The organism is Microbacterium nanhaiense (genome assembly GCF_014646015.1).
GTDB classification, from domain to species: Bacteria; Actinomycetota; Actinomycetes; order Actinomycetales; family Microbacteriaceae; genus Microbacterium; species Microbacterium nanhaiense.
Genome location: NZ_BMMQ01000007.1, coordinates 56307 through 112884 on the forward strand (window position 1 = coordinate 56307; position 56578 = coordinate 112884).

51 protein-coding genes and 1 riboswitch (2 of these 52 only partly in view) are annotated in these 56578 nt (G+C 68.8%); of the genes, 23 read left to right on the forward strand and 28 right to left on the reverse strand.

The features are described 5' to 3' along the window. The 3 genes from IEX05_RS11375 to IEX05_RS11385 form a co-directional block, all read right to left on the reverse strand. Positions 1-1548, reverse strand: the 5' portion of a protein-coding gene (locus tag IEX05_RS11375; RefSeq protein ID WP_188701969.1) for an extracellular solute-binding protein. Its footprint begins 120 nt before the window's first position; 1548 of the gene's 1668 nt are visible here — the first part of the coding sequence; the start codon lies at positions 1546-1548; the stop codon falls past the left edge of the window. Between the two features lie 66 nt (positions 1549-1614). After that, on the reverse strand, positions 1615-2547 hold the full coding sequence (locus IEX05_RS11380; protein ID WP_373286302.1) for a carbohydrate ABC transporter permease: 933 nt from the start codon (positions 2545-2547) through the stop codon (positions 1615-1617). After that, entirely contained in the window at positions 2541-3515 is a 975-nt protein-coding gene (locus tag IEX05_RS11385) for an ABC transporter permease (RefSeq protein WP_188701970.1), read from the reverse strand. Before IEX05_RS11385 ends, IEX05_RS11380 begins: the two co-directional genes overlap by 7 nt. A 200-nt stretch (positions 3516-3715) precedes the next feature. On the opposite strand from IEX05_RS11385, the gene IEX05_RS11390 reads away from it, so the two are divergent. After that, positions 3716-5203 carry a DUF5597 domain-containing protein gene (locus IEX05_RS11390; RefSeq protein WP_229661277.1) on the forward strand — a complete coding sequence of 496 codons (1488 nt, stop codon included), beginning with the start codon at positions 3716-3718 and terminating at the stop codon, positions 5201-5203. On the opposite strand, the gene IEX05_RS11395 is transcribed toward IEX05_RS11390, so the two are convergent. Continuing rightward, a complete protein-coding gene (locus IEX05_RS11395) occupies positions 5194-6207 on the reverse strand; it encodes a LacI family DNA-binding transcriptional regulator (RefSeq protein WP_188701973.1) in 1014 nt (337 codons plus the stop codon). The genes IEX05_RS11390 and IEX05_RS11395 overlap by 10 nt on opposite strands. An 84-nt stretch (positions 6208-6291) precedes the next feature. Between IEX05_RS11395 and IEX05_RS11400 the strand changes: the two genes are divergently transcribed. Together IEX05_RS11400 and IEX05_RS11405 are read left to right on the forward strand one after the other, a co-directional pair. Continuing rightward, positions 6292-7200 carry a DUF6807 domain-containing protein gene (locus tag IEX05_RS11400; RefSeq protein WP_188701975.1) on the forward strand — a complete coding sequence of 303 codons (909 nt, stop codon included), beginning with the start codon at positions 6292-6294 and terminating at the stop codon, positions 7198-7200. Next, the gene (locus IEX05_RS11405) at positions 7197-8273 is read left to right on the forward strand and encodes a Gfo/Idh/MocA family protein (protein ID WP_188701976.1); all 1077 of its coding nucleotides are present in this window, start codon (positions 7197-7199) and stop codon (positions 8271-8273) included. Before IEX05_RS11400 ends, IEX05_RS11405 begins: the two co-directional genes overlap by 4 nt. Before the next feature lie 253 nt (positions 8274-8526). Here the strand turns inward: IEX05_RS11405 and IEX05_RS11410 are convergent, their stop codons facing one another. Beyond that, positions 8527-9780 carry an OmpA family protein gene (locus IEX05_RS11410; protein WP_188701978.1) on the reverse strand — a complete coding sequence of 418 codons (1254 nt, stop codon included), beginning with the start codon at positions 9778-9780 and terminating at the stop codon, positions 8527-8529. Positions 9781-9885: 105 nt separating this feature from the next. Next, positions 9886-10024, forward strand: a riboswitch (FMN riboswitch). Between the two features lie 61 nt (positions 10025-10085). Between IEX05_RS11410 and ribD the strand changes: the two genes are divergently transcribed. The 8 genes from ribD to IEX05_RS11450 all read left to right on the forward strand — a co-directional run bounded on the left by ribD (position 10086) and on the right by IEX05_RS11450 (position 18594). Then, entirely contained in the window at positions 10086-11111 is a 1026-nt protein-coding gene (gene ribD, locus IEX05_RS11415; RefSeq protein ID WP_188701980.1) for a bifunctional diaminohydroxyphosphoribosylaminopyrimidine deaminase/5-amino-6-(5-phosphoribosylamino)uracil reductase RibD, read from the forward strand. Then, on the forward strand, positions 11111-11737 hold the full coding sequence (locus IEX05_RS11420; protein ID WP_188701982.1) for a riboflavin synthase: 627 nt from the start codon (positions 11111-11113) through the stop codon (positions 11735-11737). The genes ribD and IEX05_RS11420 overlap by 1 nt, the downstream gene beginning before the upstream one ends. A 5-nt stretch (positions 11738-11742) precedes the next feature. Continuing rightward, on the forward strand, positions 11743-13008 hold the full coding sequence (gene ribA, locus IEX05_RS11425) for a GTP cyclohydrolase II (RefSeq protein WP_308423420.1): 1266 nt from the start codon (positions 11743-11745) through the stop codon (positions 13006-13008). 2 nt (positions 13009-13010) lie between these two features. Next, complete coding sequence (gene ribH / locus IEX05_RS11430) at positions 13011-13487, forward strand: 6,7-dimethyl-8-ribityllumazine synthase (protein WP_188701986.1); 477 nt, start codon at positions 13011-13013, stop codon at positions 13485-13487. A gap of 39 nt (positions 13488-13526) precedes the next feature. After that, entirely contained in the window at positions 13527-13877 is a 351-nt protein-coding gene (locus IEX05_RS11435) for a Fe-S protein (RefSeq protein WP_188701987.1), read from the forward strand. Between the two features lie 181 nt (positions 13878-14058). After that, positions 14059-15414, forward strand: coding sequence for an MFS transporter (locus IEX05_RS11440; RefSeq protein WP_188701988.1), 1356 nt, complete (start codon positions 14059-14061; stop codon positions 15412-15414). Between the two features lie 79 nt (positions 15415-15493). Next, on the forward strand, positions 15494-17365 hold the full coding sequence (locus tag IEX05_RS11445; RefSeq protein WP_188701989.1) for an ABC transporter ATP-binding protein: 1872 nt from the start codon (positions 15494-15496) through the stop codon (positions 17363-17365). A gap of 140 nt (positions 17366-17505) precedes the next feature. Further along, on the forward strand, positions 17506-18594 hold the full coding sequence (locus IEX05_RS11450) for an LOG family protein (RefSeq protein ID WP_188701990.1): 1089 nt from the start codon (positions 17506-17508) through the stop codon (positions 18592-18594). Between the two features lie 9 nt (positions 18595-18603). Here IEX05_RS11450 and IEX05_RS11455 read toward each other — a convergent pair whose 3' ends face one another. Continuing rightward, positions 18604-19440 (reverse strand): aldo/keto reductase, encoded by an 837-nt coding sequence (locus IEX05_RS11455; RefSeq protein WP_188701991.1) that lies wholly within the window; start codon positions 19438-19440, stop codon positions 18604-18606. Between the two features lie 93 nt (positions 19441-19533). On the opposite strand from IEX05_RS11455, the gene IEX05_RS11460 reads away from it, so the two are divergent. Genes IEX05_RS11460 through IEX05_RS11475 form a run of 4 tightly spaced genes read left to right on the forward strand, consistent with a single transcriptional unit; the run spans position 19534 to position 23387 of the window. Then, positions 19534-20706 carry a PP2C family protein-serine/threonine phosphatase gene (locus tag IEX05_RS11460; protein WP_188701992.1) on the forward strand — a complete coding sequence of 391 codons (1173 nt, stop codon included), beginning with the start codon at positions 19534-19536 and terminating at the stop codon, positions 20704-20706. Then, on the forward strand, positions 20703-22646 hold the full coding sequence (locus IEX05_RS11465; protein ID WP_229661278.1) for a glycosyltransferase family 2 protein: 1944 nt from the start codon (positions 20703-20705) through the stop codon (positions 22644-22646). The genes IEX05_RS11460 and IEX05_RS11465 overlap by 4 nt, the downstream gene beginning before the upstream one ends. Beyond that, positions 22643-22975 (forward strand): STAS domain-containing protein, encoded by a 333-nt coding sequence (locus IEX05_RS11470; protein WP_188701993.1) that lies wholly within the window; start codon positions 22643-22645, stop codon positions 22973-22975. Before IEX05_RS11465 ends, IEX05_RS11470 begins: the two co-directional genes overlap by 4 nt. Beyond that, entirely contained in the window at positions 22965-23387 is a 423-nt protein-coding gene (locus IEX05_RS11475) for an ATP-binding protein (RefSeq protein ID WP_188701994.1), read from the forward strand. The genes IEX05_RS11470 and IEX05_RS11475 overlap by 11 nt, the downstream gene beginning before the upstream one ends. An 8-nt stretch (positions 23388-23395) precedes the next feature. Here the strand turns inward: IEX05_RS11475 and IEX05_RS11480 are convergent, their stop codons facing one another. Together IEX05_RS11480 and IEX05_RS11485 are read right to left on the reverse strand one after the other, a co-directional pair. Beyond that, positions 23396-24700, reverse strand: a complete 1305-nt coding sequence (locus IEX05_RS11480) for a hemolysin family protein (RefSeq protein ID WP_188701996.1) — start codon at positions 24698-24700, stop codon at positions 23396-23398. Between the two features lie 48 nt (positions 24701-24748). Then, positions 24749-25735 (reverse strand): TerC family protein, encoded by a 987-nt coding sequence (locus IEX05_RS11485; RefSeq protein ID WP_188701997.1) that lies wholly within the window; start codon positions 25733-25735, stop codon positions 24749-24751. 527 nt (positions 25736-26262) lie between these two features. Here IEX05_RS11485 and IEX05_RS11490 point away from each other — a divergent pair. Then, positions 26263-26856, forward strand: coding sequence for a hypothetical protein (locus IEX05_RS11490; RefSeq protein ID WP_188701999.1), 594 nt, complete (start codon positions 26263-26265; stop codon positions 26854-26856). 302 nt (positions 26857-27158) lie between these two features. Here IEX05_RS11490 and IEX05_RS11495 read toward each other — a convergent pair whose 3' ends face one another. Beyond that, on the reverse strand, positions 27159-27902 hold the full coding sequence (locus IEX05_RS11495) for an alpha/beta fold hydrolase (RefSeq protein WP_188702001.1): 744 nt from the start codon (positions 27900-27902) through the stop codon (positions 27159-27161). A 138-nt stretch (positions 27903-28040) separates the two neighbouring features. Between IEX05_RS11495 and IEX05_RS11500 the strand changes: the two genes are divergently transcribed. Continuing rightward, positions 28041-28490: a GNAT family N-acetyltransferase gene (locus tag IEX05_RS11500; protein ID WP_229661279.1), complete on the forward strand. Its 450-nt coding sequence runs from the start codon at positions 28041-28043 to the stop codon at positions 28488-28490. 95 nt (positions 28491-28585) lie between these two features. On the opposite strand, the gene IEX05_RS11505 is transcribed toward IEX05_RS11500, so the two are convergent. The 3 genes from IEX05_RS11505 to IEX05_RS11515 form a co-directional block, all read right to left on the reverse strand. Next, on the reverse strand, positions 28586-29266 hold the full coding sequence (locus tag IEX05_RS11505; protein ID WP_188702003.1) for a DedA family protein: 681 nt from the start codon (positions 29264-29266) through the stop codon (positions 28586-28588). 323 nt (positions 29267-29589) lie between these two features. Then, positions 29590-31698 carry a heavy metal translocating P-type ATPase gene (locus IEX05_RS11510; protein WP_188702005.1) on the reverse strand — a complete coding sequence of 703 codons (2109 nt, stop codon included), beginning with the start codon at positions 31696-31698 and terminating at the stop codon, positions 29590-29592. 253 nt (positions 31699-31951) lie between these two features. Then, complete coding sequence (locus IEX05_RS11515) at positions 31952-32461, reverse strand: GNAT family N-acetyltransferase (protein WP_188702006.1); 510 nt, start codon at positions 32459-32461, stop codon at positions 31952-31954. Positions 32462-32556: 95 nt separating this feature from the next. Here IEX05_RS11515 and IEX05_RS11520 point away from each other — a divergent pair, with 95 nt between their 5' ends. Beyond that, a complete protein-coding gene (locus tag IEX05_RS11520) occupies positions 32557-33180 on the forward strand; it encodes a TetR/AcrR family transcriptional regulator (RefSeq protein ID WP_229661280.1) in 624 nt (207 codons plus the stop codon). Continuing rightward, on the forward strand, positions 33177-33971 hold the full coding sequence (locus IEX05_RS11525) for an NAD(P)H-dependent oxidoreductase (RefSeq protein WP_188702008.1): 795 nt from the start codon (positions 33177-33179) through the stop codon (positions 33969-33971). Before IEX05_RS11520 ends, IEX05_RS11525 begins: the two co-directional genes overlap by 4 nt. A gap of 51 nt (positions 33972-34022) precedes the next feature. Here IEX05_RS11525 and IEX05_RS11530 read toward each other — a convergent pair whose 3' ends face one another. From IEX05_RS11530 to IEX05_RS11545, 4 genes are read right to left on the reverse strand one after another with little or no spacing between them, the layout of a single operon-like run. Beyond that, positions 34023-35951: a glycoside hydrolase family 127 protein gene (locus IEX05_RS11530; RefSeq protein ID WP_444543265.1), complete on the reverse strand. Its 1929-nt coding sequence runs from the start codon at positions 35949-35951 to the stop codon at positions 34023-34025. 2 nt (positions 35952-35953) lie between these two features. Continuing rightward, entirely contained in the window at positions 35954-36847 is an 894-nt protein-coding gene (locus tag IEX05_RS11535; RefSeq protein WP_188702012.1) for a carbohydrate ABC transporter permease, read from the reverse strand. 1 nt (position 36848) lies between these two features. Then, positions 36849-37757 carry a carbohydrate ABC transporter permease gene (locus IEX05_RS11540; protein WP_188702013.1) on the reverse strand — a complete coding sequence of 303 codons (909 nt, stop codon included), beginning with the start codon at positions 37755-37757 and terminating at the stop codon, positions 36849-36851. Positions 37758-37808: 51 nt separating this feature from the next. Further along, positions 37809-39107, reverse strand: coding sequence for an ABC transporter substrate-binding protein (locus tag IEX05_RS11545; RefSeq protein ID WP_229661281.1), 1299 nt, complete (start codon positions 39105-39107; stop codon positions 37809-37811). Between the two features lie 173 nt (positions 39108-39280). On the opposite strand from IEX05_RS11545, the gene IEX05_RS11550 reads away from it, so the two are divergent. Together IEX05_RS11550 and IEX05_RS11555 are read left to right on the forward strand one after the other, a co-directional pair. After that, positions 39281-40303, forward strand: coding sequence for a LacI family DNA-binding transcriptional regulator (locus IEX05_RS11550; protein ID WP_188702016.1), 1023 nt, complete (start codon positions 39281-39283; stop codon positions 40301-40303). 386 nt (positions 40304-40689) lie between these two features. Then, a complete protein-coding gene (locus tag IEX05_RS11555) occupies positions 40690-41118 on the forward strand; it encodes a MarR family winged helix-turn-helix transcriptional regulator (protein ID WP_188702018.1) in 429 nt (142 codons plus the stop codon). Between the two features lie 73 nt (positions 41119-41191). Here the strand turns inward: IEX05_RS11555 and IEX05_RS11560 are convergent, their stop codons facing one another. Together IEX05_RS11560 and IEX05_RS11565 are read right to left on the reverse strand one after the other, a co-directional pair. After that, on the reverse strand, positions 41192-43861 hold the full coding sequence (locus tag IEX05_RS11560; RefSeq protein ID WP_188702020.1) for a phosphoenolpyruvate carboxylase: 2670 nt from the start codon (positions 43859-43861) through the stop codon (positions 41192-41194). A 45-nt stretch (positions 43862-43906) separates the two neighbouring features. Further along, positions 43907-44938 carry a LacI family DNA-binding transcriptional regulator gene (locus IEX05_RS11565; protein ID WP_188702022.1) on the reverse strand — a complete coding sequence of 344 codons (1032 nt, stop codon included), beginning with the start codon at positions 44936-44938 and terminating at the stop codon, positions 43907-43909. Between the two features lie 147 nt (positions 44939-45085). On the opposite strand from IEX05_RS11565, the gene IEX05_RS11570 reads away from it, so the two are divergent. Next, positions 45086-46630 carry a pectinesterase family protein gene (locus IEX05_RS11570; RefSeq protein ID WP_188702023.1) on the forward strand — a complete coding sequence of 515 codons (1545 nt, stop codon included), beginning with the start codon at positions 45086-45088 and terminating at the stop codon, positions 46628-46630. A 50-nt stretch (positions 46631-46680) separates the two neighbouring features. Here IEX05_RS11570 and IEX05_RS11575 read toward each other — a convergent pair whose 3' ends face one another. Genes IEX05_RS11575 through IEX05_RS11590 form a run of 4 tightly spaced genes read right to left on the reverse strand, consistent with a single transcriptional unit; the run spans position 46681 to position 50696 of the window. Continuing rightward, the gene (locus IEX05_RS11575; RefSeq protein WP_188702026.1) at positions 46681-47463 is read right to left on the reverse strand and encodes a sialate O-acetylesterase; all 783 of its coding nucleotides are present in this window, start codon (positions 47461-47463) and stop codon (positions 46681-46683) included. Further along, a complete protein-coding gene (locus tag IEX05_RS11580; protein ID WP_188702028.1) occupies positions 47460-48371 on the reverse strand; it encodes a carbohydrate ABC transporter permease in 912 nt (303 codons plus the stop codon). Before IEX05_RS11580 ends, IEX05_RS11575 begins: the two co-directional genes overlap by 4 nt. After that, positions 48364-49326, reverse strand: a complete 963-nt coding sequence (locus IEX05_RS11585; RefSeq protein ID WP_188702029.1) for a carbohydrate ABC transporter permease — start codon at positions 49324-49326, stop codon at positions 48364-48366. Before IEX05_RS11585 ends, IEX05_RS11580 begins: the two co-directional genes overlap by 8 nt. Before the next feature lie 53 nt (positions 49327-49379). After that, positions 49380-50696 (reverse strand): ABC transporter substrate-binding protein, encoded by a 1317-nt coding sequence (locus tag IEX05_RS11590; protein WP_188702037.1) that lies wholly within the window; start codon positions 50694-50696, stop codon positions 49380-49382. 172 nt (positions 50697-50868) lie between these two features. Between IEX05_RS11590 and IEX05_RS11595 the strand changes: the two genes are divergently transcribed. Continuing rightward, positions 50869-51606 (forward strand): alpha/beta fold hydrolase, encoded by a 738-nt coding sequence (locus tag IEX05_RS11595; RefSeq protein ID WP_188702039.1) that lies wholly within the window; start codon positions 50869-50871, stop codon positions 51604-51606. 29 nt (positions 51607-51635) lie between these two features. Here the strand turns inward: IEX05_RS11595 and IEX05_RS11600 are convergent, their stop codons facing one another. The 6 genes in view from IEX05_RS11600 to IEX05_RS11625 are tightly spaced (at most 37 nt apart) and all read right to left on the reverse strand, a layout consistent with a single transcriptional unit that may run on beyond the window. After that, complete coding sequence (locus tag IEX05_RS11600; RefSeq protein WP_188702040.1) at positions 51636-52670, reverse strand: zinc-binding dehydrogenase; 1035 nt, start codon at positions 52668-52670, stop codon at positions 51636-51638. Beyond that, complete coding sequence (locus tag IEX05_RS11605) at positions 52670-53437, reverse strand: glucose 1-dehydrogenase (RefSeq protein WP_188702041.1); 768 nt, start codon at positions 53435-53437, stop codon at positions 52670-52672. The genes IEX05_RS11600 and IEX05_RS11605 overlap by 1 nt, the downstream gene beginning before the upstream one ends. A gap of 37 nt (positions 53438-53474) precedes the next feature. Further along, positions 53475-54524 (reverse strand): D-2-hydroxyacid dehydrogenase, encoded by a 1050-nt coding sequence (locus tag IEX05_RS11610; protein WP_188702042.1) that lies wholly within the window; start codon positions 54522-54524, stop codon positions 53475-53477. After that, entirely contained in the window at positions 54521-55741 is a 1221-nt protein-coding gene (locus IEX05_RS11615; protein ID WP_188702043.1) for an aspartate transaminase, read from the reverse strand. Before IEX05_RS11615 ends, IEX05_RS11610 begins: the two co-directional genes overlap by 4 nt. Continuing rightward, positions 55741-56427, reverse strand: coding sequence for a 4-carboxy-4-hydroxy-2-oxoadipate aldolase/oxaloacetate decarboxylase (locus tag IEX05_RS11620; RefSeq protein WP_188702044.1), 687 nt, complete (start codon positions 56425-56427; stop codon positions 55741-55743). Before IEX05_RS11620 ends, IEX05_RS11615 begins: the two co-directional genes overlap by 1 nt. Positions 56428-56438: 11 nt before the next feature. Then, positions 56439-56578: the final stretch of an SDR family oxidoreductase gene (locus IEX05_RS11625; protein ID WP_188702045.1), read on the reverse strand. The gene runs 622 nt beyond the window's last position; 140 of the gene's 762 nt are visible here — the last part of the coding sequence; its start codon lies off the right edge, out of view — the gene reads right to left on this strand; it ends in the stop codon at positions 56439-56441.

Consider the following 56578-nt stretch of genomic DNA (forward strand, 5'->3'; position numbering starts at 1 on the left):
CGAGGTGGCGGTCATGACGAGGTCCTCGAGGTTGGTCTGCGTGATCGCGACCTCTTCGCGCTGGAGCGCGTCGAGCGGCACGGCGGGGCCGCCATCGGCGATCTCCTTCTCCTCATTCATCCGGGTGCGGAAGGCCGCGGTCTCCTCGCTGACCATCATGCCGAGCTCCTCCGCGGTCGAACCGTGCGCGAGGCTCCACACGCCGTTGTAGTAGCCGAAGTCGGTGTTCAGCAGCTTGGGGTTCTCACCGGCATCGGGGTTGACGCCGTTCCAGTCGATACCGGGCAGCAGCGTGCGGTCGGCGCCCGCGCCCTCGAAGGTCTCACCCTCGACGCCCCAGCGAGCGAACTCGAGTCCCTCGTCGCTGAAGTAGAGCCAGTCGATGTACTGCAGCATCGCCTTGAAGTACGGCTTGTCGGCGGCCTTGGCGGAGATGGCGATGCCCGATTCGAAGCGGCCTCCCGTCGTGGCGTCCATGATGTTGCCGGCGGGCCCCTCGGGGACGACGATGTTGCGCACGACGGCGCCGTCGATGCCGGCCTCGGCGAGGCCCTGACGGTACACGGTCGTCTCCTGCGAGTTGGTCGAGATCGCCGCCACCTTGCCGGTGGTGAACTTCGCCTTCGCCGTGTCCTCGTCCTGCGTCAGGCCCTCGGGGTCGAGCAGGCCGTCTTCGATCAGGCCGTGGAAGTAGGTCACCAGCTCGCGGTAGCCGTCCTGCGCACCGCTGAACTCGAACTCGGATCCGGTCCAGGTGACGCCGTCGCCGTAACCCCAGCCCGCCTCCGTGCCGAAGTTGCCCGATGCGGCCTGCATCGTGGCCGGGAGGGCCACGCCCGCCGCGCTCCACGTGCGCTCCGTGTAGGGGTAGCTCAGTTCGGGGAACGTGTCCTGGATCACCTTCAGCTGCTCGGTGAACTCGTCCCAGGTCTTCGGATCCTCGAGCCCCGCCTCCTCCCAGAGGTCGGCCCGGATCGCGATCGTGTAGTCCGGCTTCGCGATCTCGAGCAGACCCGGCAGCACGTAGAAGTCGCCGTCGGCGTCGCGCGTGCGGTCGAGATCCGCCTGCAGGCCCCACTTCTCGATCTTGTCCTGGAAGTTCGGCAGGTAGTCGAGGTAGTCGGAGACCTTGAGCAGGGCACCACCGGAGGTGAGGTTCGCGACATCGGCGGTGTAGGTGGACGGGATCATGTCGGCGGCCTCGCCCGAGCTGATGAGCAGCGAGCGCTTCTGCCCGAAGTCGGCGAGCGGCACCGACTGGATGTCGAAGCTGACGTTGTGGTCGTCCGCGAGGTGCTGGAGGATCGACCAGTCGTTCTTCAGGGGGTAGTTGGGGTGATCGCGGTACATGAGGCCGAACTCGACGGGTTCGGTGGCGACGAAGGTGTCGCCGACGCCGAAGCTTTCCATCGCGCCGACGGAGTGCTCGGCATCGATCTCGGCGGTGTCGTCTCCGTCGCCGGATCCGCCGTCGCTCGAGCAGGACGCGAGGCCCAGCGCCAGGACGACGACCGAACCGATCGCGAATGATGTGGTGAGGGTTTTCATGGTGCCTCCGCTGTGAGAACGTCGCTGTTCACGACAATGTGGGTGAGGTGGTGCGTCCGCGTGGGCTCAGCCCTTGACGGATCCGAGCATGACGCCCGAGACGAAGTACTTCTGGATGAACGGGTAGAGGCACACGATCGGCAGCACCGTGAGGACCGTTGTCACGGCCTTCACGTTCGCGCCGATCTGCACGGCGGCGTCCGAGAGGCCCTCTCCCGTGCCGGTCGCGCCCGCGATGATGTTGCGCAGGAACACGGTCACGGGATAGAGCTCGGGCTTGTCCATGTAGAGGAACGCCGGGAACCACGAGTTCCAGAACGCCACGGCATAGAACAGCACCATCGTGGCGAGCACCGCGCGGCTGAGCGGCAGCACCACCCGCAGGAAGATGCCGTAGGTGGTGAGGCCGTCGATTGCCGCGGCCTCCTCGAGCTCGGTCGGGAAGTTCTCGAAGAACGACTTCATGATCAGCAGGTTGAACACGTTGATCGCCTGCGGCAGCACGATCGCCCAGATGGTGTTCTTGAAGCCGAGCTCGACGATCAGCATGTAGTTCGGGATCAGCCCGCCCGAGAAGAACATCGTGAACAGCGCGAGCCCGATGAGCAGGCCCCGGCCCTTCAGGTGGTTCTTCGAGAGCACGTACGCGAAGGTCGTCGTCAGCACCATCGCGATCACGGTGGCGACCACCGTGTAGATGACGGTGTTGCCGTAGTTGACCCAGAAGAGCTTCTGATCGATGACGCTCAGGAGCGTCGTGGTGTTGAAGCCGACCGGCCAGACGAACACCTCGCCGCTGCGGATCGCGCTCTCCGAGCTGAAGGATCGCGCGAGGAGGTTGAGGAAGGGGTACAGCGTCAGCGCGCCGACGAGGCTGAGCACGATGATGTTGAACACCGTGAAGACGCGGTATGACGGAGTCGGCTTGATGCCCCGCGTGGAGGCGCGAACGCTCGCCAGGTCGGGGGCGGCGGTCAGGGTTTCGGTCGTGGTCACCACAGGGAGCTCCCGGTCACTCGGCGCGAGACGATGTTGGCGACGACGACGAGCACGAGGCCGATGATCGCCTCGAACAGGCCGATCGCCGTCGCGTAGCTGGGCTGGCCTGCCGTGAGGCCGATGCGATAGACGTAGGTCGAGATCACGTCGGCCGTCGGATAGGTCAGCGAGTTGTAGAGGAGGAAGATCTTCTCGAAGCCCACCGCCATGAACTGCCCGATGTTCAGGATCAGCAGGACCATCATCGTGGGGCGGATGCCCGGCAGCGTGACGTGCCAGGTCTGCTTCCAGCGGTTCGCGCCGTCGATGCGCGCGGCCTCGTACAGCTGGTCGTCGATCGTCGTGAGCGCGGCGAGGTACAGGATCGTGCCCCATCCGACGGTCTGCCACGCCTCCGAGACGACGTAGATCGTGCGGAACCACGACGCCTCCTGCATGAAGGTGATCGGGCTGCCGCCCATCGCCTTGATCATGGCGTTGATGCTGCCGTCGAGCGAGGTGAGCTCGAAGACGAAGCTCGCGACGATCACGATCGACATGAAGTGCGGCAGGTAGCTCACCGTCTGGACGAGCTTCTTGAACCAGCGCACCCGGACCTCGTTGAGGAGGAGCGCCAGGATGATGGGCAGCGGGAAGACGATGACGAGCGACAGCGCCCCGATGATCAGGGTGTTGCTGAAGACCTCCCAGAACTTCGCGTCGCCCAGGAAGCGTTCGAAGTACGCGAGGCCGACCCATTCCTCGCCGAAGATCGATCCGCCCGGCACGTAACGCCGGAACGCGATGACGTTGCCGAGCATCGGCACGTACTTGAACAGCAGCAGGAACGCGACGGGAACGATCGCGAGGGAGTACAGGCGCCAGTCGCGCCGGAACGCGCGCCGCCACCCTCCCGTTCGCCCCGCGGGGCGCCGGCGGCGGCCGACGGTTGTGACCGTCTCCGTCGCCGTGACTGTCCTCAGTGACATTCATCCTCCTGCACCCGCACGTCCGTGTGCGAGACGGTCGCCGCGGACGTCATGGGCCCGCGATCCTGCTGTCTTCGCCTTGACACTAGGCTGGCGCGAGCGAAAACGTCAAGTACATTTCGACCATATTTTTCGAAATGTCTACGAAATTGTTCTCATTCGTGACAAACTAACGATGCTTCCACGACGAAAGGATCCTCGTGACCGCTCCCGACACCGCCGTCGGCCCGCTCCCCCGCATCGAGCGAACCGGCTCCGCATTCCGCCTGCTCGTTGACGAGCGCCCGTTCTTCATGCGCGGCGGCGAACTCGGCAACTCCGCGGCCCATCGCCCGTACCTCGAGAGCCGCTGGGACCGGCTCGTCTCGCTGGGCCTCAACGCGATCATCGCCCCCGCCACATGGGAGCTGATCGAGCCCGTCGAGGGCGAGTTCGACTGGACGAGCGTCGACGAACTCATCGAGGACGCGGCCGCGCACGGCATGCGCATCGTGCTGCTGTGGTTCGGCAGCTGGAAGAACAGCATGTCGTCGTACGCCCCGGAATGGGTCAAGACCGACACCGCCCGCTTCCCGCGATGCCGCGACCGGAACGGGCGAGCGCTCGAGATCCTCACCCCGTTCAGCGACAGCAACCGCGATGCCGATGCGCGCGCGTTCGCCGCGCTGATGGCCCACCTGCGCGAGGTCGACACCGCCCGCACCGTCATCATGGTGCAGGTCGAGAACGAGATCGGCATCATGCCCGAGGCGCGCGACTACGGCCCCCTGGCCGAGGCGGCCTACGACGGATCCGAGGACGAGGAGGTCTTCATGGCGAGGGCCTTCGCACGCTACGTCGAGGTCGTCGCCCGCGCGGGCCGCGCGGAGCTTGCGCTCCCCCTCTTCGTCAACGCGGCCCTGATCCGGCCCGGCGCGACCCCAGGGCAGTACCCGGGCGCCGGCCCGCTACCCCACCTCGCCGAAGTCTGGCGAGAGTACGCCCCCACGATCGACTTCCTCGCGCCCGACATCTACTTCCCGAACTTCGCGGAGTGGGCCGCTCGATATGCGACGCCCGAGAACCCGCTCTTCATCCCGGAGGCGCTTCGCAGCGTCGACGCCTCGGTCAACGCGCTCTACGCCTTCGGCGAGCACTCCGCTCTCGGATTCGCGGCGTTCGGCATCGAGAACATCGGGTCACCCGCGGATGCGATGCTCGCGGCGAGCTACGAGCTCCTGCGCCAGCTCGAGCCGCTCCTCGCGGACGCGGCGGGGACGGGGCGGTCCCGCGGACTCCTGCCGCCCCACGGCGCGCACCGTCCGCCCCATCGCGTGGCGCTCGGCGGCTACACGCTCAGCGTCGACTACGAACGCCTCGTGCCGCCGGGGCTCGCCGACGGCGTCATCAACGAGGCCGACGACCGACCGGACAGCGCAACGCTGCTCCCGGCGGGCGCGATCGTCATCCAGACCGGCGACGACGAATTCATCATCGCGGGCACGGGCGTGACCGTGACGTTCGAGCCACGCCCCGTCGACGGGGCGTCGGCCGGCATCCTGCGCTGCGACGAGGGCGGTTTCGACGATGACGGGCGCTGGCGCACGCTGCGCCGCCTCAACGGCGACGAGACCCACCAGGGCCGCCACGTGCGGCTCGTACCGGGCCAGTTCTCGATGCAGCGCGTCGCGCTGTACCGCTATCGGTGACCGGGGGCGGCCGTGCTGCCGCGCTCGATGAGCGTCGTCGAGAGTTCGAGACGCGGCGGCGGACCGCTGGGGTTCTGCGTGACCTCGTCGAGCATGCGAACGGCATGGTCGGCCATCTGGGCGAGCGGCTGACGAACGGACGTCAGGTGCGGCGAAAGGTACTCGCACAGCACGGTGTCGTCGAAACCCGACACGGAGAGGTCTTCGGGAATCGACAGGCCGCGCTCGCGCGCGACGTGGTACACCCCGGCAGCCGCCAGGTCGCTCGCCGCGACGATGGCCGTGGGCGGGTCGTCGAGGTCGAGCAGCCGCCGAGCGCCCTGCTCGCCCCCCGAGAAGATGAAGTTGCCCTCGACGATGAGCTCGGGGATGACCGGGAGGCCGCCCTGGCGCAGCGCGGAGACGTAGCCCTCGAGGCGATCCTGCGCGATCTGCACGTGGGCCTCGCCGCCGATGAAACCGATGCGGGTGTGGCCCAGGGCGACCATGTGACGGGTCGCATCGCGCATGCCGGCCCAGTTCGTCGTACCGACCTGTGCATCGTCCGGGTTGTTCCGACTGCCGGCGTCGAGGTGGATGACGGGGATGCCTGCCGCGACGAGGCGATCTGTGCCGCCCGAGACCCGCGCCGACGCGACGATGACGCCCACGGCCTTGTGCGCGAGGACCGAGTCGATCCAGCGATCGATCGAGAAGCCGTCGTGATGCGTGATGGAGACGACGAGCGAGCGTCCGGAGCGGAACACCGCCTCCTCGACGCCGCGCACGATCTCCATCATGCCCATGCTCGCGATGCCGCCGATCGCGAGCTCGACGATGCCGTGGGGATCGGATCCGCCGGTCGCGCCGCGGGCGAGGTAACCGAGCTCGTTCATGGCGCTCAACACCCGCTCGCGCGTGGCGCCCGCGACATCGGAACGACCCGAGATCGCCTTCGAGACCGTGGGGACGGATACTCCCGCGGCGCGTGCGACATCCGCGAGGGTTGGTTTGGAAGCAGGCATGTCCTACGCCTTTCGAAAGATCCGGGGAACCATCTCAGCGCCTCTTGACGCTCGGACGAAACGGGCCCTAGGCTCGACCTTGCCATGATCGAAACATTTTCGCAATCTATCGTCGAAGACGACGACTCCGCTGTCCGCCTCATCGCCGACGATGTTGAGCTCGCACACTACGTGTATCGACCCGACACCGTGCAGATGGAGTCGCCCAAACCCTACATCCATCCGCTGCGCACCCGAGCGGGGCGGCTCGTCAGCCTGTTCCGCCCCCACGATCACGTGTGGCACAAGGGCATCTCGCTCGCGCTGCCGAATGCCGGCCCCCACAACTTCTGGGGCGGCCCCACCTACACTCGCCGCGCCGGCTGGTACGAGCAGCTGCCGAACAACGGCACGCAGGCGCATGTCGAACGCCTTGCGGCGCCGGAGGGGTCGTTCGCCCACGCGCTCGAGTGGCTGGCCGAAGCCGACGGGTCGACGGTGTTCACGGAGGTGCGACGCCTCACGACGACCCTCCTCGATGCCGACGCCTGGGCCCTGCGGTGGGAGACCTCGCTCCGCAACGTCTCCGGAGAGACGATCGCGATGGGATCCCCCACGACCGAGGGCCGCGAGAACGCCGGCTACGGCGGCGTCTTCTGGCGCGGACCGCGATCGTTCAGCGACGGCAGCATCGTCACCACCGACGGCACGGGCGACGCGGAGGATCTGCGCGGCACGCGCCATTCCTGGATGGGTTTCGTCGGCAAGCACGACGGCGAGGATGCCTCCTCGACCGTCATCATGGCGGACCTCGACGACACCCCGAAGTGGTTCGTCCGCTCGGGGATCTTCGCCTGCCTCGGCCCCGCGCCCTTCTTCGACGAGGAGGTGGCGTTCGAGCCCGACACGGAGCTGAGCCTGCGCTACGACGTCGTCATCGCCGACGGCGCGAGCGACTCAGAGCGTGCCGCGGGGCTCGTCCGCGCCGCGCGCGAGGCGGGGGACGCGCGATGAGCACCCGGGTAGGCATTGTTGGCACGGGCGGAATCGCCGCCGTGCACGCAGACAACCTGGCACGCATGGCGGACGCCGAGATCGTCGCCGTCACCGACATCGACGAGACCCGCTCGCGGGCATTCGCCGACACCTGGGGCGGCCGCGTCGATCCGTCGCTCGAGGCGATGCTCGAGGCCGGCGGCGTCGACATCGTTCACCTGTGCTCGCCTCCCGGCCTGCACATCGCGCAGGGTGAGGCCGTCCTGAGCGCCGGATTGTCGGTGCTCAGCGAGAAGCCACCGGCGCTCTCGCTCGCCGAGTTCGACCGGATCCGCCGGGCGGAGGAGGCCTCCGCCGGGTGGTTCGCGACCGTCTCGCAGCACCGCTTCGGCGGCCGCGCCATGTGGCTGCGCGAGCGCACCCGCGACGAATCCCTGGGGCAGATGATGACCGCTGTCTGCCACACGCTCTGGTACCGGCCGGACGCCTACTTCGACGTCCCGTGGCGGGGGACGTGGGAGAGCGAGGGCGGCGGGCCGACGATGGGGCACGGCATCCACCAGATCGACACGATGCTCTCGATCCTCGGGCCGTGGCGCGAGGTCACTGCCGTCGCGGCCAGGCGCGCGCGCCCCGTCGACACGGAGGACGTCTCGGCGGCGATCGTCACCCTCGAGTCGGGCGCCGTCGTCAGCATCGTCAACAGCCTGCTCTCGCCGCGCGAGACGAGCTACCTGCGCTTCGACTACGAGCACGCGACCGTCGAGCTCGAGCACCTGTACGGCTACGGCGACGACTCGTGGCGCTTCACGACCGCCCCGTCCGCACCGGAGACCCTCGATTCCGACTGGGCGGCGAGCGCCACCGGTCGCGGATCCGGCCACGCCGCGCAGTTCGCGCAGACCTACGCCGCGCTGGCCGAGGGCGAGCGCCCCCTGCCGGTGACCTCGGCCGACGCGCGCGACACGCTCGAACTCATCGCCGCGATCTATGCGTCGTCGTTCGAGCGCCGCCCCGTGGTCAAGGGCGAGATCGACGAGTCGAGCCCGTTCTACACGAGCATGCGCGGATCCGGCGCCCCCTGGGCGTAGGGGTTCGCACCGACCATTCCCGCACGAAGTGGGACACACCCACCGCCCGTGTCCCACTTGGTGAGGGAATAGCACCGCCATAGCAACCACAACTGGGACACGCCCCGCCCCGTGTCCCACTTAACGCGGGAATAGCACCGCCAAAGCAACCACAACTGGGACACGCCCCGACCCGTGTCCCACTTAACGCGGGAATAGCGTCGCCATAACGACCACAAGTGGGACACGGGGTCGAAGCCGAGGGCTCCGGCCGCTACTTCTGGGGTGGCGCCTCGAACGGCGGGACGAAGACCTCGATGCGGCGGTTGAGCTCGGATCCGGCGGGGTTGGCGGCGCCGTCGAGCTCGGCCGCCGCGACGGGCCGGTCGTTCCCGGCGTCCTCGGAGGCGAGCTTCGAGCTCGCGCCGGCCTCCGCGAGCGCCGCCACCACGGCGTCCGCGCGGTCGGCGCCGAGCGCCGCGTCTCCGTGGGCGCTCACCACCGCCACGGGCACCTCCTCGCCGAGCACTGCGGCGAGCGATTCCAGCAGCTCGTCGGAGTCGCCGCGCACCTCGGCGCCGTCGGGGTCGAAGAGTGCGTCCGCGCCGACGGTGATCAGCGTCCCACACGTCTCCGTTGGCTGGAGCGCCGCGAGCGTCGGAAACGCGCCGAGCGGCGGCACGGGCGGCAGCGGATCCATCTCGACGGGCTCCGCGTTGACGTAACCGGTGCCGTCGCCGATGTTCTGGATCGTGATGTTCTCGTCGCTGTAGCTGCCGGATCCGTCGCCGTTGTTCTGGATCCGCACGCCACCGCCGAAGAAGTTGCCCGCGCCGGTGCCGTCGTTCTGGATCGTCGCGCCGTCGCTGACGTAAGTTCCCGAGCCGTTGCCGTAGAGCTGGATCGACACGTCGTCGTCCGAATAACTGCCCGTGCCGTCGCCGTAGTTGCGGATGGCGATGGCGCCCTCGGAGAAGGATCCGAAGCCGTCGGCCTCGCCCTTCGCTGTCTCGCCGTTGACGGTGAGCGTTCCCGCGCCCGTGGGAAGGCTCTCCTCCGATCCGTCCGGCGCCGTCACGGTGCCGTTCTCGTCCCCGTACAGGAGCGCCGTCTGGAGGCCGGCGACCGGGCGGCCGTCCTCGCCGCAGTGGGCGGGCGCGACCGTGACGCCCGCGACGTCCGCGAGCTCGTCGCGGAGCTCGCGGGTCTCGTCGGCGCCGAGTTCGTCGTCGAAGAGCGCGAGGTCCGGCAGCACGAACATCGGAACGGCCGGGAACTCCCCCACCGGATATCCGGGCACGGTGGGGATCGACGCCTCCGGCGGCGCAGGATCCGCGGACGCGGCGTCCCCCGGCTCTTCCGCGCCGGGCGACGCGGATGCGGAGCTCGGATCCGCCGGCGCGGGCACCGACGTGACCGTGTCCGCGGGCGCCGGATCCACGAGAGGCTCGTCGGAACATCCCACTGCCGCGAACGCGACAAGGGACGCGCTGAGCACGGCGATGCCGGTGCGCGCGGAGTTCCTCATCCCTCGAGGGTATCCAGCGCCCGGGGCGGATGCGAGCCGATTCAGATGACGCCCCGTAACGATGTCGGGAATAGCGGCGCGGAGACGACGTTAGAATCGGCGTAGCACGTGCTCCGGGGTCGGTGAGAATCCGAACCGGCGGTAGAGTCCGCGACCCCCTCGACGAGGGGTTGATCCGGTGAGATTCCGGGACCGACGGTGATGCAGGCAATGGCCTGCGAGTCCGGATGGAAGGCAGCACGGTCAGACCCGCCATGGGTCCGTTCCGTGAACCCCGAATGCGAGAGTGCGGAAGGGAACCGGAGATGGCGGACGTCGTCGAGATCGCCGCGATGCGTCGCGCGCTCGAACTCGCCACGCGCGGCCCGCGCTCCCGCAACCCCCAGGTGGGGTGCGTTCTGCTGTCGCCGTCCGGCGAGGTCCTCGCCGAGGGGTGGCACCGCGGTGCCGGAACCGCGCACGCGGAGGTCGACGCGCTGTCGAAGCTCCCGGAAGGGGGCGCGCGCGGCGCGACCGCCGTCGTCTCGCTCGAGCCCTGCAACCACGTCGGCCGCACCGGCCCCTGCGCCGTGGCGCTGATCGAGGCGGGCGTCTCGCGCGTCGTCTTCGCGCTCGCGGATCCCGGAGAGCACTCGAGCGGCGGGGCGGAGCGTCTGCGGTCGGCGGGCGTCGACGTCGAGGGCGGCGTGCTGGAGGCCGAGGCGCGCGAGTTCCTCGCCCCGTGGCTCGCGGCGCGGGCGCTCGGACGCCCGCACGTCACCGTGAAGTGGGCGCAGAGCCTCGACGGCCGCGCGGCCGCCGCCGACGGCACGAGCCAGTGGATCACCGGGCCGGAGGCGCGCGCCGATGTGCACCGCAGGCGCGCCGAGGCCGACGCGATCGTCGTCGGCACGGGCACCGTCCTCGCCGACGACCCCGCCCTCACCGCGCGCGACGGCGACGACCTCTTCCCGCGGCAGCCGGTCCCGGTCGTGCTCGGATCCGCCCCCGTGCCGGCGGGCGCGCGCGTGCGGGCCCACCCGCGGGCGCTGCTCGCCTACCCGACGCGCGAGCTCGGCGCCGTGCTCGACGACCTCTTCGACCGCGGCCTGCAGCGCGTGTTCGTCGAGGGCGGCCCGACCCTCGCGAGCGCCTTCGTGTCGGCGGGGTTCGCCGACCGCATCCTCACCTATATCGCCCCGACGCTCATCGGCGGCCCGCGCACCGCGCTGACCGACGTGGGCGTCCCCACAATCGCCGACCAGCACCGGCTGTCCGTCGACGCCCTGCAGCGTCTCGGATCCGATCTGCTCGTCGTCGCCCGCCCCCTGCCAGAAAGCGAGTCTCACTGATGTTCACCGGAATCATCGAGGAACTCGGCCGCGTCACGGCCGTCGAACCATCGGGAGACGGCCTGCGCCTCACGCTCCACGCGCCGAAGGCGGTCGAGGGCGTGCACCACGGCGATTCGATCGCGATCAGCGGCGTGTGCCTCACCGTCGTCGACTCGACGGACGACGGCTTCACGGCCGACGTCATGAAGCAGACCCTCGACATGACGACCCTCGCCGACGTCGCCCCGGGCCGCATCGTGAACGTCGAGCGCGCCCTCGCATCGGGCGGTCGCCTCGGCGGGCACATCGTGCAGGGCCACGTCGACGGGACCGGCGAGGTCGTCGAGGTGCGCCCGGGCGAAGAGTGGCAGGTCGTGCGGGTCGCGATCGGTCGCGAGCTCGCCCCGCTCATCGTCGACAAGGGATCCGTCACGCTCGACGGCACCTCGCTGACCGTCAGCGCCGTCAGCGACGCGTCCGAGCCGCAGCAGTGGCTCGAGGTGTCGCTCATTCCGGAGACGCTGCGCGCCACCACCTTCGGCGAGCGCGCCGTGGGCGACCGGGTGAACGTCGAGACCGACATTCTCGCCCGCCACGTGCAGCGCCTCTTGGCATTCACCCAGACAGAAGGAACCGCGCGATGAGCGATCTGCAGCTTTCGACGATCGACGAGGCGCTCGAGGCGCTGCGCGCGGGACGCCCCGTGCTCGTCGCCGACGACGAGAACCGCGAGAACGAGGGCGATGTCATCCTCTCGGCTCAGCTCGCGACGCCCGAGGTCATCGCCTGGACCGTCCGCTACACCTCCGGCTACCTGTGCGCGCCCATGCCGCAGGAGTGGGCCGACCGCCTCGACCTCTCGCCGATGGTGGCGCGCAACGAGGATGCCCGCGGCACGGCGTACACCGTCTCGGTCGACGCCGCCGAGGGTGTGACGACCGGCATCAGCGCGAGCGACCGCGCCCGCACGGTGAACGTGCTGGCGGATCCGGAGTCGACGCCGAGCAGCGTCATCCGTCCCGGGCACATCCTCCCGCTGCGCGCCGTCCCCGGGGGCGTGCGCCAGCGCGCCGGCCACACGGAGGCGGCCGTCGATCTGATGAAGCTCGCGGGCCTCAGCCCCGTCGGCGTCATTGGCGAGGTGCTCGCGGAGGATGGCGAGATGATGCGCCTCCCGGGGCTCATCGAGCTCGGCAAGCGCGAGTCGATTCCCGTCATCACGATCGAGGCGCTCGCGGCCTACCTCGACGATGCGGATCCGGCGGAGCAGACCGTCACCGCGCCGCGCGGCGTGAGCCTGCGCGCCGATACCCTCGTGCCCACCTCGCACGGCGACATGCGGTTCATGGCGTACCGGGATCGCGCGACGGGTACCGACCACATCGCGATCGTCTCGGGCGAGCTGGGGCAGGAGGCGCCGCTCGTGCGCGTGCACTCCGAATGCCTCACGGGCGAGGCCTTCGGCTCCCTGAAGTGCGAGTGCGGCCCCCAGCTCGACGCGGCCCTCGACATCATTCACCGCGACGGGGGCGTCGTGATCTACATGCGCGGCCACGAGGGTCGCGGGATCGGCCTGATCAACAAGCTGCGCGCCTACGCGCTGCAGGAGCGTGGCTTCGACACCCTCGACGCGAACCTCGAGCTCGGCCTGCCGGCCGATGCCCGCGACTACGCCGCGGCCGCCTCGATCCTCGCCGACCTCGGCATCAGCGAGGTGCGGCTGCTGACGAACAACACCGACAAGGTCACGCAGCTGCGCGCCTACGGGCTCGATGTCGTCGAGCAGGTGCCGCTGATCGTCGGCGTCGGCCCCAACAACCACCAGTACCTGGAGACCAAGCGCGACCGCATGGGTCACGTCATCGGCGAAGATGCGCTGCAAGACGCCATCGCGCACATGAACGAGGGAGCATAACCATGGCCGGAACGGGACAGCCCACCCAGGGCGGCATCGACGCGAGCGGTATCCGTGTCGTGATCGTCGCGGGCACCTGGCACGACGTCATCACGAACGGCATGATCGCCGGCGCCGAGCGTTGCCTCGACGAGGCGGGCGCCGACTACCGCATGGTGCGCGTCGCCGGATCCTTCGAGCTGCCGGTCGTGTCGAAGGCCGCCCTCGACGCGGGCGCCGACGCCGTCGTCGCCCTGGGCGTGATCATGCGCGGCGGCACGCCCCACTTCGAGTACATCTCGGCCGCGACGACCGATGGGCTCACGCGCGTCGCCCTCGACACCGGCAAGCCCGTCGGATTCGGCGTGCTCACGATCGATGACGAGCAGCAGGGCCTCGACCGTGCGGGCCTTCCGGGATCCAAGGAAGACAAGGGCTTCGAGGCCGCCGACGCCGCGCTGCGCGCCGTGCTGACGCTGCGGGAGCTGAAGGGCCGCTGAGCAGTGGCACGCCGGGCCTTTTCTACGTAGAGTAGAAAAATGCACACCCTGCACAGCATCGTTGTCATCGTCCACCTGCTCGGATTCGCCACGCTCTTCGGCGGCTGGATCGTCGAGGCGTTCGGCCAGCGCCGCATCACCAAGGTCATGCACTGGGGGCTCGTCGTCGCGCTCGTCGCGGGCCTCGCCCTCTCCGCACCGTGGGATCTCGGCTACGACCTGAACTACATGAAGGTCGGCACCAAGCTGCTCGTGGTCGTGGCGATCGGGGCCCTGCTGGGCATCGGTGCCGCGCGCCAGAAGCGCACGGGCTCGGTACCGGCCGGCCTGTTCTGGCCCATCGGAGTGCTCACGGTGCTCAACGTGTGCCTCGCGCTGCTGTGGCACTGATCACCCCGCAACGGCGAAACTGAGCATTCTGCTCGGTTACGCTCGCACAACGCACCCGCCGATCGCGTCTTCACCGGCCGATCCAGCGGGTGCGTTGTGCATTGTGCTTAGCGTTCAGGTATCGTTTAGAGGCTTTCACCGACATCCGTCGGTGTTTTTTTGATTCAGTTCCAGGTCTCTTATGTCTACAGCTACAACCTCCCAGCCGCTGAACTCGCGCTCACGCGTGATCACGGCGAGCCTCGTCGGTACCACCGTCGAGTTCTACGACTTCTACGTCTACGCGACGGCGGCGGTTCTCGTCTTCCCGCACCTGTTCTTCCCGAGCGTCAGCGAGACCGCGGGCCTGCTGTCGTCGTTCGCCGTCTTCGGTGCGGCGATGGTCGCCCGCCCCATCGGCGCGGCCGTGTTCGGCCACTTCGGCGACAAGATCGGCCGCAAGGCGACGCTCGTGGCGTCGCTGCTGACGATGGGTATCGCGACCTTCCTCATCGGCGTCCTGCCGACATACGACGCGATCGGGATCGTCGCCCCGCTGCTCCTGCTCATCCTCCGCCTCGCGCAGGGCTTCGCCCTCGGCGGCGAGTGGTCGGGTGCGGCGCTCGTCGCGACCGAGAACGCCCCTGCGGGCAAGCGCGCGCTGTACGGTACCTTCCCTCAGCTGGGTGCGCCGATCGGCTTCATCATCGCGAACACGTTGTTCCTCGCTCTGAACGTCGCCCTCCCCTCGGGCCACGACGGTGCGAGCGACGCGTTCATGTCGTGGGGCTGGCGCATCCCGTTCCTGTTCTCGGCCGTGATGGTCATCGTCGGTCTCTGGGTGCGACTGAAGCTCGTCGAGTCCGACGCGTTCACGAAGGCGGAGAAGAAGGGCGAGATCAAGAAGGCCCCGCTCGGCTACGTCTTCAAGAAGTACTGGTGGCAGCTGATCCTCGGCACCTTCTTCATGCTGGCGACGTACGTGCTGTTCTACCTGATGACGAACTTCACGCTGACCTACGGCACGGCGGCCACCGATGCGGCGACGCCGGGCCTCGGCTTCAGCTACACGCACTTCGTCCTCATGCAGGTGTTCGGCGTGGTGTTCTTCGGTGTCTTCACGCTCGTGTCCGGCCCCCTGGCCGACGCGATCGGTCGCCGCAAGCTGCTCATCTGGATCACCTTGGCGATCATCGCCCTGGGCCTCGTCTACACCGTCTTCCTGCTCCCCCGTGAGTCGGAGGCGTTCATGGGCGCCCTCGTGCAGACCTTCCTCATCTTCGGCTTCTCGCTCATGGGCATGACCTTCGGTCCGATGGGTGCGCTCCTGCCGGAGCTGTTCCCGACCTCGGTGCGGTACACCGGATCCGCCATCGCGTACAACGTGTCGTCGATCCTCGGTGCGGCGCTCGCGCCGATCATCGCGCTCGAGCTCTGGAAGGCCGCGGGCGGCAACCCCTGGCTCGTCGGCATCTACATGTCGGGCGCCGGCGTGCTGACGCTCATCGCGCTCCTGCTCGGCAAGGAAACGAAGGACGTCGACCTCGACGCGAGCTAATCTCATCGATCGCGGAGGGGCCGGGGTTCACCTCGGCCCCTCAGTCGTTTCCGGACGAGGCGCGCGACAATAACAGGTGATGTCCGATACACGCCGCCGCTCCCCCTTCGCCCGTCCCCGCAAGGACGACGGGCCCCGCGCCACCTTCCGTCAGCTGCTGCCCTACATCCTCGAGCACCGCGGCGTGATGATCGGCGTCGCCCTCCTCTCGGTCGTCGCGGCGGTCTTCACGCTCGTGCAGCCGCTGATGATCGGTCAGGTCATCGAGCGCGTGGAGGCGCAGGATCCGCTCGGCTGGCTGATCGGGCTCCTCGTGGCCTTTGTGGTGCTGCAATCGGCCACGAGCGCCTATCAGCACTATCTTCTCCAGCGCGCCGGCACGGCGGTCGTGCTGTCGAGCCGGCGGCGGCTCATCCGGCGGATCCTGCACCTGCCGATCAGCGAGTTCGACGCCCGCCGCACGGGCGACCTCGTCAGCCGCGTCGGCACGGACACGACGCTGCTGTACGCGGTGCTGACGCAGGGCCTCGCCGACTCGGTCGGGAATCTCCTGATCTTCGCGGGCGCGCTCATCGCGATGCTCGTGATCGATCCGATCCTGCTGCTGACGATCGCCGTCGTCCTGATTGCCGCGGTCGGCGCCGTCACGGCCTTCGCCGGGCGGATCCGCTCCGCGACGGCCGTGCAGCAGACGCGCGTCGGGGAGCTGGCGAGCGGGATCGAGCGCGCGATCGGATCCATCCGCACGATCCGTGCCTCGGGCGCGACCGCCCGCGAGGAAGAGGCGGTGGCGGCGACCGCGCAGAGCGCGTACCGCGCCGGGCTCGACGTGGCAAAGGCATCGGCGTTCGTCGTGCCGGTCGCGGGGCTCGCGATGAACGTGTCGCTGCTCGTGGTGCTGGGCGTCGGCGGCCTGCGCGTGGCCACGGGCGCCGTCTCGGTCGCCTCGCTCGTGACCTTCGCGATGTTCCTGTTCCTCATGATCATGCCGCTCGGATCCGCCTTCGGCGCCCTCTCGAGCGTCGGCCAGGCGCTCGGCGCGCTCGGACGGATCCAGGAGGTCCTCGACCTTCCGGAGGAGGACGCGGCCGATCGCGTCCCCACCGGATCCGCCGCGCCGGCGCCCGGCGCCGCGCCCGCGATCGCGTTCGACGAGGTGCGCTTCCGCTATCCCGAGAATGTCGTTGAGGCGCGGCAGAAGGCCGCCGCCGAGGTGCAGTCGGCAGCCGACGATGCGCACCTCGCGCCCGAGCTGGCGACGTCGAGCTCCGAGGACGTGCTTCGGGGCGTCAGCTTCGAGGTGCCCGTCGGCTCGCGCGTCGCGCTCGTCGGGCCGTCGGGGGCAGGCAAGTCGACGATCCTCGCGCTCATCGAGCGCTTCTACGATGCGACGGGCGGGTCCATCTGCCTGCACGGCCACGACATCCGCGAGCTGCCGCGCGAGGCGCTGCGCGCGCAGTTCGGCTACGTCGAGCAGGACGCACCGACGCTCGCCGGATCCCTCGCCGACAATCTGCGCCTGGCCTCGCCGAACGCCACTGATGCCGACTGCGAGCGCGCGCTGCGGGCCGTGAACCTCGGGCACGTGATCGACCGCGACCCGCGCGGCGTCGACACTCCGGTCGGAGAGGACGGCGTGATGTTGTCGGGCGGCGAGCGCCAGCGCCTCGCGATCGCGCGCGCGCTACTGTCGGCCCCGCCGATCCTGTTGCTCGACGAGTCGACGTCGTCGCTCGACGGCGTCAACGAGCAGCGCATGCGCGAGGCGATCGATGCCGTTGCCCAGGGCCGCACGCTGATCGTGATCGCGCACCGCCTCTCGACCGTCGTCGACAGCGACAAGATCGTCGTGCTCGACCGCGGCCAAGTGGTGGGCCAGGGCACGCACGCCGAGCTCATCGAGTCGACGCCGCTCTACCGCGAACTCGCGAAGCACCAGCTTCTGGTGTGAGCCCGCGATTCATCCGTTTTCCCACACCTCATCAAGTCTCCGACGACTCATCCGTCGTCGCGGGATGATTTGCCGGAGACTGGATGAGGCGCGGAGAAGTGGATGAGGAGCGCCGAGCCGGGGCCCACTAGGCTCGCCCCATGAGACGTACGCGCGGCCGGATCGTCACGATCGAGTCGGCGACCGAGCTGGAGCGCCGGCTGGCGACCGGGGCCACCCGGCTGACGGGATGGCGGATCGTGGGCCTCGACCTGCGCCCCTACTCCGAGCGGCTCGCCGCTTGCGACACCTCCCGCACGACATTCGCGGGCTGCACGATGACGGACGAGCAGCAGCACCTGCACGCGATGCGCGGCGCCCTCCTGCTGCCGAGCATCCACGGCACGCCGATCGATCCGCACCGCGGCAGGCTCTACCGACCCGACGAGCTCTTCGACACCGAGACGTGGGCGACCTCGCTCGACGGCAGGGCGTACGCGTGGCAGCAGACGTCCACGGATCCGGACGCCGTGCTCGCGCGCGCGATGCACGACGACGGGATCGACATGGCGCTGGCGGACTGGTCTGCCGGCCGCGCGATCGTGGGTGTCATGGGCGGTCACGACCTGCGGCGCGGCGACGACGGCTTCCGCGCCGCGGCCCGGCTGGGCCGCACGCTGGGGGCCGGTCTCACTGTCGCCACCGGCGGCGGCCCCGGCGCGATGGAGGCAGCGAACCTCGGTGCCGCCTTCGCCCGCGTCGACGAGGGCGCCCTCGACGAGGCGCTCGGGATCCTCGCGTCCGTGCCGGGCTTCCGCCCGTCCGTCGACGCGTGGATCCGCGCGGCGCGCGGGGCGCGCGAGCTGGTCGCGGATCCGATGCCGTCGCTCGGCGTGCCGACGTGGCACTACGGTCACGAGCCGCCGAACCTGTTCGCGACGACGATCGCGAAGTACTTCCGCAACGCGCTGCGCGAGTCGGTTCTGCTCGAGCTGTGCGGGCGCGGCATCGTGTTCCTGCCCGGCGCGGCCGGCACCGTGCAGGAGGTGTTTCAGGATGCCTGCGAGAACTACTACGCGGCGGACGACCGCGCCGTCGCGCCCATGGTGCTCGTGGGCCGCGAGTACTGGACCGAGACGCTGCCGGTCTGGCCACTCCTCACGGCGCTCGCGAAGGGTCGCCCCATGGAGGGGCACGTGCACCTCGTCGACCGCGCCGACGAGGTCGCCGCGGTCATCGGCGCCCCGTAGCGGTTCGGGTTACATCTCCTCGTGGACGTTCGGATCCGCATCCCACAGCCGCCCGCGCTCGAGCGCCGACAGGCGCTCGACGTCGGCGTCGGAGATCTCGAAGCCGAACACGTCGGCGTTCTCGCGCTGGCGGTCGGGGTCGGCCGACTTGGGAATCGGCGTGGATCCGAGCTGCACGTGCCAGCGCACGACGAGCTGGGTGGGCGTCACCCCGTACGCCTCGGCGAGTTCGCCGATGACGGGCTCGGCGAAGAGCTCCCCGCGCCGGGCGAGGGGGCTCCAGCTCTCCGTACGGATCCCGTGCTCCGCGTGGAACGCCCGGAGCGCGCCCTGCGGGAAGTAGGGGTGCAGCTCGACCTGGTTGACCGCGGGGGCCACGCCGGTGGCCTCGATGGTCTCCGTGAGCATGGCCTCGGTGAAGTTCGAGACGCCGACCGAGCGCACAAGCCCCTCCTCGCGCAGCGCGAGCAGGGCGCGGTAGGTGTCGAGGTACTTGCCGACGCTCGGGTTCGGCCAGTGGATGAGGTGCAGGTCAATGCGGTCGAGCCCGAGCGTCTCGAGCGATTCGCGGGTCGAGGCGATCGCTTCGTCGTAGCCGTGGTGGCGCCCCGGGATCTTGGAGGTGACGATGATCTCGTCGCGGTCGATCGACGAGCGGCGCACGGCCTCGCCGACCTCGCGCTCGTTGCCGTAGTTGACGGCGGTGTCGAGCAGTCGGTATCCGGAGTCGAGAGCGGATCCAATCGCCGCGATGCCCGCCTCGCCCTTGAGGTTGTATGTTCCGAGGCCGACCTCGGCAAAGGGCTGTCCGTCGTTGAGGGTGATCTGAGGGATGGTGATGCTCATCGTTGTCCTTCCGCGGATTGTCGTTCGACGATTCGAGCCTAGAGCCCCACATTGCCGCACCTCCACCCCTCGCAATGTCGTAACGTCGCTGATATGGCACATCGCATCCCTCCCGCCTTCGACGAAGAACGGCGCCAGCGTGCCCTGGATGCGCTGCGGATCCTCGACACGCCGCCCGACGAGCGCATCGATCGCGTCACCCGCCTCGCGCAGGAGATCTTCGACGTCCCCATGGTCGTGGTGTCTCTGATCGATCGCGACCGGCAGTGGCGCAAGTCGGTCATCGGGCTGGATGACCGCAACGCGCCGCGCGAGGATTCGTTCTGTGACTACACCGTTCGACGCGACGCGCTCGTCGTCGTCGAGGACGCCGCCACGGCGCCCGAGTTCGAGGCGAGCCCGTTCGTCGCGGGCGATCCGCACCTGCGTTTCTACGCAGGTCAGCCGCTTCGCGCCCCGGGCGGGGAGCCCATCGGCACCCTCTGCCTCGCGGGGACCGCTCCCCGAGGCTTCGATGACGACGAGCGCGCCCTGCTCGCCGAGCTCGCGCTGTGGGTGCAGACCGAGCTGACGCGCGCCGAGGATCTCGACCACGCCCTGCTCGTGCAACGAGCACTCACACCGCGTTCGCTCCCCCGCTACGACGGGTGGACGATCGCCGCCGGATCCCTGGCCCGCGAGCGGCTGGCGGGAGACTTCTACGATCTCGGCGAGCGTGGATCCGTGCTGCGGATGACCCTCGCCGACGTGATGGGGAAGGGGACGGGGCCCGCGATCATCGCGGCGGCGGTGCGCGCGTCGCTGCGCACCGCGCCGGATCGCCCTCTCGCCGAGGCGATCGCGGAGGTCGACCGGATCCTGCGCGCCGATCTCGGCGACACGAACATGTTCGTCACCGGCGTGCACGCCGATATCGACATGACCACGGGCCGACTGCAGATCGTCGATGCCGGTCACAGCCTCACCTTCCTGCTCCGCGCCGACGACACGTGGGAACGAATCGCCTCGACGGGGCTCCCGCTCGGCATGGACGTCGGCTTCGACGATCCGCGGGAGACCGCGACGGTCGAGCTGGCGCCGGGGGACCTGCTGCTGTGCTGCAGCGACGGCTTGCTCGACATCCTCGACCCGGAGGATCCCCTGGGGCACGTCCGCCGCGTGCTGCGGGCGCGCGGCCCGGAGCAGGCCGTCGCCGAGGGCCTGCGCCTCGCGGCCACCGAGGCCATCGACGATGTCACGCTCATCGTGATCGGGCGCGACGCGTGACCGCGCGCTTCGTCGCCATCCGCGTGCTCGCGGTGCTCTCCGTGCTGCTCGGCGTCAACTACGTCGCCTGGCGCTGGATGGCCTCGATCAACTGGGAGGCGTGGTGGATCGCCGTGCCGCTCGTGATCGCCGAGACGTACAGCGTGATCGACACGGTGCTGTTCTGCATGACGATGTGGCGCGCCCGCGAGCGGCCCGCGCCCCGCTCGGATCCGCAGGGCACCGTCGACGTGCTGATCACGACCTACGACGAGCCGCTCGAGATGGTGATGGCGACGGCGCGCGCGGCGCGGGCGATCGCGTATCCGCACACGACGTGGATCCTCGACGACGGCGCCCGCGACGAGCTGCGCGCGGCAGCCGAATCCGCGGGAGTCGGCTACGTGACACGGTCGGAGGATTGGGTCGGCAAGCCCCGGCATGCGAAGGCCGGCAACCTCAACAACGCGCTCTTCGCGACGGAGGGCGAGTTCTTGCTGATCCTCGACGCCGATCAGGTGCCGGATCCGCTGATCCTGCATCGCACCCTCGGCTACTTCGCCGACGACCCCGAGGTCGCCCTGGTGCAGACGCCGCAGTGGTTCTCGAACGTCGACGAGGCGGATCCCCTGGGCAGCCAGGCCCCCCTGTTCTACGGCCCGATCCAGCAGGGCAAGGACGGCTGGAATGCCGCGTTCTTCTGCGGGTCGAACGCGATCCTGCGTCGCGAGGCGCTCATGCAGCTCGGCGTCGTGGGGTACGTGCGCAGCGTCACCGAATCGACGGCCCGCGCCCTCCGCACCGCCGAGGCGCTACTGGCGCGCGAGACGCGGCGAACCGACGGATCCCTGCGGGAGGAGCTCACCGCGCTCCACGAGACCGTGTCGGCGGGCCGCTCGCGGATCCGGGCGGGCGAGCCGGTCGGCGACGTCACGTACCGCGTCTCGTCGGCGGTCGACGCGGCGAGCGCGCGCCTCGTCGCCGGCGACCTGCAGGCGATCCGGGACGACCTCGCCGAGATCGGCGAGCTGCCGATCGCCCGCGACGCGGAACTCGGCGAGATCGTCGTCGACGAGGCGGCGCTCGACGAGCTGGCGACCCGCGAGCTGTCGCCGTTGACGGCCTTGGAGGCGGTGCGCGGGCTGCTCGATGCGGTGCGGGTCGACCGGCCCGACGAGGCCCAGCCCGTGCTGCCGCTCGCGACGATTTCGGTGACGGAGGACATGGCGACCGCGATGCAGTTACACGCGCAGGGCTGGCGCAGCGTCTACCACCACGAGATCCTGGCCCGCGGCCTCGCGCCCGAGGACCTGCGCACCATGCTGACGCAGCGCCTGCGCTGGGCGCAGGGCACGTTGCAGGTGATGCTGCGCGACAACCCGCTCGTCAAAAAGGGGCTCGGTGCGGGGCAGCGGCTCATGTACTTCGCCACGATGTGGAGCTACCTCTCGGGCTTCGCCGCCCTCGCCTACCTCACCGCCCCGGTTCTCTACCTGCTCGCGGGCGTGATGCCCGTCGCCGCGTGGTCGGTGGATTTCTTCGCGCGATTCCTGCCGTTCTTCATCGTGAACCAGGTGCTGTTCCTCGTCGTCGCGAAGGGCATGCGAACGTGGCGGGGCCAGCAGTATTCGCTCGCGCTCTTCCCCGTGTGGATCCGTGCCTGCTGGACGGCGGTCGCGAACGTCGTCTTCGGGCGCCCGCTCGGCTTCGCCGTGACGCGGAAGGACGGACGCGCACCGGGTGGAGTGCCGCTGCGGCAGATCTGGCCGCAGCTCCTCGCGATCGTCGTGCTCATCGTCGCGGTGATCGTCGGTGTGCTCCGCGTGATCGTGGGCACTGCCGACGGCACCGGTACGCTCGTCAACACCGTGTGGGTCGTGTACGACCTCGCCGTGCTGAGCGTGATCATCCAGGCCGCGCTGTATCGCGGACCCTCGCCCCGTGAGAAGGAGAACGCATGACCATCAGCACCGAGGAACGCGGCAGCTATGCCGTGATCCGCGTCGAGGGGCGGCTCGTCGCGTCGTCCGCACCGGCGTTCCGCTCGAGCGTGCAGGCGGCCGTCGATGGCGGCTCCCCTCGCGTCGCCGTCGACCTAGCCGCCGCGAGCTTCGTCGATTCCTCCGGCCTGGGCGCGCTCATCTCCGGGCTCAAGACGGCGCGCCTCGCGGGCGGCGACCTCCGGATCACCGCCGTGCCGGAGTCGGTGCGCACGGTGCTGCGCCTCACGAACCTCGACCGCGTCCTGCACGCCTACGAGACGCCGGAAGCGGCGTTCGATGCCGATTGACGAGATCCGGACGATCCGGATCGACGGCGCCGCAGACCTGGCGTTCGTGGACGGCCTGCTCGACGAGCTCGACCGTCTCTGGGCTGCGGTCCCCCGCGTGCCCGAGGAGGATCGCCTGCTCTTCGGGCTCGCCGTCTCGGAGATTGCGACCAACATCGTGGAGCACTCCCCTCCGGGAACCCGCATCGACGCGCTCGTGAGCGCCGCGCCGAGCGCGCTGAGCGCCGAGCTGCGCGACACGGCGGCGCCGGCCCACATCGATCTCGCCGGCGCGGCGATGCCGGATGCCGACGCCGAATCCGGCCGCGGGCTGGCGCTGTCGAGGACGGTTCTCGACGAGCTGGAGCACACCGGATCCGACGCCGGAAACGCGTGGCGGATGGTGCGGATCATCCGCCCGGCCTCCGCATAGCGTTCGACCTATGGCGCCTCGTGCGTCGGGGCGACCCGTTCGCCTGGCTGCTCGCCGTCCGTCGCCGTAATGCGCAGCCAGGCGACGCGGCGGCGTTCGACCACCACGACGCGGATCGTCGCCCCGGGCACCTCGACGGTGTCGCCGACGACCGCCAGGCGCCCCAGCCGTTCCACCACGAGGCCCGCGATGGTGTCCGAGGTGCCGCGCGGCAACTCGAGCTTCGTGAGCTCCTCGACGTCCTGCAGGTTGAGGCGCCCGTCGATGAGGCCACCCTCGGCGGTCGGAAGGCCGTCAGTGTCGTACTCGTCGAAGATCTCGCCGACCACCTCCTCGACGAGGTCTTCGAGCGTGACGATGCCGTCCGTTCCGCCGTATTCGTCGACGACGACGGCGATCTGGTCGTTCTCTGCGCGCATGCGCGTGAGGGTCGGCAGGACCCTCGCGGTCGACGGGAGGTACGGGAGCGCACGCATGAGGGCGCTCAGCGGCCTATCGGTGTCGTCGGCGTCGAACAGATCGCGCACGTGCACGAAACCGATGATGTCGTCGATCGACGCCTCGAACACGGGGTAGCGCGAGAACGGCAGCTCGCGCACCTTCTCGACGGCGTCGGCGATCGACGAGCTCGCGGCGAGGCCGGTGATCTCCGGCCTCGGCCGCATGACCTCGCTGATCTGCCGCCCGCGCATCGAGAGCACGTCGTCGAGGATCCGTCGCTCATCTTCCGGCAGCCCCTGGTGGGTCGAGACGATGTCACGGATCTCTTCCTCGCTCATCTCGTCGGCGGTCTTGTGCGGGTCGCCGCCGAGCAGGCGCACGAGCGCGTTCGTGCACACCGACAGCAGCCAGATGACGGGGCGCATGATGGTGGCGAAGCCACCGAGAACGGGCGCGACGGCGTACGAGAACGCGGCGTTGCGCTGGATCGCCAGGCGCTTCGGCACGAGCTCGCCGAGCACGAGCGACAGGAACGCGATGATCAGCGTCAGCACCACGGTCGACAGGGTCGAGGCGAGCTGCGCGCTCATGCCCCACGACTCGAGTATCGGCACGACCGACGGCGAGATCGACGTCGCGCCGTACGCGGACGACGCGAAGCCGGCCACGGTGACGCCGATCTGGACGGCGGAGAGGAAGGTGTTGGGGTTGCGCGCGAGCTCCGCGACCCGCTCACCGCGTCGCCCACGGGCGGCGATCGCGGTGAGCTGGCTTTCGCGGAGCGTCACGAGCGCCATCTCGGTGGCGGCGAACACGCCGCCGATGAGCACGAAGATGACGACGAGCGCGATGTTCCAGAGCAGGTCGGTCATCGTGTGGCCGCCTGCCCGGGTCTATCGGGGTGAGACATGACGGGGCCCTCAGACGCTCTCGTCGACGCGCCGGCGGTCGGCGCGGGTCTTGACGAGGCTCGCGATCGTCGCCACGGCGATGGTCGCGCCGATGAACGTCAGCGAGAACCAGATGGGGATCTCGGGGGCCCACTCGACGCCCTGGCCGCCGTTGATGAACGGCACCTCGTTGACGTGGAGCGCGTGCAGCACGAGCTTCACGCCGATGAAGGCGAGGATCACGGCCAGACCCTGCGCGAGGTAGACGAGGCGCTCGAGCAGACCGCCGATGAGGAAGTACAGCTGTCGCAGACCCATCAGCGCGAACGCGTTGGCCACGAACACGATGTACGCCTCTTCCGTGAGGCCGTAGATGGCGGGGATGGAGTCGATCGCGAAGACGAGGTCGATGAAGCCGATCGCGACGATCGTGAGCAGCATCGGCGTCACCCAGCGGCGCCCGTCCTTGCGGACGGTGAGCTTGTCTTCGTGGTACTCGTCGGTGACGGGCAGGATCCGGCGGACGAGGCGCATGAACGCGCTGTCTGCCGGGTTCGACTCGTGCCCCCCGCGCGCCTGGCGGTACGCGAGGAAGAGCAGGAAGGCGCCGAAGACGTAGAAGATCCACGAAAGGTTCGCGATGAGCGCGGCGCCCACCGCGATGAAGGCACCGCGCAGGATCAGCGCGATGACGATGCCGATCATCAGCACCTTCTGCTGATAGGCCCGCGGCACGGCGAAGCCCGTCATGACGATGAGGAAGACGAAGAGGTTGTCGATCGACAGCGCCTTCTCGGTGAGGTAGCCGGCGAAGTACTCGCCGCCAAAGTCCCACCCGGAGACGATGCCCAGCCCGACGCCGAACACGACCGCCAGGCCGATGTAGAAGGCCGACCAGCGCGCGGATTCGCCGATCGTCGGCTCGTGCGGCTTACGGACGTGTGCGAAGAATTCGTAGACGAAGAAAGCGATCGTGACGGCGATCGTGATGCCCCACACGAGAGGGGTAACGTTCATGAAGGTCTCCTGAACCATGGCGTACAAAACGTGACGTCAAGGTCTTCTCCATTCCCTGAAACGGGAACCGGTGACCCGGAGTGCGAATGCACTCGTAGTGACGAGCCGGCCGTATCGGAGTACTCCCCCTGCTGTCGCCCAGAATACACGACGCGACTTATGGGTCGGGCCGCGGGCGGCTCCTGCACCCGCCGCTGCTCCCGTGAGGTGCGCGACCCAGCAGAGGCATAGGTGACCTTCTTACGCTGTCATCTTGCAAGGGGAGTACTCCCGACGCGACGTACCCGTCATCACGAGTCCACGGTTGGATTCCGGGTAGGTCGGCCCGTACGGGCGGAGGAGACCTTGACGTTCCGGCCGCGTGCCGCCCGTCGAGAGGTTTCTCCATGGTCCGCTCGGCAGCCGACGCTGTCACGGGTGATCGCCGCGCAACCACCCCGCCGGCGGATGAATTGAGCCGACCCCACGCGTCACCCGCGTCGAGGGATCGGTACGCTCCTCCGGCGTCATCTCGCGTTTCATCCGAGATGTCGGCAGGCGACCGCGCCGCGATCGCCCGCTACGACTATCTCCTGCGTACGGCCGACCCCGACCAGGTGGAGCAGATGCATCGTGAGGCCTTCGCCCGGCTGACTCCTGAGCAGCGCGCGCACGTGAGAGAGCGGATGGGTGCAGACCTCGCTCCGCACGAGCGCCCCCGTTCGGACAGCGCGGACGACCTTGCGCGAACAGCTGCTCGCGCGGAAGCGGCCCGTCCAGGACGAATGTCGGGGCTGCTCGCCAAGGCCGGCAGGGGCGGACTCATCGCGACGGGCGTCGCAGGTGCGGGTGGTCTGCTCGCCGCTGTGGCGGGTGGGGCAATCATCAGCAGCGTCGCGGGTCCCTTGCTGGAGTCAGCCGGGCAGATGGGCGTCGACTTCGCGGGGCTCGCGGAAGGTGTGGATCTGGAGGCGATGGCATCCGGTATCTACCTCGCTTCACTCGCGGACAACTCCGGTGTTGGCGAATGGGCAGGCGGTGCCCAGGATGCCATCACGGGGGCGGGTGAGCAGATCAGCGGCTTCGGTGAAGGATTGTCGAATCTCGGCATCCCCGGATTCGGTGACCTCTTTGAGCGTTGACCCGGTTCGTGTGGGTTCTCACCGATCCAGAACGCACCGCGCTCGAGTCACTGATAGCCCGGGGCACCACCGACAACAGCATTACCCCGAACACATCCAGATCTGACGTCGTAGAAGTTGACGTAGGCCCTACTGTTCACGCGGTGAAGCGTTCTGCCCTGGCGGTGGACGGTTCGTCATGTCCAGTTGAAGCGCACACGGGAAATCCGGCGGGAGCGGTTGGGCTCTGAAACGGTTGCTCTGAACTTGCGCCGCACACGCGTTACGGCAGACCCCTTCCGTCGCTCTTTGGTCAAGAGGCTCTAGATCGCGTCGAGCCAGTCGATCACACGGTCATCGAACCAATCGGGACGCTGCAGTGGAATGCCGTGTCCGCATCCAGGCACAACCGAAAGCACACTGCTCGGAAGGGCCGCGTGGATGATGTTGGCCGAGTTGCGCATGAGACGGCGTTCACGCTCCCCGACCATGACAAGAACTCGTCCGTGAAACTTCGACCATTCGGCTGGCAGCTCGAACCGCATGTTGGCGCCGACCGCGGCGAGGAGCGTCGTTCTCGAGATGTCAGAGCTGGTGCTGATGTAGTCCTCCATCAGGTGAGGAGGAATGAAAAGCTCGCGGGCTTGCAGCTTTGCAAACCACCGTTGGCGGGCCAGGGGTGCACTGACACCGAGCGCAGCGAGCGTGACACTGGCGAACGACATGGCCTTCGCCTGAGCGCTCACGACAATCGCTTGACTAACGAGGTCGGGACGCGATGAGGCCAGTTGAATGGCGAGCTGAGCTCCGAGTGAGAACCCAATGACGGTCACAGGCCGGCCGGGAACAGCGGTAGTTAACAACGTGGTGATCGCGGAAAGAGCGTGCGGGTGAGAGACGTACGGCTCAGCGGCCGACTTCCCGTGTCCCGGTAGGTCGGGAACAAGAACGGTGTAGTTCGATTCAAGCCGCTCCCGGAGGGAATCCCACATCCACCCGGCAACGCCACCACCGTGGAGGAGAAGCACGGGCGACGCGCCGTCAGGGCCAGATGACGTGAAAAACATGATGCTCTCACCTTGCCAGAGTCCCCGAGCGCACTTCGATCTCGGCGCCCTGCCGGAGACGATCGTTTGCGGCTGGACGAGGTCGTTGGTGCTGGGGTCTGACCGAAGGACGGGCGGATGACTGGATATGGTGTCGGAATGAGCGGAACAACCCCGGCTGTCGAAGTGCTGATGTCTGTCAATGATGTCGACGCGGCGGACATCGCTCGGCTGCTCACCCAGCTTTCGACGACTGCTACGTTCGACCGGTCTCGCTTGGAAGCGATTGTCACGCATGACGCAACGGAGCTGCTTGTCGTGCGAGACGAGGGCAGGATCGTGGGCACCGCCACGCTCGTAACCTTCCCGCTGCCGACGGGCCTCCGCGGTCATGTAGATGATGTGGTGGTTGACGAGTCGATGCGTGGGCGCGGTATCGCACGGGCTCTGCTGGTACGAATGACCGAACTCGCCACCGAACGCGGTCTCCGAACACTCGACCTCACGTCGCGTCCGTCGCGGGAGTCAGCGATACGGCTATATGAGTCCGTCGGTTTCGTACGCCGGGAGACCAATGTGCTTCGATTCACGCCAACCCAGCATTCGTAGGGGTGTCGCCCCCCTTGGCCGGCGAATCTGCCCCGCGTTTCTGACGGTCTTCTCCAGCGATCCGTTCGGCTCGTGAGATCCGCGCCTCAGCACAGTCACTGGCTCGTGCTTGTCTCGGATCGTCCGGTCATCTTTTCACGGCGGACGCGGCGCACCCGAAGGACAATGAAGAGAACAACAGCAGCGACCACCGCGACGATGACAACCTTCTGGAGAACATCGGCGTACGGTTCGACGGCCGCCCAGTTCTCGCCAAGGTAGAAACCCGAGAGCACGAAGATCGAGTTCCAGATCAGGCTTCCCGCTGTGGTCAGGAGCGTGAAGCGAACGACATTCATCCGCTCGATGCCCGCGGGAATCGAGATCAGACTCCGGAAGATCGGAATCATCCGACCGAAGAACACCGCCTTGTCACCATGCTTTCCGAACCATGATTCGGCCTTGTCGACATCTGACAGCCTCATCAGCGGTGCTCGGGCGATGATTCGACGCAGTCGGTCGCGGCCCAGCCATGCCCCGAGCCCGTATAGAGCGAGCGCACCCACAACCGATCCCAGAGTTGTCCACATAAGAACTTCAACGAGGGTGAAGCCGCCCCGGCTCGCGGTGAATCCGGCCAGCGGCAGAATTACCTCACTCGGAAGGGGAGGGAAAAGATTCTCGAGCGCGATTGCCAGGCCGGCGCCGGGACCACCGAGCGCTTCCATGAGATTGACCGCCCATCCGGCAATCCCGGTGAGGTCAGAGGCTGAGTCAGTTGCAGCGGTTGCGATCATAAAAACAACGCTAGAAACCCACCTCCGCCGTGTCAGTAGAGCAAACCACCCAGTTGCGGAGAGGCGCGCCGGAGTGCTCGGGGTGGGGTAATCCTCACCCCCTTCGAACGCAACACCGCCTACGACTTCCCCAGAACCGGCACATTACTGACCCCGTCGATAACGATCGTTTAGGGCCGGTGCTTCTTCCCGCCTGTGAAGCTGAACCGCCTCGCCGGCATCTCCGGACGCAGAAGCGAAGCTCTGCGCGCGCGGCCACCCCGGCCGCGTGGCGTGGTCGGGATCAGTCCCGCGCGCCGGGCACGTCGCCGACGCGACTGCACCTACGCGCGGACGACAACATCCGGCGCGAGATCCAGCCGCCGCAGCAGCTGTGCGTTCAGCGCGACGACGATCGTCGACAGCGACATCAGCACCGCTCCGACGGACATCGGCAACACGAAGCCGAGCGGGGCGAGCACGCCGGCCGCGAGCGGGACGGACAGGAGGTTGTAGCCGGCCGCCCACCACAGGTTCTGCGTCATCTTGCGGTAACTGGCGCGGGACAGTTCGATCACCGACAACACCGAGCGAGGGTCATCGCTGGCGAGGACGACACCGGCGGAGGCGATCGCGACGTCGGTGCCCGCACCGATCGCGATCCCGACATCGGCCTGCGCGAGCGCCGGGGCATCGTTCACCCCGTCACCGACCATGGCCACCTTCCGGCCCTCGCCCTGCAGTTCCTTCACCTTCGACGCCTTGTCCTCCGGGCGCACACCCGCGAAGAATCGGTCGATGCCGAGCTCCGCAGCCACCGACGCCGCGACGGCCTCCGCGTCGCCGGTGATCATGACCACCTGCACGCCACGATCGTGCAACGCTCGGACGGCCTCGCGCGACTCGGTGCGGATCTCATCCGCCAGCCGCAGGGCCCCGGCGACCGCGCCATCGATGAGGACGTGAAGGATGATCGCGCCGTCCCCCCGCCACTGATCCGCGACGGCCAGTTCGCGCGCGTGCTCTTGCTCGAGCATGTACGGCCCGCCGACCTGCACGGTGCGACCGTCGACCCGCGCCTTCACCCCGACGGCCGGCGAGGACTCGAAGTCCTGCGACCGTGCGACGGTCAGGTTCTTGTCCGCGGCGGCGCCCACAATCGCGCGGGCGAGCGGATGCTCGGAGTCCGCCTCCGCGGCCGCCGCCAGGGCGAGCAGCTCGTCCGCACCGAAAGTCCCCGCCGACTCGATGGCGGTGACGGCGGGTGTGCCCTTCGTGAGCGTCCCGGTCTTGTCGAACAGGACCGCGTCCACCGTGCGCATGTTCTCCAACGCCAGACGATCCTTCACCAGCACGCCCCCGCGAGCCGCGCGCTCGGTCGCGATCGACACGACCAGCGGGATCGCGAGCCCCAGCGCGTGCGGGCAGGCGATGACCAGCACGGTGATCGTGCGGATCACGGCCTGGTCGGGAAGCCCTACGAGCGTCCAGACGATCGCGGTGATCAGGCCGGCGCCGAGCGCGAACCAGAACAGCCACCCCGCCGCGCGATCCGCGAGACGCTGCGCCCGCGACGAGGAGTTCTGCGCCTCGGTCACCAACTTCCGGATACCCGCCAGCGCGGTGTCCTCCCCGACAGCGGTGATCTCCACTCGGAGCCCGGAGTCCGTTGCCACCGTGCCGGCGATGACCTGCGCGCCGTCGGAGCGGCGCACCGGGCGGGACTCGCCCGTGATCATCGATTCGTCCATGCTCGCCGAGCCCTGCAGGATCCGCCCGTCGGCCGGTACGCGACCTCCGGGGCGGACCACCACGACGTCCCCGACCCGGAGGTCGGCGGGCGCAACCGCCACGGTGGCGTCGCCCTCGACCTTCTCGGCCTCGTCCGGGAGCAGAGCCGCGAGGGAATCCAGCGCGGAGGTCGTCTGCGCGAGGGAACGCATCTCGATCCAGTGCCCCAGCAGCATGATGACGATCAGGAGGGCGAGCTCCCACCAGAAGTCGAGCTCGTGATGCAGCAGGCCCACGCTCGCACCCCAGGAGGCGAGGAACGCGACCGTGATCGCCAACGCGATCAACAGCATCATCCCCGGCTTCCGGGACCGCAGCTCGCTGACCGCTCCGGTCAGGAACGGGGCGCCGCCCCACGCGTACATCACGGTCCCGAGGACCGGAGACACCCACCTCACCCAGGCCGCTTCGGGTAGCGAGTATCCGAGCAGCATGGCGAACATCGTCGAGAAGGCGACCACAGGGACTGCCAGCGCGAGCATGATCCAGAACAGCCGTCGGAACTGCCCGACATGATCACCGTGCCCGGCGTGCCCGCCGTGGCCCGCGTGTTCGCCGTGACCATCGTGGCCCGCGTGGTGATCGTGGGTCATGGCCGGGGACGTCCCGCCGTGGTGCTCGCCGTGGTGGTGCGCCGCGGCGTGATCCTGCTGGTTCATCATGTGCCTCCCTCGCTTCGGTTGCCTACAGAGTTGGACGGAGCGACCCGCCGGTCATTCGCCCCGCGGCGCGAGCGTGGATCCCGCTTCCTCGACCGCAGCCCTGTTGCCCTCATACCCATTCATGCGGCAAGCATACCCCCGGGGGGTATCCATCGGGCGGTGATCGACCAATAATCACCCGAGTTCGGGCGCGGGGAGTCGATTCGCCCCATCACCGCTCCGGTCGGCGCAGCCCCATGCAGGCCGGAGCGGCTCAACGCACCATGCGAAGCTCCACGAGCCCTTCGATGCCGGGATCCGCGAATACATGCCCGTCTTCGTGAAACCCGTGGCTCTCGTAGAACGCGCGAGCCGCGCTGTTCGCGCTCGCGACCCAGAGCTGAGCGGGTTCATCCCCAAGGACCGCCGCCAGGAGCGCGTGCCCGACGCCCGCACCCTGCTCCGAAGCGAGCAGGTAGATCGAGAACAAGTGGAGCTCGCGCGCAGCCTCAATGCCCTTCAGAGCGTCGGGGTGATCCGAGGATCCAGCAAATGCGAAACCAACGATTCGCTCGGCTCGCTCCGCCACGGCGACGATCCCGGGCACGGGATCGCGCCCGAGGATCCTCGTCCACAGGCGGCGGCGCGCCTTCGGCGCGGACGCGTCGAAGAATCGCTCCGGAATGAGGCCGGCGTATGTCTCCCGCCACGTTGCGACGTGAACAGCGGCAATCGCATCGGCGTCTTCGATCGTTGCTGCACGGACATGAGGAAGAGGCGTCATGGCTAGACAGTAGCGTCGCGCGCTCGGCCACCTTTCACGCCTAAGCTACGAATGGTAACCTACGAATAGTAGCTTGCTGATCGAGAGGGAGCCAGGTGAACCAGAACAATGCGGGATCGCCTCGTAGGCGTCTGCCGCGCGCCGAAAGGCATGCGCAGCTGCTCGAGACGGCGCGCGCATTCATCAAGGAATCCGGCACGGACGAGTTCACCCTCGGGCGTCTCGCCCTCGAAGCCGACGTCGCAAAGCCAGTCGTGTATGACCACTTCGGAGATCGGTCCAAGGTATTCGTCGAGCTTTACGAAGAGTTCGAAGCTCGGCAGCGATCGGCCCTTCTCTCATCGCTGTCCGACGACATGTCCGACCTTGAGCAGGTCTGCGCGATCGTTGCGCGCGCGTATATCGATTGCTGGCTGACGGAAGGGCGCGAGATGGCGGGTGTCGTCGACGCGCTCGCCGGCTCACCCATGCTGGTGCGGCTGCGTCGCGACGCCGAGCAGGCCTATGTCGCGATGTGCCGGGAGCTGCTGAGACCCATCGTCGGCCCCATCGACCCGGCGCGCATGCAAGCGGTCATCGGAGCGGGTGATGCCCTCGCCCGCGATGTGCTCGCCGGTGCGCTGGACGGGGACCACGCACGACAGGTACTGACAGACGTCGTCGTGGCTATGGCCGTGGCGTCCGACCCCCTTTCACCCGGCGCGGCGGCACAGAAATGACCATCGATCATCTCCACACGCCCGGTGCTGCGCTGTGGGTGCACGCCCACCCTCGTGAAGGCTCGCTGAACGACCGCCTCTTCCGCGAGGGCGTCAGTGCGCTGCGCGAGACCCGCGACGTCGCCACCTCGGACCTATACGCGGATGGCTTCGATCCGGCCCTGCGCGCAAGCGACCTCGGCGCCCTCTCCGGTGCCCCCGGAGGGATCGCCGAACTGCTGGGCGATGCGTATGCGCAAAGGCAGCTCCCCGACGACGTGAGGCGGGAACAGGAGAAGGTCGCTGCGGCCGAACTCCTCGTCTTTCAGTTCCCCCTGTGGTGGTACGGGATGCCTGCGATGCTGAAGGGGTGGTTCGATCGGGTACTCACGGCGGGCTTCGCGTTCGGCGATATGGATCCCGAACTCGGAGTTCCGCGCCGGTACGGCGACGGAGGGCTGGCGGGTCGCCGAGCCCTCATCATCGTCACCGCGGGAGAAGACGAAAAGTCGATCGGACCCCGGGGCATCAGCGGAGATCTCGATTCCCTCCTCTTTCCCCTCACACACGGGACGCTCTGGTACGTCGGCATTGAAAGCTACGAACTGCACGTCATCCACGATGCCGACAATCTGGGTGAAGAAGGGGTCGAGAACGAGATGCAGAGGCTTCGGACGAGGCTCGAACACCTCGACTCGGAGACGCCCCGCGGCTTCCGCAAGCTGAGCGATGGAGAGTATCGAGGCTCACGCGCCCTCCGCGCGGACCTCGCCGCCGGTCGGACGGACCTGCATATTCATCTTCGCGACTGATGCCAGTGGGCGATCGCTGACGCACCCACGGGAAGAGGTGCTACCCGCACATCACCGCGCCTCCGGCACCCAGATCCGCATCGTGGACGGTCCGCGCTCGGCCCATTCGTGGTATGCCACAAGCGGCACCCTCAGGGTTTCAGGCGCCGCATCATCGGGCGCGGCGGCACCGTAGGGCCAACCCGCATCGTGACGACGACGGAGCGAGATCGCCGCCGTCACCCGGCCGTCCTCCTCCCGCAGCGGCTCATCCGTGAGAATCTCGGCGTCCGCAACATCGGATCCCAGATCCACCGATTCGAGCGCCAGCACCTCCGGCCCACGCTCGACCGCGACCGTGCCGCGGATCGCGTCGATGCGGGGATCCGGGTGCGTCAGCCGCGGGGCGAGTGGCAGGTGCAACGTGACCGTGTCACCCGCTCGGAACTCGCGCCGCACCTCGAGGTAACCCGGGGCCACCTGGAGCGGCTCTGCGCCGCGCGCCGTGCGTAGCTCCGCGGTGGATCCCTCCGCCCACGCGGGAACGCGCAGGGCGAGCGTCCACTCCCCCGAGGATCCCTCGCCGATCGTCACGACGATCGCGCCGTCGGCGGGATACTCGGTGGCGACCGCGAAGTCCGCGAAGGCCCCGCCGTCGAGGGGTGTGCGCACGGTCGCGGGCGCGTACTGATGCAGCTGCACGCCCGCGCCATCCGTCGTCGCGAGATACGACGCGAGGCTCGCGAAGGTGCGCGCGACGTTCGGCGGACAACACGAGACGTCGAACCACGGGGCGCGCAGCGACGACTCGGCTCGCGCCGACGGCGTATCCGGATCCGCGGGCTCCCCCGGCGTGCGCTGCTGGAGCGTGTTCGCGTAGTAGAAGGCTGTGCCGTCGGACGACGGGGAGGTCGCGACGACGTTGTAGAGCGTGCGCTCGATCAGGTCGGCGTAGTGCGCGCCGCCGCGGGCCAGCAGGAGCCGCCAGCTGAACTGCACCGAGGCGACGCCCGCGCACGTTTCGGAGTAGGCCCGGTCGCTCGGCAGTTCGAAGTCGGCGCCGAAGGCTTCGTCCTGGTGGTGCGCGCCCTGGCCGCCCGTGATGTATGTGCGGCGGGCGACGGTGTTGTCCCACTGCGTCGCGAGCGCGCCGAGCAGTTCCTCGTCGCCTGTCTCCGCCGCCGCATCGGCCGCCCCAGCGGACAAGTAGTTCGCGCGCACCGCGTGGCCGCGCAGCACGGTGGCCTCGCGGACGGGCTGGTCGTCCTGGAAGTACGCCTGTCCGAACTCGATGGGCCGCAGCACGCCGGTACCGCGCCGGTCGACGAATAGCTTCGCCTGTTCGACGTAGCGCCGGGATCCCGTGACGCGGGCGAGTTCGACCAGGCCCGTCTCGATCTCGGGGTGACCGCACACCGAGGCGATGCCGTCTTCGCCGAAGACCTCGCAGACGAGGTCCGCCGCACGCACGGCGACCTCGAGTAGCCCGTCATCGGATCCGGGCGCCGTGCGCGCGCGAGCGACGGCGGCCTGGAAGAGGTGGCCGAGGCAGTAGAGCTCGTGCCCCCATTCGAGATCCGACCACCGTGCGCTCTGCCCCTCACGCCCGAAGCGGGTATTGAGATACCCATCGGCCTCCTGCGCGGCGGCCACGCGGGAAACGGTCGCGCGGAAACTCCGCTCGAGATCGTCGTCGTGCGCCCGCCCGAGCTCCCATGCGACCGCCTCGAGATACTTGTAGACCTCCGAGTCGGAGAACTCACGCCCTCGGCGCCCCGCCGGAAGCGTCCCGGAGGCCGCGAGGTCGAAGTTGCGGATCCACCCCTCGCGCTCGAGCCAGTGCGCGATGTGCGCGAGGGTTGCGCGGCGATTGACGTCCTGCCGCTCGGCCCAGAACCCGCCCGTGATCGAGACGGCGTCGAGCCCGAGCGGCCGCAGCGCGCCGGTCGAGGGCACAACGGGCGCGATCGGGGTGGGGGTGTGGGAGGTGATGGTCATCATGGTCATCCTTTGAATGCGCCGGACATGAAGCCCTGCACGTAGTGGCGCTGAAGAACGAGGAAAAGAAGCACACAGGGCAGCGCGAGCACGGAAACTCCCGCGAGTGTGGCCCCATAGTCGATGACTCCCATCGTCTGGCCGCGCAGGTTCGCGACAGCGAGCGGGAGGGTCATGCGGTTCGTGTCGCTGATCAGGATCAGCGGAGCGATGAAGTCGTTCCAGGCGGTGAGGAAGGCGAAGAGACCGACCGTGATGAGGCCAGGTTTCGTCGCGGGTAGCAGCACCCGCCAGAGTGCTGTGAAGCTGTTGCAGCCGTCAACGAGTGCCGCCTCGTCGAGTTCGCGCGGAATCGACTCGAAGGATATCCGCATCATGAACGTCGAGAACGGCAACTGAAACATCGTCAACACCAGCGCGACGCCGATCGTCGTGTTGCCGAGGCCGAGCGCGTTCAGGATCACGTAGAGCGGGATCAGCAGCGTGGCGTAGGGCACCATCAGGATCGCGAGCGTCGTGAGGAAGAGCGCGGTCTTGCCCGGGAAGGTGAAGCGCGCGAACGCGTAACCGCCAAGGAACGAGATGACGAGCGTGAGGATGACGGTGAGGCCCGAGACCACGAGAGAGTTCCCGAGGTATACCCAGATCCCGGCCTGGAACTCCGCGAGAGTCGCATAGTTGCCGAGCCCCCAGCCATCCGTCTGGCTCGTGCCTGCGCGGGGAGCGAACGACGTCACCACCGCCCAAACGAGCGGATAGAGGAACACTGCCGCCAGTGCCGCGGAGACGATTCCGAACGGCGCGCGGCGCAGGAGAGCGCCCCAGCCGCCGGTGCGCCGCGGGGCTCGTCGGCCGCCGGTCAGGAGTGCTTCGGTCTGAGTGGGAGCGAGCGTCACCATGTCAGCTCTCCTCTCCGCCGCGGAGGATCCGCAGCTGGAAGACGTTGATCACGACAAGGGCGATCAGGACGATCACCGAGAGCGCGCCCGCGACGCCCAGGTGGTTCTGCCCCTGGAACGCCATCGAGTACATCAGCTGCACGACCGTCATCGTGCTGTTGTCCGGGCCGCCCTTGGTGAGGATGTAGAACTGCTCGAATGCGAGCAGCGAGCCCGTCACGCACATCACGATTGTGAGCGCGAACGTCGGTCGCATGAGGGGCATCGTCACGTGCAGGAACGTCTGCACCTTCGACGCGCCGTCGATGCGTGCCGCTTCGTAGACCTCGCCCGGAATCGCCTGAAGCCCAACGAGCATCAACAGCATGTAGAAGCCCGTGAAGCGCCAAACGATGAGGAAGACGGTCGCCCAGAGCGCGCCGCCCGGTGTGCCCAGGATGGTGAATCCGGCCGATTCCATCCAGGCGGAGAATGGCCCCGCGATCGGGGAGTACAGCACGTAAAACAGGAGCGATGCCGATGCAAGGCCGAGGGCGCTCGGGACGAGGAACGCCGTCCGCAGGAACGACCGCCACCGCGACGACTCCTGCACGAGCAGGGCGAGGCCGAGACCGAGTGCGATGAGGAGCACGGTTGCCACAACCGTATAGACGATCGTGAAGCGGATCGCGTCCCAGAACAGCCGGTGGTCGACGGCCGCGATGAAGTTCTCGGGGATGTTCCATCCGCGGAACCCGGCGAGCAGGGGCCAGTCGGCGAGCGACATCACGATCACGAGCGCGAGCGGGATGACGAAGAGCACCCCGACGAACAGGGCGGTGGGCGCGGCATACAGCCATCCCAGAAGGGCGTGATCGCGCTGTGCGCGGGTGCGGCCGCGCCTCGGTGCGGTCGGTGCATGGGTGGTCATGGAGAGCCTCCTTGAGCGAGGCCGGGGCTTGGATCGCCCCGGCCTCTGGCATCACTGGGACAGGATGTCGGTCAGAGCAGCGTTGTCCTCCTCGAGACTGCCGCCCTCGCCCAGGACCTCATTGCGAACCAGCGTCAACCACGGGCTGCCTGCGGCGTTGAACGCCTGCTGGAAGTTCCTCGATACGGGCGTTCCACCCTGAGCAGCCACCTCGTTGATCGTGACGAGGCGCGGATCGGAAGCCGCGTGAGTGTTGTCGGCGAGATCCCCGCGGGAGACGACGTTGCCGCCGGCCGCGAGGACGTCGACCTGCGTCTCCTCCGACATCATCCAGGCGAGGAAGTTCCATGCCTGTTCGGAATTCTCCGAATCCTTCGAAATGCCGATGCTGTCTCCACCGACGAACGTCGAGGCACCACCGTCGGTGCCCGGAAGCCCGGCAACGCCGGCGTCGAAGGAGAGCGAGGGGAGGAGCGTTGCCGGATACGGCATGATCCCGACCTTGCCCTCTTGGAACCCGGCGACCCACGTCGCGCCGGTTTCGTCCTCGGATCCCGGGGCGAGGATCCCGTCTTCGGCCAGCCCTCTCCATGTGCTGTAGATCTCCTGCGCCGCCTCGCCGTCCAGGAGCGACTCTGTACCGTCGGGGCTCAGGACCTCCTCGCCGGAAGCCCAGATCGACGGGAACCAGGTGAACAACAGGCATCCACCGCAGTTGAGCCCCGTCGCAGTTCCCGAGACCCCCTCCAGGTCAAGCCCATCAACTGCTCGGGCGATCTCGGCGAATTCGGCGATCGTTTCGGGAGCCTTTTCGGGGTCGAAGCCGGCCTGCTCGACGAGATCCTTGTTCCACATCATGACCGACAGATCGAGCACGAATGGCAGGGCATACTCCGCTCCGTCGATCGCTCCGGCCTGAAGATGCCCCTGGTTGATGTCGTCGGCGTAGTCGAGCTGATCGATCAGCGGAGCGAGATCCTGGAACAGCCCCTGATCGGCCCAGTTTGGAACGTAGACAACGTCTGCAGCGAAGAGATCGGGCAGCCCGCCCGAACCAGCAGCGGCACCCACCTTCGCGACGTAATCGTCGTTCGGTACAACGGTGAGCTCCACCTGGTTTTCGTGGCTTTCGTTGTAGGCGTCGACGAGGAGTTTTGCCTGAGCCTCGATCGGCGCGCGCGTCCACAGCGTCAGGGTCGTCCCGTCATCCACCCCCTCGACGGGAATATCTTCTGCGGCGGTCTGGTCGCCGGATCCGCCGGCGCACCCCGCAAGGCCGGCGGCGAGCGCGCCCGTCGCCGTAAGGGTGACGATGCGCATCGCGAACGAGCGCTGGGTCTTCCTGATCATGTGTCTGCTCCTCTTGCTCCTCGTTGAGCGAGCACCCGTTTCGCAGCTGTGCTCGGACCATTCGAAATCTTCGAAATGGCTTTCGGTCAATGTACCGGGATTATTCCGGCGCAGTCAAGGGGATCTCCTCGTTCGCGCACGAAGGGGTTTCGAGTCTGCGAGAATCTGTAGTCATGACTTCCGACGACTCGTCTCGCGCAGCGACCCTCAACGACGTGGCGGCTCGTGCGCGCGTGTCAGCGGCGACGGCGTCAAAGGCACTCAACGGACGCTCCGACGTCGCGGCAGCAACGCGAACCCGGGTACTGGCAGCCGCAGAGGAACTCGGATTCACTCCCAACGCCGTCGCACGCGGGCTCACCGCGGGGCGCACGAGCACCGTGGGGCTGTTGACGAGCGACCTCGACGGACGGTTCGTTCTGCCGATCCTCATGGGTGCGGAAGATGCCTTTGGGGCCGGGCGGATCGACGTCTTCTTGTGCGATGCGCGGGGCGACGCCGTCCGCGAGCAGCACCATCTTCGGGCGCTACTGAGCCGCCGAGTGGACGGGATCATCGTCGTGGGCGATCGCACCGATCCGCGCCCCAGCCTGGGCCAGGCGATACCCGCACCCGTGGTGTACGCGTACGCTCCGTCGGACGACCCCCGGGATCTCTCGCTCACCCCGGACAACGTCGAGGGCGGCAGAGCCGCGATCCGGCACCTTCTCACCTGCGGCCGTCGCCGGGTCGCGCACATCGGTGGAGATCCGTCGTATGCGGCCGCGCGCGATCGCGTTCTGGGCGCGGAACTCGAGCTGCAGGATGCGGGCCTGTCGTTCGTCGCACCCCCGATGCTCGGCGAGTGGTCGGAGCACTGGGGCCGCGCGGCGGCGCGACTGCTCTTCGACCGCCATCCGGATATCGATGCGGTGTTCTGCGGATCGGATCAGATCGCGCGTGGCGTCCTCGATGCAGCTCGCGACCTGGGGCGCGACGTCCCTCGCGAGGTGTCGGTCATCGGATTCGATAACTGGGTCGTCCTGGCGGACAACGCCCAGCCCCGCCTTACCACCGTGGGGGCAGATTTCGAATCGCTCGGCCGCGCCGCCGCGCAGCATCTCTTCCGCGCATTCGATGACAACGCGGCCGAGAGCGGCGTCATCCACACCCCCGTACAGCTCTTCGTACGTGAGTCCACCATCCCCGTGAGCTGAGGCGACGGGGCGAATACGCCCCGCGCGGGCGCGTTGCCCCTCACGAGACTCGGAAAAATCACGCATCTCGGGGACTCTGGGCGGATCCTTCCGACTTTCGTCATTTCTCCGAGATTGGCGCACGCCCGGCCCCTGCCCGGGCACGCAGGCTCGCGAATCCGAGCCCTCTTTATGCGTTCCCGATGAATAACAGAAATATAACGAAACCGGCTTGCACCCCGTTACCTCGTCGTTATAGAGTCATGACCACGGTGATCGTTTTGCTGTGGCGGTCACCGGCATGTGATTGCAGGACCTCTTGGTGCAAGGGACAAGAGCCCGGTCGGGGCACACTCCGACCGGGCTCTTCTGCATTCTCGCGACGGTATACGCATACACTCGAATGTATGTCTGATCGTCGTCTTGCCGTTGAGGCCTGGGAAAGTCTCTTCCGCGCGCAGCACGAGATCTTCGAGCGCTTCGCGGGCGACTTCGCCCGCGGCCCCCTGCATCAGGGCGAATACGACGTGCTGCTCACCGTGACCCGCGCCCCCGACCACACCACCCGCTTGCGCGACATCACCAGCAACCTGCTCATCAGCCAGCCGAGCGTCTCGCGGCTCGTCGACCGGATGGTCGCGCGCGGCCTCGTCACGAAGTGTCCGGATCCGAACGACGGCCGCGGATCGCTCGTCACGGCAACGGAGAAGGGCGCGCGCGCCTTCCGCGAGGTCGCCATCGAGCACGGGCGCCACATCGCCGAGCGCATGTCGGTGCTCTCCAACGACGAGCTCGAACAGCTCACGGCATTGACCAAGAAGCTCCGCGGCGCCTGACGGCGGCCGCGCCCGACGACAACGCAGAACGCCCGTCTCCACGAGGAGACGGGCGTTCTGCGCCGGATCCGGATCAGCCCGTGTTCTGCAGGCCAGCCGCGACGCCGGAGACGGCGAGCAGGAGAAGCCGCTGCACGTCCGGGTCGACCGGGGTGTCCTTCGGGTTGTCGCGGAGCGTGCGCAGGGCGCGCAGCTGCAGGAGCGAGAGCGCGTCGACGTAGGGGCTGCGCAGCTTGACCGCGCGCTGCAGCACCGGCTTGTTCGACAGCAGCCCGTCGCCGCCCACGATCTTCACGACCCACTCGCGCGTCAGCGCGAGCTCATCGGTCACGAGGCGGGCGAGGTCGTCGCGGTCGCCGAGCGCGAGATACTCGCGGGCGATCCGGTCGTCGGTCTTCGCGAGGCTCATGCCGACGTTGTCGATCATGGTGCGGAACAGCGGCCACTCGGCGTAGGCCTTCTGCAGCTGATCGAGATCGCCGATCTCCGCCAGAGCCGTGCCGAGGCCGTACCACCCGGCGAGGTTGATGCGGGCCTGCGTCCACGCGAACACCCACGGGATGGCCCGGAGATCCTCGAGAGACTCGACCGAGAGGCCGCGGCGCGCGGGGCGGGAGCCGAGGGCGAGCAGGCCGACCTCTTCCATGGGCGTCACGGTCGCGAACCAGGGCGCGAAGCCATCGGCCTTAACGAGTTCGAAGAAACGGGCGCGCGAGGTGGCCTCCATGCGCGCCGCGATGTCGGCGAAGCGCTCCGCCGCACCGCGGTTCGTCTCCTCGTTCGAGGGCGCCGATGCCGTCAGGATCGCCGCGGCCACCTGGTCGATGTGGCGCTGCGCGATGTCGGGGTCGCCGTAGCGGGCGAAAATGACCTCGCCCTGCTCCGTGAGCTTGAAGCGGCCGTCGACCGAGTGCGGCGGCTGGGCAAGGATCGCGCTGTTGGCGGGCCCGCCGCCGCGGCCGAGGGCACCGCCGCGGCCGTGGAACAGCGTCAGCTCGATGTGCTGCTCCTGCGCCCACTGCGCGATCTTGGCCTGAGCCTCGTACAGGGCGAGCGTCGCCGCGACCGGGCCGACGTCCTTAGACGAGTCCGAGTAGCCGAGCATGACCTCGAGCTTGCGACCGGTCTCGTCGAGACGCGCGGCGAAGGCCGGGTGCTCGACGATCTCCGCGAGGATCCCGGGGGCCGCCTGCAGGTCGTCGAAGGTCTCGAAGAGCGGGATCACGTCGAGCACGGGCGGCGTGCCGTCCTCACCCACGGCGTAGCGCGCGAGGCGGTGCACGTTCGCGAGGTCCTCCGCCGACTGCGTGAACGACACGATGTAGCGGCCCGCGGCCCGCGCGCCGAAGCGCTCCTGCACGTGGGCGATCGAGCGGAACACGTCGAGCACCTCGACGGTCTGTTCGCTCTGCGGCTCACCGGCGTCGAGCTCGGCGAGGACCTTGCGGTGCACGGCGGAGTGCTGGCGCACCTCGAGCTCAGCGAGGTGGAAGCCGAAGGTCTGCACCTGCCAGATGAAGTCCTGCAGGGCGCCGTACGCGTGGCGGACGGCACCCGCCTCGACGAGCGAGCTCTGCACGACCCGCAGATCGGCGAGCAGCTCCTCGGGGGCACGGTAGGCCAGGTCGGCGTTGCGGGTGCGGGTCGCCTGGATCTTCCGCGCGAGCATGAGGACGACCGCGCGGTGCAGCTCGTTCGGGGACCGCTTCTCGACCTCGGCCGCCGCGTCCTCGTCATCGCTGCGCAGGCGCGTCCACAGCTGCTGGAGCGCGGCGCTCGGCGGCGTCGACTCGCGGCCGAGGGTCAGCCCGCGGCCGACCTCGACGGCGGCGCCCTCGAGGCGACTCAGCACGTGCTCGCTCGCGATTCCGGCGGCCTTTCGGCTGACCTTCGCGGTCACGAACGGGTTGCCGTCGCGATCACCGCCGACCCACGTTCCCACGCGCACGAAGGGCTTCACGACCGGCTCGGCCAGGCCCGCGGAGCGGCGCTGCAAGGCATCATCGATGTTGCGATAGACCTCGGGCACCGAGGTGAAGAGCGTGTCATCGAAGACCGCCATGATGTTGCGCACCTCATCGACCGGCGTCGGCTTGTCGCGACGGATCGGCGAGGTGCGCCAGAGGGCGTCGATCTCTTCGAGCATGTGGCGCTGCGTCCGGCGCTCGGCGGCACCGCCGCGCGGGCCCGCAGCGAGCTCGTCGACGAGGGTCGTCAGCCGGCGGATGCTCGTCGAGATCGCGCGGCGGCGCGCCTCAGTCGGGTGCGCGGTGAAGACGGGGTGGAAGACGAGGCCGTCGAGGCGCTCCTTCGCCGCATCCGGCCCGATCTCATCGACGAGGGCGGCGTAGGCGCCGGCAACCGTCCCGCGCGAGTCGCGCGTCGAGACGCCGTCGCGGGCGCGCAGGGCGCGAACGCGCTGACGCTCCTCGGCGAGGTTCACGAGGTGGAAATACACGGTGAACGCGCGCGCGACCTCGTCCGCGCGCTTCAGGTCGAACGACTCGACGATCTGCACGGCACGATCGAACGCGTCCGAATTCGGGCTCGTGTACGCCTCGATGGTCGCGGCGCGCAGGCGCTCGACGTCCTCGAACAGCCCTTCGGAGCCGCTCTCGACCAGGACATGGCCGAGCAAGCGACCGAGGAGGCGCACGTCGGCGCGCATCGCGTCCGGGATCTCCTGCTCGGCCTCGAGACGGCCGACGACGTCGAGAACCTCGGTGGGAGTGGGGTTGTGCATGCCTCCAAGGTAATGCTCGGAGGCCCAATCACCGAACTCGGGCCGTCAGAGTTCGACACGTGCCGAGTACGGGCCCGTGCTCGCCCGCACCCGAAGCACCGGCGCAAAGACCGACGGCTCGCGGCGTTCGGCCCCCTCGATCTCCTGCCGGAGGTCGCGCCACGCGCTGGCCCCGACCTCGCCGAGATCCACCGCCATCGTGGTCAGCGCGGGGCTCGAGTACTGGGCGAACGGAATGTTGTCGAAGCCGGCGACCGAGATGTCCTCGGGGACGCGGATCCCCTCCTCCGCGAGGCGCCCGATCAGGCCGAGCGCGACGAGGTCGTTGAACGCCATGACGGCGCTCGCGCCCGCGTCGCGGACGGCCTCCCACGAGCGATGCCCGTCATCGAAGCCGCTGCCCGTCGGGATCTCGACGATCTCGACGTCGGGGTGCGACGCCCGGTACTGCTCGAGCCCGCGCTGTCGGTCCTGGTTCGAGCGCGATTGCTCGGGGCCCGAGAGGAACGCGATGCGGGAGTGCCCGAGGGTGCGCAGGTGCTCCGCCAGCGTCTGGATCCCCGCCTCGTAGTCGACGCGGGCGACGACGGCGTTCTCGCCCGTCGTGCGGTTGATCACGGCGGCCGGGTGCACGCGCATCAGCAGCGCGAGCAGCTCGGGCCGGGTCATGCGCGGCGCGATGAGCACGAGCGCGTCGGTGCGATGCCGGATGTCGAGCGCGACCGCCGCCTCGCCCTGCGGATCCTCGAGCGTGTCCGCCACGAGCACGCGGTAGCCATCGGCGGCGGCCGCGCGGTGCACCCCGCGGAGCACCTCGTGGTACATCGGGTTCGACAGGTCCGGGACGACAACGCCGATCGTCTGGCTCGCGCCCAGCGACAGCGAGCGCGCCGTCTGACTGGGCACGTAGCCCACCTCTTTGATGATGTCGCGCACGCGCTGGGCAATGTCTTCGTTGACGGTCGAGAAGCCGTTGATCACGCGCGAGACGGTCGCGTTCGAGACGCCCGCGAGTCGGGCGATATCGGAGATGCGCATGGGACGCACGGGGTTCTTGCGAATGCGCTTGTTCCCCATGCGGCTTCCTCTCGTGCACCCCGACGACATCGATTGCATCATGCCCCGGTGGAACGCGCCGCGAGGCCCGCCGTCGACGTCGCTTCCGGGAGCGGTCTTCAGGCATCATCATAGATGGAAGAAACCGATTACTTATGAGGAGCATCCATGCCCCACGTCGTCGAGGTCGGTAACGACGCCGACCTCCTGCCCTCCCTCTCCCTCGCGCTCGAAGACGAGTCGGCGACCGAGATCGTCCTCCATCCGGGCACCTACGTCGAACACGTCGTCGTCGCCCCGCGCAGCGCGCCCCTCCTGATCCGCTCGGCGAGCGGCGACCCGGCCGACGTCGTCATCTCCTTCGGCCTGCGCCAGGGCGACCGCGACCGCACGGGGATGCCCTTCGTGCAGGCGTGCGCGACGCTCACGATCGCCGCGGACGACGTGACGCTCCGCGGCATCACGGTCGAGAACACCTTCGACAAGCGGATCGATCCCGGCCTCCCCGACCAGCAGGCGCTCGCCCTGCGCACCCTCGGCGACCGGATCCTCGTCGACGGCTGCCGCCTCCTGGGCCAGCAGGACACGGTGCTGCTCGATGCGCCGAGCTTCGCGGCCGTGCGCCGCGTGCACCTGCGCGACTGCCTCATCACGGGCGACGTCGACTTCGTCTACGGCCGCGCGACCGCCCTCATCGAGGGCGGCGAGATCCGCAGCGTCGGCCCGGGCTACGTCGCGGCGCCGTCGACGGCGATCGAGAACGAGCGCGGTTTCCTGTTCTGGGGCGTGCGGCTGACGAGCGAGGGACTGGAGGCGGGATCCGTGCACCTCGGCCGCCCCTGGCACCCGGGTGGCAAGCCCGACGCGATCGGGCAGGCGATCTTCGCCCGCTGCGAGCTCGGCGAGCACATCTCCCCGGATCCGTGGACCGAGATGGGCGGCTTCGCGTGGGAGGACGCCCGCCTCGCGGAGTTCGAGAACACCGGACCCGGCGCCCACGGCGCGGGCCCGCAGCTCGACGCGGCCCCGGATCCGGCCGCCTGGCTGGCGGTGCCGGAGCCCGCGGGCGAGCCGCGCGTGATCGTCATCTCGGACTCGACCGCGAGCCCCTACCCGCCCGAGCGCGCGCCGCGCGCGGGCTGGGCGGAGCACCTGAGCGAGGTCACCGGCCTCGAGACGATCAACCGCGCGATCTCCGGCGCGAGCACGAGGAGCTTCATCGACGAGGGCTGGTGGGACCTCGCGCTCGCGGATCTCCGCGCCGGCGACATCCTCGCGATCGGCTTCGGGCACAACGATCCGAAGCCCGATCACCGCTTTGCGGATCCGTTCACGGCCCACCCCGCGAACCTGCGACGCTTCATCGTGGCCGCGCGCTCGCGCGGCGCGACGCCCGTGCTGCTCACGCCCGTGGAGCGGCGCTCCTTCGAGGGCGGGCGCCTGCGCCCCTCGCACGGCGGATACCCGCAGGCGGTGCGCACGCTCGCACGGGAGGAGGGCGTCGCGCTGATCGACCTCGCGCGCTCCTCCGCGGCCCGCTGGCAGGAGCTCGGCGAGGACGCAACCCGCGAGTTGTTCATGTGGGTCGAGCCGGGCGCCTACCCGTACTACCCCGACGGCGAGCGCGACGACACGCACTTCTCCCACACGGGCGCCCGCGTCGTCGCGGAGCTGGTTGCGGACGGTCTGCGGGGGCTCGGGCTGCTCGCCTGAACGCCCAGGGGGCGGGCGCGCTCGTTGCGCGTCCGCCCCCTGGGCCCCCGTCAGCCCACCAGTTCCCGGTAGGCCGCGAAGTAGTTCGCGCCGAGCAGCCGTTGCCCCTCCGCCGTGAGGTGGGTGGATCCGTCATTGACGTGCCCGAGCGGCGGCGCGTCGGCGAAGCCCGTGTTCGGGATCCGCTCGGGCAGCCGGCGCAGCGCGTCGCACACGCCCTGGTGGTCCGGGAAGGCGCGCAGGCGGTCACGCGGGAGCTGACCCGCGATGAACGGCGCATCCGCCGCCTCCGGGATCCGCCGCCGCAGCTCCGTGACGACGAGGTCGAGATCCGCCGCGTAGTCGGCCTCCTCGCGCCCGCCGTCGCTCTCACCCTGGTGCCACAGCACGGCGGCGATCCGCGGGTCGCCGATCACCCCGACGCGCGGATCGTCGGCGGCGTCGAGCACGGCGGAGATCTGCGCGATCGCTGCGTCGAAGAGGTTCGGGGCGCCCTCCTTCTCGAACCCCGGCAGCCACACGCCGGCATAGCTGCCGTGGCCGCGCATGCCGGTGCCGCCCATCGTGATCGGCACGATGAGGATCCGGTCCTCGTCCGGCAGCGTCTCCGCGAGGTGCGAGGCGAAGGGCCCCGCCGGGCCCATGCCGCCCGGCGGGTGCGCGCCGATCGGCGCGAGCGGCTCGCGCGCCGGCACGATCCGGCCGGCGTCCGGCCCGGATCCCGGGAAGGTGAGGATCCGCGGGTCGCGCGCGTCGCGGCCGTCGGGCTCGAAATCGGTGTTCGATCCGTTGGCGTTCGACTGCCCGAGCAGCACGACGATGTGGGTCGTCATTTCATGCCCGTCGTCGCGATGCCGTTGACGAGATACTTCTGCCCGATGAAGAAGAACGCCACCACGGGCAGCAGCGAGACCACCGACATGGCGAACATCGGCCCCCACGAGCTCGAACCCGACGACGAGACGAACTCCTTCAGGGCGAGAGGCACCGTGAACAGCTTCGGATCCGTGAGGTACAGCAGCGGCCCGAAGAAGTCGCCCCAGCTGGAGATCGCGGTGAAGATCGCCACCGTCGCCATGGCGGGGACGGTGAGCGGCATGATCACGCTCCAGTAGGTGCGGAAGGCCCCGGCGCCGTCGATCTTCGCCGCGTCCTGCAGCTCCATCGGCAGGTTGCGCATGAACTGCACGAGCAGGAAGACGAAGAAGGCGTTGGTCGCGAAGAAGGCGGGCACCGTGAGCGGCAGGTAAGTGTTCAGCCACCCGAGCTGCGCGAAGATCACATACTGCGGGATCAGCACGACCTGGCCGGGCAGCAGCATGGTGCCGAGCATCGCGGTGAAGAACACCTTCCGCCCGCGGAAGCGGAGCCGGGCGAAGGCGTACGCCGCCATGGAACACGAGAGCAGGTTACCCACGACGTTGAAGAAGGCGATCACGAGCGAGTTCCACAGATACACGTGGAACGGCTGCGAGAGCGCCGTCCACCCCGAGGAGTAGTTGTCGACCTGCCAGATCGCGGGGATGAGGCCCGTGTCGGAGAAGACGTCGGTGCTCGGCTTGAACGACGCCGAGATCATCCACAGCAGCGGGTACAGCATGACGAGGCCGAGGCCGACGAGGATCACGTGGCGGGTGAAGCGGCTGCGCGGCGTGCCGGAGAGCTCCTCCTCGTAGCCGCCGAGGCGCAGCTTCTGCGCGGCGCCGCGCAGACCGGTGCGAATGAGCGAGGTGTCAGTCATCGTAGAAGACCCAATACTTGGAGACGAGGAAGTTCAGCGCGGTGAACGCCGCGATGACGACGAACATGACCCACGCCATCGCCGAGGCGTAGCCCATATCGAAGCGCTGGAATCCCTGCTGGTAGAGGTAGAGGTTGTAGAACAGGGTCGAATCGGCGGGGCCGCCGGATCCGCCGCTGAACACGTAGCCCTGCGTGAAGACCTGCAGCGAGCCGATCAGGCCGAGCACGAGGTTGAAGAACACCACGGGGCTGAGGAGCGGCGCCGTGATGGAGCGGAACTGCCGCCACGCGCCGGCGCCGTCGATCGACGCGGCTTCGTAGTAGCTGCGGGGGATCTGTCGGAGGCCCGCGAGGAAGATCACCATGGATCCGCCGAAACCCCAGATGCTGAGGGTGATGAGCGTGACCATCGACCAGTCGGGGTCGGTCACCCAGCCCGGCCCCTCGATGCCGAACACCGCGAGCGCCTTGTTGACGATGCCCTCGTAGCCGAAGATCGCGCGCCACAGCATCACCACGGCGACGGATCCGCCGATCAAAGACGGCAGGTAGAACACCGAGCGGTAGATCGGAAGCCCGCGCACGCCGCGGTTCAGCAGCATGGCGACGCCGAGGGCGGCCAGGAGCCCCAGCGGCACCGCGAACACGGTGTAGAGGAGAGTCACCTGAGCCGACTTGACGATCTTGGGGTCCTCGAACAGCCGGATGAAGTTCTCGAAACCGGTGAAGTTCGGCACCTGGAGCAGGTTGTAGTCGGTGAAGGCGAGGTAGAGCGAGACGCCGAACGGGATGACCGTGAAGAGCATGCCGATGAACCACGGCACGAGGAAGAGGTAGCCGGCGAGGCCGTCGTCATCGAGGCGCCGGCGTGTGCGGGTGCGGATGCGGGCCGGGGGCGCGGCGGGCGCTGTGTCCTCGGCGGTCCGTTCGATGGCAGGAGCGACTGCGCTCATCGCCATCTCCTTTCTGGAAGGGGTGCGGGCGCCGGAGCGCCCGCACGGAGAGGTCAGCCCGCCTGCGCGAGGGCGTCGGCGGCCTGTGTCATGAAGTTCTTCGCGGCGTCCTCGGGCGAGGTGCGACCGAAGGTGACCTCGGTGGTGATGGTCGCGAGCAGGTCGGACACGACGCTCGCGCCGGCCGGCTCGAGGTAGAGCGGGTCGTTCTCTTCGGCGCTGAGATCGGCGACGTACTCGACGAACTGCTGGTCGGCCGAGCCGAGCGTCTCACCGAGCTCCTTCGCGACCTCGGTGTTGATGGGCACACCGAGGAACGCCTCGCGGCCCACGTAGGAGTCGATGTCGTTGGTGAGGAAGTCGATCAGCGACGCCGCCTCCTCGGGGTGCGCGGATCCGGCCGCCGCGGCCCAGACGAGCACGGGCGTCACCGACATGCCGGGCCGTTCGCCCTCGGTCTCGCCGGGCAGGCGGACGAGAACGGCCTTGCCGTCCAGCACCTCATCGTAGGACGAGAGCTGGTTCGCGGGGACCATTGTGGCGGCGATCTTGCCCGAGCCGAGCGGCGACTGCTCCGCGGAGAACGCGCCGGTGTCGTCGGCCAGCTCCGCCGGCGCGAACACGCCGCTCTCGTTGTAGTCGACGACCTTCTCGAACCACGCCTGCATGGTCTTCTCGGAGACGGCGAGTTCACCGTCCTGCGTGTAGAGGTCTTCGCCCTGCTGACGCGCGAACGTCGTCACGATGGGCGGCCACCCCATGTTCAGCATGGATCCGTATACCTCGCCGCCCGACGCCTCGGTGATCGAGCGCGACCACTCGGCGAAGTCGTCCCACGTCCACGTCTTGTCGTCGGGCATCGCGATTCCGTACTCGTCGAGGATCGCCGTGTTGACCGCGATCCCGACCGCGCCGGCGCCCGTCGGGACCGCATAGGTGTTGCCGTTCACGCGGTTCGCCTCGAGGAGGCTCTGATCCATGGCATCGAAGTCGATCTGCTCGGCGTAGTCGTCGAGATTCAGCAGCGCATCGCGCGCCGTGTACTCGCCGAGGTTCCGACCCACGAGGAACATGACGTCCGGCGGGCTGCCGGCCGCGTACTTGGTGTTGAGCTTGTCGAAGTAGCTGCCGACGTCGGAGTACTCGAGGTTCACGGTGACCCCGGGGTTCTTCTCTTCGAAGACGTCGAAGGCGGCCTCGTAGTTCGCGGCCTCCTCGGCGTTGGCCCACGCCATGACGGTGAGCGTGACCTCGCCGTCGGCGTCGGTCCCGCCGCTTCCGGCGGGGTTGACGGCGCAGCCCGTGATCGCGGTCGCGGCGAGGGCGACCGACGACACCGCTGCGATGCGGATCGTGGTGGTGGTCTTCATTGACGTGTCCTGTCTTCTGGCGCTATTGCCAACCGTAAGTAACCGGTTACTCGCTAACCGTGCGCTCATCGTAACCCCAGCCGGGATCCGAGCGGAAGTGCTTTCGCCAAATTCGAGTAACCGGTTACTCTTTGATCACGAACACGGCGATAACGACCACGGAGAGGTGCGCATGAGCGACGGGATCCCCTTCAGCGGCGACGCGAGGCTGCGCTGGATCGAGCTACCCGGCGAGGGTGCTCCGGTGCTCTTCCTGCACGGGCTCGGATGCCACGGGGCCGCGAGCTGGGCGGACGCGGCCATCAGGCTCGGCCGCCGCGCGGTGATCCTCGACATGCCGGGGCACGGCCGCTCCGATGCGCCCGCGGGATTCGGCTACACCCTCCCGGAACTCGCCGACGCCGTGGCGGCCGCGATCGACGGCATCGGCGGCCCCCTCGACGTCGTCGGGCACAGCCTCGGCGGATCCGTCACCGTGGCGCTCGCACACCGACATCCGGATCTCGTGCACCGGGCGGTGCTCGTCGAACCTGCGATCCATATCTACCCGAGCGCACCGGGCGATATCGCCTCCACGCCGGAGGACACGCTCGCCTCCGGCGGCTGGCGGGAGCTGCTCTCGCGCGAGGTGCCGTGGCGCCGGGCCGAGGTGAAGCTGACGGATCCCGTCGCGCTCGTGCGGTGCGCGCGCGCCCTCGGCGACGAGCACGCGGCCCGGCTGCACGAACAGCTCTCGACCATGCCGGTGCCGACGACTCTCGTGCGCGGGGACCTCCGCGAATACGCCGCCCTCCACGAGATCACGGGCGGCGGCGTGCGCGATGTCCGGGTGACGAACGCCCAGCACTTCGTGATGAACGACCAGCCGGAGGCCTTCGCCGAAATCGTGCGGGAGGCGCTCGCGGGTTGAGGGGGTGAACACCCGTTCACCCCCTCACGTCACGCTTCCCGGAACTGCAGCAGCACCTTGCTCGACACGGTCGGGTCGGCGGCGAGCGCGAACGCCTCCGCGGCGGCCTCCCACGAGCGGACGTGGCTGATCGCCGCGTCGATGCGCAGATCTCCGTCCGCGAGCGCGCGGATCACCTCGTCGATCTCGTCGTTGAATCGGAACGAGCCGCGCAGATCCAGTTCGCGCGCGATCGCGAACGAGATCTGCACGGGTTGCGCGCCGCTCGGCAGAAGGCCGACCATCGCGACGGTCCCGCCCCGAGCGGCGCCGCGGATCGCGGTGTCGAGCCCGCGATGACTTCCCGACGATTCCACGACGACGTCCGCATCTATCGCAAGAATCTCCGCATCGCCGGGCTGCTTGAGCACGGCATCGGCGCCGAGCTCGCGCGCGACCTCGAGCGGGCGATCGTGCAGATCGACCGCCGTGATGTGCGTCGCGCCACGGGCCTTGAGGACGGCGACCGCGAGCAGCCCGATCGGGCCGCAGCCGACGACGAGAGCCGAGCGCCCGGTCACGTCTCCGATCCGCGAAACCGCGTGCCATGCGACGCCGGCGGGCTCGACGAGCGCCGCCTCGCGCCAGCCCACCGCATCCGGCAGCGCGCGTAGCATTCTCGTCGGCAGCGCGACGCGATGGGCGAATGCGCCGTCGCGGTGCGGGAAGCGGGCCGCGGATCCCAGATAGCCGCCGCCGCCGATATTGGGGCGGTCTGCGGGATGCCGCACGTACTCCGCGGCTGGTGTTGCCGGGTGAACCGCAACGCGCGCCCCCATGGCGGGTCCGCTGCCGTCGGCCGCCGCACGACCGACGATGCCGACGATTTCGTGGCCGAGCACCATGGGCGCACGCAGCAGCGATTCGCCCGCGGCCCCGTGCTGCCAGTAGTGCAGGTCGGAACCGCAGATGCCGCCGTAGACGATGTCGATGATGGCCTCGTCGGACGCGGGCCGCGGCTCCGCGATCGGGTCGATGCGCAGGTCACCGGCCGCGTGAATCACGATTGCATGAGGAGTCGTCATCAGACCACCGCCGTCATTCCGCCGTCGACGAACACGACCTGACCAGACACGAAGCTCGCCGCGGACGAGGCGAGCCAGACGACCGCTCCCCCGATGTCCTCGGGCTCGCCCCAGCGCCCGCTCGGCGTCCGGCCGAGCACCCACGCGTTGAACTCCTCGTCATCCACGAGTGCCTGCGTCAGTTCGGTTCGGATGTAGCCCGGCGCGACGCCGTTCACCCGCACGCCCTGGCCGGCCCATTCCGCGGTCATCGCGCGGGTGAGATTGCGCAGGCCGCCCTTCGCCGCGGTGTACGCGGCGATTGTGGGCCGGGCGAGCTCGGTCTGCACCGAGCAGATGTTCACGATCGCGCCATCGCCGCGCGCGATCATCTGCCGCGCAGCGGTGCGGCCGACGAGGAAGGCGCTCGTGAGGTTCGTGCGGAGCACCCGGTCCCAGTCCTCCACCGCCACGTCGAGCAGGGGCTCGCGATGCTGGACGCCGGCGTTGTTGACGAGAATGTCGAGCGGATCGACCGCCTCGATGTCGTCGATCCCGTCGACCACGGAGGCCTCATCGGTGACGTCGAAGGCGGCGGCGCTCACCGCAGCATCGCCGAACTCCTCCGCGAGGGCGGCCGCGGTGGCCTCCGCGCCCGCCGCGGCACGCCCGTGAATGATGACGTGCGCGCCCGCCTCGAGTAACGAGCGCGCGACCGCGAGCCCGATGCCGCGGCTGGATCCGGTGACCAGCGCGCGGCGACCGGTGAGGTCGAATGGATGTGTCATGGTGCGTCCCATCGTGTGTCCTGGAGGGGTCGTGCGTTCAGTAGAACTCGACGGTGTCGACGAGGTTCTCCATCGGTGCGCCGTCGAGCAGCATGCCCGCATTGCGCGCGAACAGCTCCGCGATGCGCCGTTCCTCGCCCGCCGTGAGAGCGGCCGTGTGCGGGCTCACGAGCACCCGCGGGTGCGCCCAGAGCGGGCTGTTCTCCGGGAGCGGTTCGACCTCGAACACGTCGAGGGCCGCGAAGCCCACGGTGCCGTCGTCGAGGGCCCCGAGGAGCGCCGCCTCATCGATCACCGTGCCGCGGCCGACGTTGACGACGGTCGCCCCGGGACGCATGCGCGCGAGGAAGCCGGTGTCGATCAGGTGGTGGGTCGCATCGGTTCCGGGCAGCGTCGTGACGACCGCGTCGACCTCGCCGAGCACCCCGGACAGCTCGCTCGGGTGCACCGTGCGGGACACCCCGGGTGCGCTCGCTCCCGAGCGGGAGGTGCCGACCACGCGCACCCCGAGCGCCGAGAGCTTCGCGGCCACCGCGCGGCCGATGCCGCCCAGCCCCAGAACGAGCACCGTCTGATCGGACAGCTGCGGCATCATCCACCGACCGCTCCACACCCGATCGCGCTGCTGCTCGAGTAGGCGCGGGAGGTGCTTCGCGCCCGCCAACACCCCGAAGACCGCGAACTCGGCGAGCGCGTCGCCGTGCACGCCGGCCGAGGTCGTGAAGGCGACGCGGTTCAGCTCCTCCGCGGTCAGTCCCGCGGCGCGCACCTGACCGCCACCTCCGGCCGCCATGGTGTGCACCCAGCGCAAGCGCGGGTTCGCGCGCACGGCGCGGGCGAGGGCAGCGGGATCGACATCGGGGATCCCGTAGAGCGCCTCGGCCGTGTCGATGGCCGCCTCGAAGGCGGCCTGCTGCTGCGCGCTGCGCGTGAACGCCGGATCCCCCGCGAAATCGGCGGGGTGGCGCATCGGCGGGAGGAGCCCCTGATCGACGACGAGATCGATGCGCGGTTCCCGTTCGACGATCAGCTCGGCCAGCTCGGGATCGAGCGGGGCCGCGACGACGACGCGCAGGCGGTCGCTCATCGCAGCGCCCCGACGGCGTCGGCGATGGCGTCGATCGCGGCGCGGATCGTCTCGAGATCTGTCGCGAACGAGATCCGGAAGAACGGCGACTGACCGTATGCCGATCCCTGGATGACCGCGACGCCCGCGCGGTCGAGGAGGTACAGGGTCACGTCCTGATCGTCCGCCAGGGTGTCTCCCTCCTCGGTGCGTCGGCCGATGAGCCCCGCGCAATCGACGTAGAGGTAGAAGGCGCCGTCCGGTACCAGCGGGTCGAGGCCTTCGATCGCCGAGATCCCGGCGACGGCCGCATCGCGGCGCTCGGCGTAGACCGGCACGGTCTCGGCGATGAAGTCCTGCGGTCCGCTCAGTGCCGCCGCAGCGGCGGCCTGGCTGATGGACGAGGGGCACGACGAGGTCTGGGACTGCAGCGTGTTGATCGCCCGGACGAGGGCCGGGTCGCCCGCGGCGTAGCCGAGGCGCCAGCCGGTCATCGCGTACGACTTCGACACGCCGGAGACGACGAGCACGCGATGGCGCAGGTCGGGGGCGACGGCCGCGAGGCTGAGCGCGGCGGATCCCGTGTAGGAGATCTCGCTGTAGATCTCGTCCGACAGCACCGAGACGCGCGGGTGTCGACGGAGCACCTCGGCGAGCGCACCGAGTTCCTCGGCCGTGTACACGGCGCCGCTCGGGTTTCCGGGGCTGTTCAGGATCACCCAGCTGGTGCGCTCGGTGATGGCCGCCTCGAGCGTGGCGGGCGTGAGCTTGTACCCCGTCTCGACGGAGGTCGGCACGATGACCGGGGTGCCCTCGTTGGCGCGCACCATGTCGGGGTAGGAGACCCAGTACGGGGCGGGAACGAGTACCTCGTCGCCCGCGTCGACCGTCGCCATCAGGGCGAGGAAGATGACCTGCTTTCCGCCGCCGCCTACGGTGATCTCGGCGTCGGAGTACTCGATGCCGTGGGTGCGGAGGAGGGATCCGCGGATCGCCTCGCGCAGCAGGGGCGTGCCGTTGACCGGGGTGTACTTGGTCTCGCCCGCTTCGATCGCGGCGATCGCCGCCCGCTTGATGTGATCCGGGGTGTCGAAGTCGGGCTCGCCGACCGTGAGGTCGAGGATCCGGCGGCCCTCGGCCTTCAGCTCGCGCACCCTCGCGGCCGCGGCCGTGCTGGGCGAGGGCTTGATGCGGCCGATGCGCTCCGCCGCGCGGAAGGACGAGCTCGCGGTGTCCATCACGCCGCCTCCTCGATGTCGGTCGTCAGGCCCTTGGCCTTGAGCACATCGACGAGGTTGCACAGGTCGATCGTCGTGCCGCCGGCCTTGTACTTCTCGATCAGCTCGGCCTCGTTGGCGTCGCGGGCGGCCGAGAGCTCGGCGACCTCGCGGGCCTCCTCGCGACGGACCACGACGATGCCATCGGCATCGCCCTTGACGATGTCGCCGGGGCGGATGAGCTCTCCGCCGAAGACGATGGGCTGGTTGAGCGCCCCGAGGGTCTCCTTGACGGTGCCCTTGATCGAGACGCTGCCGGAGAACACGGGCAGGCCCAGCTCGCGCAGTTCGCGGGTGTCGCGCACGCCGGCGTCGGTGACGAGGGCGGCGATGCCCTTGGCCTTGCACGCGTTGCCGAGCACATCGCCGAACATGCCGGCCTCGCTGAGCTCTCCGGCGGAGACGATGAGCACGTCTCCCGGCTGCGCGTAGTGGATGGCGACCTGCAGCATGAGATTGTCGCGCGGGGCGCAGACGACGGTGAAGGCGGATCCGACGAAGGAGCTCTCCGGATCGATGGGCTTGATGCGCGAGGCGACCGCGCCCCGGCGCCCCTGCGCCTCGTGGATGGTCGCCGCGGTGAACTCCCCGAGTCGCGCGACATCGGCGGCGTCCGCGCGCTCGATCTTGGTGGTGACGTGAACCATGATGGTGTTCCTTACTGTGCGGCCTGGTCGCGGCGGTCGAAGGTGAGCCCTCCGGGCACCTGGAAGGTGGGCATGAGCTCGATGAGCCCGACGTTGACGTGCGAGGGGGCGTCGACGGCGTACTCGATCGCGGCGACGACGTCGTCGACCG

Coding starts and splice junctions, on each gene's coding strand:
- IEX05_RS11460 (WP_188701992.1), top strand. CDS start 19,534: ATGGCACATCGCATCCCTCCCGCCTTCGACGAAGAACGGCGCCAGCGT.
- IEX05_RS11615 (WP_188702043.1), bottom strand. CDS start 55,741: ATGGACACCGCGAGCTCGTCCTTCCGCGCGGCGGAGCGCATCGGCCGC.
- IEX05_RS11540 (WP_188702013.1), bottom strand. CDS start 37,757: ATGACCACCCATGCACCGACCGCACCGAGGCGCGGCCGCACCCGCGCA.
- IEX05_RS11440 (WP_188701988.1), top strand. CDS start 14,059: ATGTCTACAGCTACAACCTCCCAGCCGCTGAACTCGCGCTCACGCGTG.
- IEX05_RS11595 (WP_188702039.1), top strand. CDS start 50,869: ATGAGCGACGGGATCCCCTTCAGCGGCGACGCGAGGCTGCGCTGGATC.
- IEX05_RS11545 (WP_229661281.1), bottom strand. CDS start 39,107: ATGATCAGGAAGACCCAGCGCTCGTTCGCGATGCGCATCGTCACCCTT.
- IEX05_RS11495 (WP_188702001.1), bottom strand. CDS start 27,902: ATGTTTTTCACGTCATCTGGCCCTGACGGCGCGTCGCCCGTGCTTCTC.
- ribH (WP_188701986.1), top strand. CDS start 13,011: ATGGCCGGAACGGGACAGCCCACCCAGGGCGGCATCGACGCGAGCGGT.
- IEX05_RS11530 (WP_444543265.1), bottom strand. CDS start 35,951: ATGATGACCATCACCTCCCACACCCCCACCCCGATCGCGCCCGTTGTG.
- IEX05_RS11575 (WP_188702026.1), bottom strand. CDS start 47,463: ATGACGACCCACATCGTCGTGCTGCTCGGGCAGTCGAACGCCAACGGA.
- IEX05_RS11475 (WP_188701994.1), top strand. CDS start 22,965: ATGCCGATTGACGAGATCCGGACGATCCGGATCGACGGCGCCGCAGAC.
- IEX05_RS11515 (WP_188702006.1), bottom strand. CDS start 32,461: ATGACGCCTCTTCCTCATGTCCGTGCAGCAACGATCGAAGACGCCGAT.
- ribD (WP_188701980.1), top strand. CDS start 10,086: ATGGCGGACGTCGTCGAGATCGCCGCGATGCGTCGCGCGCTCGAACTC.
- IEX05_RS11620 (WP_188702044.1), bottom strand. CDS start 56,427: ATGGTTCACGTCACCACCAAGATCGAGCGCGCGGACGCCGCCGATGTC.
- IEX05_RS11560 (WP_188702020.1), bottom strand. CDS start 43,861: ATGCACAACCCCACTCCCACCGAGGTTCTCGACGTCGTCGGCCGTCTC.
- IEX05_RS11455 (WP_188701991.1), bottom strand. CDS start 19,440: ATGAGCATCACCATCCCTCAGATCACCCTCAACGACGGACAGCCCTTT.
- IEX05_RS11450 (WP_188701990.1), top strand. CDS start 17,506: ATGAGACGTACGCGCGGCCGGATCGTCACGATCGAGTCGGCGACCGAG.
- IEX05_RS11585 (WP_188702029.1), bottom strand. CDS start 49,326: ATGAGCGCAGTCGCTCCTGCCATCGAACGGACCGCCGAGGACACAGCG.
- IEX05_RS11510 (WP_188702005.1), bottom strand. CDS start 31,698: ATGATGAACCAGCAGGATCACGCCGCGGCGCACCACCACGGCGAGCAC.
- IEX05_RS11400 (WP_188701975.1), top strand. CDS start 6,292: ATGATCGAAACATTTTCGCAATCTATCGTCGAAGACGACGACTCCGCT.
- IEX05_RS11500 (WP_229661279.1), top strand. CDS start 28,041: ATGAGCGGAACAACCCCGGCTGTCGAAGTGCTGATGTCTGTCAATGAT.
- IEX05_RS11485 (WP_188701997.1), bottom strand. CDS start 25,735: ATGAACGTTACCCCTCTCGTGTGGGGCATCACGATCGCCGTCACGATC.
- IEX05_RS11405 (WP_188701976.1), top strand. CDS start 7,197: ATGAGCACCCGGGTAGGCATTGTTGGCACGGGCGGAATCGCCGCCGTG.
- IEX05_RS11525 (WP_188702008.1), top strand. CDS start 33,177: ATGACCATCGATCATCTCCACACGCCCGGTGCTGCGCTGTGGGTGCAC.
- IEX05_RS11580 (WP_188702028.1), bottom strand. CDS start 48,371: ATGACTGACACCTCGCTCATTCGCACCGGTCTGCGCGGCGCCGCGCAG.
- IEX05_RS11410 (WP_188701978.1), bottom strand. CDS start 9,780: ATGAGGAACTCCGCGCGCACCGGCATCGCCGTGCTCAGCGCGTCCCTT.
- IEX05_RS11550 (WP_188702016.1), top strand. CDS start 39,281: ATGACTTCCGACGACTCGTCTCGCGCAGCGACCCTCAACGACGTGGCG.
- IEX05_RS11420 (WP_188701982.1), top strand. CDS start 11,111: ATGTTCACCGGAATCATCGAGGAACTCGGCCGCGTCACGGCCGTCGAA.
- IEX05_RS11610 (WP_188702042.1), bottom strand. CDS start 54,524: ATGAGCGACCGCCTGCGCGTCGTCGTCGCGGCCCCGCTCGATCCCGAG.
- IEX05_RS11555 (WP_188702018.1), top strand. CDS start 40,690: ATGTCTGATCGTCGTCTTGCCGTTGAGGCCTGGGAAAGTCTCTTCCGC.
- IEX05_RS11565 (WP_188702022.1), bottom strand. CDS start 44,938: ATGGGGAACAAGCGCATTCGCAAGAACCCCGTGCGTCCCATGCGCATC.
- IEX05_RS11445 (WP_188701989.1), top strand. CDS start 15,494: ATGTCCGATACACGCCGCCGCTCCCCCTTCGCCCGTCCCCGCAAGGAC.
- IEX05_RS11490 (WP_188701999.1), top strand. CDS start 26,263: ATGTCGGCAGGCGACCGCGCCGCGATCGCCCGCTACGACTATCTCCTG.
- IEX05_RS11570 (WP_188702023.1), top strand. CDS start 45,086: ATGCCCCACGTCGTCGAGGTCGGTAACGACGCCGACCTCCTGCCCTCC.
- IEX05_RS11435 (WP_188701987.1), top strand. CDS start 13,527: ATGCACACCCTGCACAGCATCGTTGTCATCGTCCACCTGCTCGGATTC.
- IEX05_RS11385 (WP_188701970.1), bottom strand. CDS start 3,515: ATGTCACTGAGGACAGTCACGGCGACGGAGACGGTCACAACCGTCGGC.
- IEX05_RS11590 (WP_188702037.1), bottom strand. CDS start 50,696: ATGAAGACCACCACCACGATCCGCATCGCAGCGGTGTCGTCGGTCGCC.
- IEX05_RS11605 (WP_188702041.1), bottom strand. CDS start 53,437: ATGACACATCCATTCGACCTCACCGGTCGCCGCGCGCTGGTCACCGGA.
- IEX05_RS11480 (WP_188701996.1), bottom strand. CDS start 24,700: ATGACCGACCTGCTCTGGAACATCGCGCTCGTCGTCATCTTCGTGCTC.
- IEX05_RS11470 (WP_188701993.1), top strand. CDS start 22,643: ATGACCATCAGCACCGAGGAACGCGGCAGCTATGCCGTGATCCGCGTC.
- IEX05_RS11395 (WP_188701973.1), bottom strand. CDS start 6,207: ATGCCTGCTTCCAAACCAACCCTCGCGGATGTCGCACGCGCCGCGGGA.
- IEX05_RS11600 (WP_188702040.1), bottom strand. CDS start 52,670: ATGACGACTCCTCATGCAATCGTGATTCACGCGGCCGGTGACCTGCGC.
- IEX05_RS11535 (WP_188702012.1), bottom strand. CDS start 36,847: ATGGTGACGCTCGCTCCCACTCAGACCGAAGCACTCCTGACCGGCGGC.
- IEX05_RS11505 (WP_188702003.1), bottom strand. CDS start 29,266: ATGATCGCAACCGCTGCAACTGACTCAGCCTCTGACCTCACCGGGATT.